56 protein-coding genes and 1 riboswitch (1 of these 57 running past the window's edge) are annotated in these 56161 nt (G+C 72.7%); of the genes, 19 read left to right on the forward strand and 37 right to left on the reverse strand.

The window, feature by feature from the left end; all coding sequences use genetic code 11:
- From ftsW to rsmH, 8 genes are all read right to left on the reverse strand, one after another.
- Positions 1–1215, reverse strand: the 5' portion of a protein-coding gene (ftsW, locus tag CV755_RS14855) for a putative lipid II flippase FtsW (protein ID WP_109280717.1). Its footprint begins 156 nt before the window's first position; 1215 of the gene's 1371 nt are visible here — the first part of the coding sequence; its start codon is at positions 1213–1215; its stop codon lies off the left edge, out of view.
- A 54-nt stretch (positions 1216–1269) separates the two neighbouring features.
- Positions 1270–2724 (reverse strand): UDP-N-acetylmuramoyl-L-alanine--D-glutamate ligase, encoded by a 1455-nt coding sequence (murD, locus tag CV755_RS14860; RefSeq protein WP_109280718.1) that lies wholly within the window; start codon positions 2722–2724, stop codon positions 1270–1272.
- Positions 2706–3770, reverse strand: a complete 1065-nt coding sequence (mraY, locus tag CV755_RS14865; RefSeq protein ID WP_109280719.1) for a phospho-N-acetylmuramoyl-pentapeptide-transferase — start codon at positions 3768–3770, stop codon at positions 2706–2708. The genes murD and mraY overlap by 19 nt, the downstream gene beginning before the upstream one ends.
- Positions 3767–5191: a UDP-N-acetylmuramoyl-tripeptide--D-alanyl-D-alanine ligase gene (locus CV755_RS14870; protein WP_109280720.1), complete on the reverse strand. Its 1425-nt coding sequence runs from the start codon at positions 5189–5191 to the stop codon at positions 3767–3769. The genes mraY and CV755_RS14870 overlap by 4 nt, the downstream gene beginning before the upstream one ends.
- 66 nt (positions 5192–5257) lie before the next feature.
- A complete protein-coding gene (locus CV755_RS14875; RefSeq protein WP_109280721.1) occupies positions 5258–6934 on the reverse strand; it encodes a UDP-N-acetylmuramoyl-L-alanyl-D-glutamate--2,6-diaminopimelate ligase in 1677 nt (558 codons plus the stop codon).
- A gap of 12 nt (positions 6935–6946) precedes the next feature.
- The gene (locus tag CV755_RS14880; RefSeq protein WP_109280722.1) at positions 6947–8884 is read right to left on the reverse strand and encodes a peptidoglycan D,D-transpeptidase FtsI family protein; all 1938 of its coding nucleotides are present in this window, start codon (positions 8882–8884) and stop codon (positions 6947–6949) included.
- A 4-nt stretch (positions 8885–8888) separates the two neighbouring features.
- A complete protein-coding gene (ftsL, locus tag CV755_RS14885; RefSeq protein ID WP_109280723.1) occupies positions 8889–9500 on the reverse strand; it encodes a cell division protein FtsL in 612 nt (203 codons plus the stop codon).
- Positions 9497–10456 (reverse strand): 16S rRNA (cytosine(1402)-N(4))-methyltransferase RsmH, encoded by a 960-nt coding sequence (gene rsmH / locus CV755_RS14890; RefSeq protein ID WP_109280724.1) that lies wholly within the window; start codon positions 10454–10456, stop codon positions 9497–9499. Before rsmH ends, ftsL begins: the two co-directional genes overlap by 4 nt.
- Before the next feature lie 397 nt (positions 10457–10853).
- Between rsmH and CV755_RS14895 the strand changes: the two genes are divergently transcribed.
- From CV755_RS14895 to CV755_RS14910, 4 genes are all read left to right on the forward strand, one after another.
- A complete protein-coding gene (locus tag CV755_RS14895) occupies positions 10854–11390 on the forward strand; it encodes a beta-class carbonic anhydrase (protein WP_109280725.1) in 537 nt (178 codons plus the stop codon).
- 150 nt (positions 11391–11540) lie between these two features.
- The gene (locus CV755_RS14900) at positions 11541–12539 is read left to right on the forward strand and encodes an AAA family ATPase (RefSeq protein ID WP_109280726.1); all 999 of its coding nucleotides are present in this window, start codon (positions 11541–11543) and stop codon (positions 12537–12539) included.
- Positions 12539–13936 carry a DUF58 domain-containing protein gene (locus CV755_RS14905; protein WP_109280727.1) on the forward strand — a complete coding sequence of 466 codons (1398 nt, stop codon included), beginning with the start codon at positions 12539–12541 and terminating at the stop codon, positions 13934–13936. The genes CV755_RS14900 and CV755_RS14905 overlap by 1 nt, the downstream gene beginning before the upstream one ends.
- Positions 13933–16278 (forward strand): transglutaminase TgpA family protein, encoded by a 2346-nt coding sequence (locus CV755_RS14910; protein WP_109280728.1) that lies wholly within the window; start codon positions 13933–13935, stop codon positions 16276–16278. Before CV755_RS14905 ends, CV755_RS14910 begins: the two co-directional genes overlap by 4 nt.
- A 340-nt stretch (positions 16279–16618) precedes the next feature.
- Here the strand turns inward: CV755_RS14910 and CV755_RS14915 are convergent, their stop codons facing one another.
- The 3 genes from CV755_RS14915 to CV755_RS14925 all read right to left on the reverse strand — a co-directional run bounded on the left by CV755_RS14915 (position 16619) and on the right by CV755_RS14925 (position 18559).
- Positions 16619–17011 (reverse strand): DUF3040 domain-containing protein, encoded by a 393-nt coding sequence (locus CV755_RS14915; protein WP_109280729.1) that lies wholly within the window; start codon positions 17009–17011, stop codon positions 16619–16621.
- Between the two features lie 235 nt (positions 17012–17246).
- Complete coding sequence (locus tag CV755_RS14920) at positions 17247–17993, reverse strand: methyltransferase (protein ID WP_109281877.1); 747 nt, start codon at positions 17991–17993, stop codon at positions 17247–17249.
- A gap of 128 nt (positions 17994–18121) precedes the next feature.
- Complete coding sequence (locus CV755_RS14925; protein ID WP_109280730.1) at positions 18122–18559, reverse strand: SAV_6107 family HEPN domain-containing protein; 438 nt, start codon at positions 18557–18559, stop codon at positions 18122–18124.
- Positions 18560–18754: 195 nt separating this feature from the next.
- Here CV755_RS14925 and CV755_RS14930 point away from each other — a divergent pair, with 195 nt between their 5' ends.
- The 5 genes from CV755_RS14930 to CV755_RS14950 are packed head-to-tail and all read left to right on the forward strand — an operon-like array spanning position 18755 to position 24411.
- Positions 18755–19516 (forward strand): ATP-binding cassette domain-containing protein, encoded by a 762-nt coding sequence (locus CV755_RS14930; RefSeq protein WP_109280731.1) that lies wholly within the window; start codon positions 18755–18757, stop codon positions 19514–19516.
- Entirely contained in the window at positions 19503–21629 is a 2127-nt protein-coding gene (locus CV755_RS14935) for a YhgE/Pip domain-containing protein (RefSeq protein WP_109280732.1), read from the forward strand. Before CV755_RS14930 ends, CV755_RS14935 begins: the two co-directional genes overlap by 14 nt.
- 35 nt (positions 21630–21664) lie before the next feature.
- Complete coding sequence (locus CV755_RS14940; RefSeq protein WP_109280733.1) at positions 21665–22279, forward strand: TetR/AcrR family transcriptional regulator; 615 nt, start codon at positions 21665–21667, stop codon at positions 22277–22279.
- Between the two features lie 25 nt (positions 22280–22304).
- Positions 22305–22919 (forward strand): DUF4126 domain-containing protein, encoded by a 615-nt coding sequence (locus tag CV755_RS14945; RefSeq protein ID WP_109280734.1) that lies wholly within the window; start codon positions 22305–22307, stop codon positions 22917–22919.
- Between the two features lie 10 nt (positions 22920–22929).
- The gene (locus tag CV755_RS14950; RefSeq protein WP_109280735.1) at positions 22930–24411 is read left to right on the forward strand and encodes a phytoene desaturase family protein; all 1482 of its coding nucleotides are present in this window, start codon (positions 22930–22932) and stop codon (positions 24409–24411) included.
- A gap of 195 nt (positions 24412–24606) precedes the next feature.
- Here the strand turns inward: CV755_RS14950 and CV755_RS14955 are convergent, their stop codons facing one another.
- The 5 genes from CV755_RS14955 to CV755_RS14975 form a co-directional block, all read right to left on the reverse strand.
- The gene (locus CV755_RS14955) at positions 24607–25461 is read right to left on the reverse strand and encodes a hypothetical protein (RefSeq protein ID WP_109280736.1); all 855 of its coding nucleotides are present in this window, start codon (positions 25459–25461) and stop codon (positions 24607–24609) included.
- 39 nt (positions 25462–25500) lie between these two features.
- Complete coding sequence (metF, locus tag CV755_RS14960) at positions 25501–26418, reverse strand: methylenetetrahydrofolate reductase [NAD(P)H] (RefSeq protein WP_109280737.1); 918 nt, start codon at positions 26416–26418, stop codon at positions 25501–25503.
- 93 nt (positions 26419–26511) lie between these two features.
- The gene (gene thiE, locus CV755_RS14965; protein WP_109280738.1) at positions 26512–27162 is read right to left on the reverse strand and encodes a thiamine phosphate synthase; all 651 of its coding nucleotides are present in this window, start codon (positions 27160–27162) and stop codon (positions 26512–26514) included.
- Positions 27163–27278: 116 nt separating this feature from the next.
- Complete coding sequence (locus tag CV755_RS14970; protein WP_109280739.1) at positions 27279–27644, reverse strand: Rv2175c family DNA-binding protein; 366 nt, start codon at positions 27642–27644, stop codon at positions 27279–27281.
- Positions 27645–27772: 128 nt separating this feature from the next.
- Positions 27773–29002 (reverse strand): NAD(P)/FAD-dependent oxidoreductase, encoded by a 1230-nt coding sequence (locus CV755_RS14975; protein WP_109280740.1) that lies wholly within the window; start codon positions 29000–29002, stop codon positions 27773–27775.
- Between the two features lie 143 nt (positions 29003–29145).
- Positions 29146–29258, forward strand: a riboswitch (TPP riboswitch).
- Between CV755_RS14975 and thiO the strand changes: the two genes are divergently transcribed.
- From thiO to CV755_RS15000, 5 genes are all read left to right on the forward strand, one after another.
- Positions 29256–30446, forward strand: a complete 1191-nt coding sequence (gene thiO / locus CV755_RS14980) for a glycine oxidase ThiO (RefSeq protein WP_109280741.1) — start codon at positions 29256–29258, stop codon at positions 30444–30446. It overlaps the preceding riboswitch by 3 nt.
- Positions 30443–30673 (forward strand): sulfur carrier protein ThiS, encoded by a 231-nt coding sequence (gene thiS, locus CV755_RS14985; protein ID WP_109280742.1) that lies wholly within the window; start codon positions 30443–30445, stop codon positions 30671–30673. The genes thiO and thiS overlap by 4 nt, the downstream gene beginning before the upstream one ends.
- A gap of 9 nt (positions 30674–30682) precedes the next feature.
- On the forward strand, positions 30683–31486 hold the full coding sequence (locus CV755_RS14990) for a thiazole synthase (protein WP_109280743.1): 804 nt from the start codon (positions 30683–30685) through the stop codon (positions 31484–31486).
- A 213-nt stretch (positions 31487–31699) separates the two neighbouring features.
- The gene (pknB, locus tag CV755_RS14995; protein WP_109280744.1) at positions 31700–33679 is read left to right on the forward strand and encodes a Stk1 family PASTA domain-containing Ser/Thr kinase; all 1980 of its coding nucleotides are present in this window, start codon (positions 31700–31702) and stop codon (positions 33677–33679) included.
- Between the two features lie 5 nt (positions 33680–33684).
- Positions 33685–34554, forward strand: coding sequence for a deoxyribonuclease IV (locus tag CV755_RS15000; protein ID WP_109280745.1), 870 nt, complete (start codon positions 33685–33687; stop codon positions 34552–34554).
- Between the two features lie 16 nt (positions 34555–34570).
- Here CV755_RS15000 and CV755_RS15005 read toward each other — a convergent pair whose 3' ends face one another.
- Positions 34571–35203 carry a sulfite oxidase-like oxidoreductase gene (locus tag CV755_RS15005; RefSeq protein ID WP_109280746.1) on the reverse strand — a complete coding sequence of 211 codons (633 nt, stop codon included), beginning with the start codon at positions 35201–35203 and terminating at the stop codon, positions 34571–34573.
- 162 nt (positions 35204–35365) lie between these two features.
- Between CV755_RS15005 and bfr the strand changes: the two genes are divergently transcribed.
- On the forward strand, positions 35366–35854 hold the full coding sequence (gene bfr / locus CV755_RS15010) for a bacterioferritin (protein WP_109280747.1): 489 nt from the start codon (positions 35366–35368) through the stop codon (positions 35852–35854).
- A 162-nt stretch (positions 35855–36016) separates the two neighbouring features.
- Here the strand turns inward: bfr and CV755_RS15015 are convergent, their stop codons facing one another.
- Together CV755_RS15015 and CV755_RS15020 are read right to left on the reverse strand one after the other, a co-directional pair.
- Positions 36017–36283 carry a (2Fe-2S)-binding protein gene (locus CV755_RS15015; protein WP_109280748.1) on the reverse strand — a complete coding sequence of 89 codons (267 nt, stop codon included), beginning with the start codon at positions 36281–36283 and terminating at the stop codon, positions 36017–36019.
- A 127-nt stretch (positions 36284–36410) separates the two neighbouring features.
- The gene (locus tag CV755_RS15020; protein ID WP_109280749.1) at positions 36411–37760 is read right to left on the reverse strand and encodes a class II 3-deoxy-7-phosphoheptulonate synthase; all 1350 of its coding nucleotides are present in this window, start codon (positions 37758–37760) and stop codon (positions 36411–36413) included.
- A 276-nt stretch (positions 37761–38036) separates the two neighbouring features.
- Between CV755_RS15020 and CV755_RS15025 the strand changes: the two genes are divergently transcribed.
- Positions 38037–39971 (forward strand): anthranilate synthase family protein, encoded by a 1935-nt coding sequence (locus tag CV755_RS15025; protein WP_109280750.1) that lies wholly within the window; start codon positions 38037–38039, stop codon positions 39969–39971.
- Between the two features lie 131 nt (positions 39972–40102).
- Here the strand turns inward: CV755_RS15025 and CV755_RS15030 are convergent, their stop codons facing one another.
- Genes CV755_RS15030 through CV755_RS15045 form a run of 4 tightly spaced genes read right to left on the reverse strand, consistent with a single transcriptional unit; the run spans position 40103 to position 43848 of the window.
- A complete protein-coding gene (locus tag CV755_RS15030) occupies positions 40103–41134 on the reverse strand; it encodes a 6-phosphofructokinase (RefSeq protein ID WP_109280751.1) in 1032 nt (343 codons plus the stop codon).
- 42 nt (positions 41135–41176) lie between these two features.
- Positions 41177–41842, reverse strand: a complete 666-nt coding sequence (locus CV755_RS15035; RefSeq protein WP_109280752.1) for a response regulator — start codon at positions 41840–41842, stop codon at positions 41177–41179.
- Positions 41839–43062 carry a MacS family sensor histidine kinase gene (gene macS, locus CV755_RS15040; protein WP_241561218.1) on the reverse strand — a complete coding sequence of 408 codons (1224 nt, stop codon included), beginning with the start codon at positions 43060–43062 and terminating at the stop codon, positions 41839–41841. Before macS ends, CV755_RS15035 begins: the two co-directional genes overlap by 4 nt.
- A gap of 15 nt (positions 43063–43077) precedes the next feature.
- Entirely contained in the window at positions 43078–43848 is a 771-nt protein-coding gene (locus CV755_RS15045) for a lysophospholipid acyltransferase family protein (RefSeq protein ID WP_109280753.1), read from the reverse strand.
- A 125-nt stretch (positions 43849–43973) separates the two neighbouring features.
- On the opposite strand from CV755_RS15045, the gene CV755_RS15050 reads away from it, so the two are divergent.
- On the forward strand, positions 43974–44741 hold the full coding sequence (locus CV755_RS15050) for an alpha/beta hydrolase (protein ID WP_109280754.1): 768 nt from the start codon (positions 43974–43976) through the stop codon (positions 44739–44741).
- Positions 44734–45273: a hypothetical protein gene (locus tag CV755_RS15055; protein WP_109280755.1), complete on the forward strand. Its 540-nt coding sequence runs from the start codon at positions 44734–44736 to the stop codon at positions 45271–45273. Before CV755_RS15050 ends, CV755_RS15055 begins: the two co-directional genes overlap by 8 nt.
- A 424-nt stretch (positions 45274–45697) precedes the next feature.
- On the opposite strand, the gene CV755_RS15060 is transcribed toward CV755_RS15055, so the two are convergent.
- The 6 genes from CV755_RS15060 to CV755_RS15085 all read right to left on the reverse strand — a co-directional run bounded on the left by CV755_RS15060 (position 45698) and on the right by CV755_RS15085 (position 50678).
- Complete coding sequence (locus tag CV755_RS15060; protein WP_109280756.1) at positions 45698–46462, reverse strand: endonuclease/exonuclease/phosphatase family protein; 765 nt, start codon at positions 46460–46462, stop codon at positions 45698–45700.
- A gap of 4 nt (positions 46463–46466) precedes the next feature.
- Positions 46467–47408: an ROK family glucokinase gene (locus CV755_RS15065; RefSeq protein WP_109280757.1), complete on the reverse strand. Its 942-nt coding sequence runs from the start codon at positions 47406–47408 to the stop codon at positions 46467–46469.
- A gap of 56 nt (positions 47409–47464) precedes the next feature.
- The gene (locus CV755_RS15070) at positions 47465–47875 is read right to left on the reverse strand and encodes a DUF5304 family protein (RefSeq protein ID WP_109280758.1); all 411 of its coding nucleotides are present in this window, start codon (positions 47873–47875) and stop codon (positions 47465–47467) included.
- 115 nt (positions 47876–47990) lie between these two features.
- The gene (locus CV755_RS15075) at positions 47991–49229 is read right to left on the reverse strand and encodes an ArsA family ATPase (protein WP_109280759.1); all 1239 of its coding nucleotides are present in this window, start codon (positions 49227–49229) and stop codon (positions 47991–47993) included.
- A gap of 152 nt (positions 49230–49381) precedes the next feature.
- Positions 49382–49828, reverse strand: a complete 447-nt coding sequence (locus CV755_RS15080) for an SRPBCC family protein (RefSeq protein ID WP_109280760.1) — start codon at positions 49826–49828, stop codon at positions 49382–49384.
- Positions 49829–49916: 88 nt separating this feature from the next.
- Positions 49917–50678 (reverse strand): metallophosphoesterase family protein, encoded by a 762-nt coding sequence (locus tag CV755_RS15085; protein WP_109281879.1) that lies wholly within the window; start codon positions 50676–50678, stop codon positions 49917–49919.
- Positions 50679–50945: 267 nt separating this feature from the next.
- On the opposite strand from CV755_RS15085, the gene CV755_RS15090 reads away from it, so the two are divergent.
- Positions 50946–52763, forward strand: coding sequence for an AMP-dependent synthetase/ligase (locus tag CV755_RS15090; protein WP_109280761.1), 1818 nt, complete (start codon positions 50946–50948; stop codon positions 52761–52763).
- Between the two features lie 216 nt (positions 52764–52979).
- Here the strand turns inward: CV755_RS15090 and CV755_RS15095 are convergent, their stop codons facing one another.
- From CV755_RS15095 to gvpO, 8 genes are read right to left on the reverse strand one after another with little or no spacing between them, the layout of a single operon-like run.
- The gene (locus tag CV755_RS15095) at positions 52980–53270 is read right to left on the reverse strand and encodes a gas vesicle protein K (RefSeq protein WP_277751814.1); all 291 of its coding nucleotides are present in this window, start codon (positions 53268–53270) and stop codon (positions 52980–52982) included.
- Entirely contained in the window at positions 53267–53419 is a 153-nt protein-coding gene (gvpJ, locus tag CV755_RS15100) for a gas vesicle protein (protein ID WP_109280762.1), read from the reverse strand. Before gvpJ ends, CV755_RS15095 begins: the two co-directional genes overlap by 4 nt.
- Entirely contained in the window at positions 53412–54212 is an 801-nt protein-coding gene (locus tag CV755_RS15105) for a GvpL/GvpF family gas vesicle protein (protein ID WP_161968699.1), read from the reverse strand. The genes gvpJ and CV755_RS15105 overlap by 8 nt, the downstream gene beginning before the upstream one ends.
- The gene (locus tag CV755_RS15110) at positions 54202–54501 is read right to left on the reverse strand and encodes a gas vesicle protein GvpJ (RefSeq protein WP_109280764.1); all 300 of its coding nucleotides are present in this window, start codon (positions 54499–54501) and stop codon (positions 54202–54204) included. The genes CV755_RS15105 and CV755_RS15110 overlap by 11 nt, the downstream gene beginning before the upstream one ends.
- On the reverse strand, positions 54477–54683 hold the full coding sequence (locus tag CV755_RS15115) for a gas vesicle protein GvpG (protein ID WP_109281881.1): 207 nt from the start codon (positions 54681–54683) through the stop codon (positions 54477–54479). The genes CV755_RS15110 and CV755_RS15115 overlap by 25 nt, the downstream gene beginning before the upstream one ends.
- The gene (locus tag CV755_RS15120; protein WP_109280765.1) at positions 54683–55399 is read right to left on the reverse strand and encodes a GvpL/GvpF family gas vesicle protein; all 717 of its coding nucleotides are present in this window, start codon (positions 55397–55399) and stop codon (positions 54683–54685) included. The genes CV755_RS15115 and CV755_RS15120 overlap by 1 nt, the downstream gene beginning before the upstream one ends.
- Positions 55396–55809 (reverse strand): gas vesicle structural protein GvpA, encoded by a 414-nt coding sequence (locus CV755_RS15125; protein ID WP_109280766.1) that lies wholly within the window; start codon positions 55807–55809, stop codon positions 55396–55398. Before CV755_RS15125 ends, CV755_RS15120 begins: the two co-directional genes overlap by 4 nt.
- 38 nt (positions 55810–55847) lie before the next feature.
- Positions 55848–56150 carry a gas vesicle protein GvpO gene (gene gvpO, locus CV755_RS15130; protein ID WP_109280767.1) on the reverse strand — a complete coding sequence of 101 codons (303 nt, stop codon included), beginning with the start codon at positions 56148–56150 and terminating at the stop codon, positions 55848–55850.
- Positions 56151–56161 lie beyond the last annotated feature (11 nt).

Here is a 56161-nt window from a genome sequence, read left to right on the forward strand (position 1 = left end):
ACCTCCGTAGGAGAACAGCGGGAGCGGCACCCCGGCGATCGGCAGCAGGCCGAGCACCGCACCGATGTTGACCACGGCCTGGGCCGTGATCCAGGTGGTCACCGCACCCGCGGCGTATCTCACGAAGGGTTCCTCCGTGCGTCCGGCCACGCGGATACCCGCATAGCCTAGAGCCGCGAAGAGGGCGAGCACCGACAGCGTCCCCGCCAGCCCCAGTTCCTCGCCGGTGATGGCAAAGATGAAGTCGGTATGGGGCTCGGGCAGTTCGCCCCATTTCTCCACACTGGCACCGAGGCCGGCGCCGAACCAGCCGCCGTTGGCCAGCGCATAGATGCCGTGTACGGCCTGCCAGCACTGGTCGTTGGGGCCGGGGTCGGTGGCGCCGATGCAGGCCAGCCGGGACATCCGGTTGGCGCTGGTCTTGATGAACAGGGCGGCCAGCGCCACGGTGACGCCGAACACCCCGGAGAACAGCCGGGTGGGCGCCCCCGCCACCCACAGCAGCCCCAGCAGCACCGTGGTGAGGACCACCGTGGTGCCCATGTCGCCGCCCAGCATGATCAGGCCGAGCAGCACAAAGGTGACCGGGACCAGCGGCACCAGCAGGTGCTTCCACTGGTTGAGCAGTTTCTTGGACTGTTTGCGGGCCAGCAGGTCCGAACCCCAGAGCACCAGGGCCAGCTTGGCGAACTCGCTGGGCTGGGCCTGGAAGGGGCCGCCGAGCGAGATCCAGTTGGTGTTGCCGTTGATGGTCTCGCCGATGCCCGGCACCTGGACCAGGACCAGCAGGACCGTCGAGCAGGCCAGCAGCGGGTAGGCCAGCGCCCGCAGGATACGGACCGGGGTACGGGCCGCCACCAGCAGCAGTACGGAGCCGATGGCGGCCGCCAGCAGCTGTTTGCGGAAGAAGTAGGTGGGGGCCAGGCCGGACTGCAGGGCCTTGATCTGGGAGGCCGAGTAGACCATCACCAGGCCCAGCGCGGTCAGCAGCAGCGAGCCGCCGAGCAGCAGATAGTAGGCGGTCAGCGGCCGGTCCCAGGCCTTCCTGGCGCGCCGTACCAGGGTCTGCAGCCCGCCCCATACGGTGCCCCGGCCGGGCGGCCGGGAGCCGGCGCCGCCGCCGCGCGGGCGGGGGGCACGGACCGGACGGGCACCGGCCGGGGTGCCGCGCCAGGCGATCCCGGGCTGGATCCCGGCACTGTGGTGGGCCTGCATGGTCCCCTCCGCTGGTGTCCCGCGCCGCAGGCCCGCGGCGCGGGGACCATGCGGCTACTGCTGAGCGCCGCGGCCGGAGGGCAGCTCCCGGACCGCTCGGGCGAAGGACTCGCCGCGCTCCTGGTAGTTGGTGAACATGTCCATCGAGGCACACGCCGGAGCCAGGAGGACGGTGTCCCCCGGACCGGCGAGCCGTGCCGCCTCCCGGACGGCCGCGGCCATCGCCCCAGTGTCGGTCCGGTCGAGGTCCACCACCGGCACATCGGGGGCGTGTCGCGCCAGCGCCTCCCTGATCAGCGCCCGGTCGGCGCCGATCAGCACGACGCCGCGCAGCCGCCCGGCGGCGGCGGTCGCCAGCTCGTCGAAGGTGGCACCCTTGGCCAGGCCGCCGGCGATCCAGACGATGGAGTCATAGGCGGCCAGCGAGGCCTCGGCGGCGTGGGTGTTGGTGGCCTTGGAGTCGTCCACATAGGCCACGCCGGCCACATCCGCGACATGGGCGATGCGGTGGGCGTCGGGCCGGAAGGAGCGCAGTCCGTCGCGTACCGCCCTGGGTTCCACGCCGAAGGCGCGGGCCAGGGCGGCGGCGGCCAGGGCGTTGGCGATGTTGTGCGGTGCCGCCTTTCCCGACTGGGGGGCGATGTCCGAGACCTCGGCCAGCTCCTGGGCGTTGCGCTGCCGGTCGGCGACAAAGGCCCGGTCCACCAGGATGCCGTCCACCACGCCGAGTTCGGAGAGCCGGGGCGGCCCCAGGGTGAAGCCGATGGCCCGGCAGCCCTCCTCCACATCGGCCTGCTCCACCAGGCGCTCGGTGGCCGGGTCGGCCGCGTTGTAGACGCAGGCCACCTTGTTGCCCTGGTAGATCCGGCCCTTGTCGGCGGCGTACGCCTTCATCGAGCCATGCCAGTCCAGGTGGTCCGGGGCCAGGTTGAGCACCGCGGCCGAGTGGGCGCGCAGCGAGGGCGCCCAGTGCAGCTGGTAACTGGAGAGCTCCACGGCCAGCACGTCATAGGGCTCCTGGCAGAGCACCACATCGATGATGGGGGTGCCGATGTTGCCGACGGCGGCGGTGCGCAGTCCGGCGGCCTCCAGGATGGCGGCCAGCATCCGCACGGTGGTGGTCTTGCCGTTGGTGCCGGTGACGGCCAGCCAGGGGGGTGCCCCCTCGCCGCGCAGCCGCCAGGCGATCTCCACATCGCCCACCACGTCCACCCCGGCCTCGGCGGCGGCCGCGAACAGCGGGCTGTCGGGGCGCCAGCCGGGCGAGGTGACGATCAGTTCGGTGTCCTCGGGGAGGGTTTCCGCGTCTCCCAGGCGAACGGTGATGCCCTCGGCCTGGAGCCGCTCGGCGCGCTCGCGCAGGGCCGGGCCGTCGCCGCCGTCCACCACGGTGACGCGGGCGCCCAGGCCGGCCAGGGCGCGGGCGGCGCTGATGCCGCTCACGCCGAGGCCGGCGACGGTGATCCGCTGGTCGGTGAAGTCGCTGAGGGTCACTTGATGGCCAGCCATCCGGCGTAGAAGATGCCCAGGCCGACGGCCACGCACAGGCCCTGGATGATCCAGAACCGGACCACCACAAGGACCTCGCTCCACCCCTTGAGTTCGAAGTGGTGCTGGAGCGGGGCCATCCGGAAGACCCGCTTACGGGTCAGCCGGAAGGAGCCGACCTGGATGACCACGGACATGGTGATCAGCACGAACAGGCCGCCCAGCAGGGCCAGCAGCAGCTCGGTGCGGGAGCAGATGGCCAGGCCGGCCAGGGCGCCGCCCAGGGCCAGCGAGCCGGTGTCGCCCATGAAGATCTTGGCGGGTGAGGTGTTCCACCACAGGAAGCCGAAGCAGGAGCCCATCAGGGCGGAGGCCACCACGGCCAGGTCGAGCGGGTCGCGTACCTCGTAACAGCCGGCGCCGGCGGTCAGCGAGTTGCCGCACCACTGGCCGTGCTGCCAGGTGCCGATGAAGACATAGGCGCCGAAGACCATCACCGAGGCGCCGGTGGCCAGGCCGTCCAGGCCGTCGGTGAGGTTAACGCCGTTGGACATGGCCAGGATCATGAACAGCGCCCAGACCACGAAGATCACCGGGCCGACCGACCAGCCGAAGTCCTGGGTGAAGGAGAGCCTGGTGGAGGCCGGGGTCTGGCCCCGGGTGTCGGCGAACTGCAGGGCCAGCACCGCAAAGGCGATGCCGACGATCAGCTGTCCGGCCATCTTGGCCTTGGCGCGCAGGCCCAGGCTCCGCTGCTTGACGATCTTGATGTAGTCGTCCAGGAAGCCCACCAGGCCCATGCCCGCGGTCAGGAACAGCACCAGCAGGCCTGAGGTGGTGGGCGCCTTGCTGGTGATCACCTTGGTGACGGCATAGGCGATCAGGGTGGCCAGGATGAAGGCGATGCCGCCCATGGTGGGCGTGCCCTTCTTGCTGCCGTGGGTGCGCGGGCCGTCGTCGCGGATGAACTGACCGTAGCCCTTGCGGGCCAGGAACTTGATCAACAGCGGGGTGCCGATCAGGGTCAGGAACAGACCGATGACACCCGCGAAGAGGATCTGGTTCATCGACCGGCGACCTCGCCCTCGCCCGCGAGCAGCTGCTCCGCGACCTTCTCCAGGCCGACCGACCTGGACGCCTTCACCAGTACGACGTCTCCCGGGCGCAGCTCGCTGCGCAACAGGTCGATCGCCGCCTGCACGTCGGACACGTGCACCGACTCCTCACCCCACGAACCCTCGTTATAGGCGCCCATGCGCAGCCAGGCCGCTTCCCTGTCCCCGACTGCCACGAGCTTGCTGACGTTGAGCCGGACGGCGAGCCGTCCGACCGCGTCGTGCTCGGCGAGTGACTCCTCGCCCAGCTCGGCCATCTTGCCGAGCACCGCCCACGTACGTCCCCCCTTCGCCCGTGCGGCATCTCCCATGGCGACCAGCGCACGCAGTGCGGCTCGCATGGACTCTGGGTTGGCGTTGTAGGCGTCGTTGACGATCGTCACGCCGTCCGGACGCTCGGTGACCTCCATCCGCCAGCGCGAGAGCTGCCCCGCACCGCCGAGCGCCGCGGCGATCTCGGTGACGGGCATGCCCAGCTCATGGGCGACGGCGGCCGCGGCGAGCGCGTTCGACACGTGGTGCTCACCGTACAGCCGCATGGTCACTTCCCCGCACCCGGTGGGTGTGTGGAGCGTGAAGGAGGGCTGCCCGGTGGCCGTGAGACGCACGTTTTCGGCCCGGATGTCGGCATCGGCGGCCTCGCCGAACAGCAGCACCCGGGCCTTGGTGCGGCTGCTCATGGCGCGCACCAGCGGGTCGTCGGCGTTGAGTACGGCCACGCCGCCCTCGGCGGCGGCCGGCAGCGACTCCACCAGTTCGCCCTTGGCCACCGCAATCTGCTCCCGGCCGCCGAACTCGCCGAGGTGCGCGGTGCCCACATTGAGCACCAGGCCGATCCGCGGCGGGGTGAGCTCGGTGAGGTAGCGGATATGGCCGATGCCCCGGGCGCCCATCTCCAGCACCAGGTAGCGGGTGTCCTCGGTGGCCCGCAGGGCGGTCAGCGGCAGGCCGATCTCGTTGTTGAGGTTGCCGGCCGGGCAGACAGTGGGGCCCAGGGCGCCCAGCAGCTGGCCGATCAGGTCCTTGGTGCTGGTCTTGCCCACCGAGCCGGTGAGCGCCACCGCGGTGGCGCCGATCCGCTCGGCCACGGCGCGGGCCAGGGCGCCCAGCGCCCGTACCACGTCGTCCACCACGATGGCGGGGACGCCCACCGGGCGGGCGGCCAGCACCGCCACCGCGCCCGCCTCGACGGCGCGGTGCGCATAGTCGTGTCCGTCGACATGCTCGCCGGCGAAGGCGGCGAACAGGCCGCCGGGCTCCACCTGGCGGGAGTCGATCACCACCGGGCCGGTGACGGTGCGGTCCGGGTCCGGTATGTCGTACTGCCGCCCGCCGGTGATCCCGGCGATCTCGGCCAGTGAGAGTGCGATCACCGTCGGTCACCTCCGGCCGGGGGCACGGGCTTGAGGGGGGAGGGTTGTACGCGCATGGCGGTCAGATCATCCCTGGTCGTTCGGGTGCGGGGCGGCCGTGCGGCGGTGCTCGATGGCCTCGCGCAGGACCTGGCGGTCGTCGAAGGGGCGGACCACTCCGGCGATGTCCTGGCCCTGCTCATGGCCCTTGCCCAGGACCACGACGGTGTCCCCGGGCCGGGCGCGGTCCACGGCGGCCGCGATGGCGGCGGCGCGGTCCTCCATCAGCAGGACGGTGCCGCGCTCGTCGGCGGGCACCTCGGCGGCGCCCGCGAGCATGGTGGCGAGGATCGCGAGCGGGTCCTCGGAGCGGGGGTTGTCACTGGTCAGCACGGCGGTGTCGGCCAGCCGGGCCAGGGCGGCGCCCATCGGGGCGCGCTTGGTGCGGTCGCGGTCGCCGCCGCAGCCGAGCACCGCGTGCAGCCGGCCGGTGGTGACCTTGCGCAGGGCGCGGAGAACCGATTCGACGGCGTCCGTCTTATGGGCGTAGTCCACCGCCGCCAGGTACGGCTGGCCGGCGTCCACCCGCTCCAGCCGGCCGGGCACCCCGGTCACCGCGGCCACGCCGTCGGCGGCGGCCTGCGCCTCGATCCCGGCGGCGGTCAGCGCCACCACCGCGGCCAGCGCGTTGGCCACATTGAACGGGCCGGGCAGCGGCGCCTTGGCGCGGACCGTACGGCCCTCCGGGCCCAGGATGGTGAAGCTGGAGTCCACCGGGCCGGTCACCACGTCCACGGCCCGCCAGTCGGCGTCCGCGCGGCCCTCGGCCGAGAAGGTGATCACCGGGACCTCGGACTCGCCGGCCGCCAGCCGGCGCCCGTACTCGTCGTCCAGGTTGACCACGCCCAGCCGGCTGCGCTCCTTGGTGAACAGCTCGGCCTTGGCCTGGAAGTAGTCCTCCATGCCGGAGTGGAACTCCATGTGCTCCGGGCTGAGGTTGTTGAAGACCGCCACGTCGAAGACACAGCCGTCCACCCGGCCCAGCCGCAGGGCGTGGCTGGAGACCTCCATGGCCACCGAACGCACCCCGCGCTCCCGCATCACCGCGAACAGGGCCTGCAGGTCGGTGGCCTCGGGGGTGGTGCGCTCGGACTTCAGCCGCTCCTCCCCTATCCGCGACTCCACGGTGCCGATCAGGCCGGTGGGGCCCAGGGTGCGCAGCCCGCCCTCGACAAGGTAGGCGGTGGTGGTCTTGCCGGAGGTGCCGGTGATGCCGATGCGCAGCAGGTCTCGGCCCGGCTCGCCGTAGATGGCGGCGGCCAGCGAGCCCATCCGGCCGCGCGGGTCGGGCACGGTGAGCACCGGCAGGCCGGTGGCGGCGGCGCGCTCGGCGCCCGCCGGGTCGGTGAGCACCGCCACGGCGCCCTGGGCGGCGGCCTGGGCGGCGAAGTCGGCGCCGTGGAAGCGGGCGCCGGGCAGGGCCGCGTAGAGATCGCCGGGGCGTACTGCGCGGGAGTCATGGGTGATGCCGGTGACGGCGGCGGAGCCCTTGGGAGCGGTGATGCCCAGCTGACCGGCCAGCTCCGTCAGCGGTACGGGGCTCACCCGGGCGGGCCGCGGCGCTCCGGGGCTCGGCGCGGGCGGGTTGGTTTGGGACTGATCAGCGTGGGGCACGGCGGTGAGCGTACCGGGCGCACCCGCCCCGTCGCGAAGCGAGGGGCGTGCCGGGCGGTGGTTCCGCCGAGCGGGAGTGCCGTAGCTCACAGTCGGCCCGGGTCAGTCGTAGCTCACCGGCAGCCGGGGGGCCTCGCCGCCGGTGGGCGGCACCTGGAGGGTCTTCAGCGCGAACTCCATGACCTGCCGGTAGACCGGGCCGCAGATCTGGCCGCCGAAGTAGCTGCCGCTGGTGGGGTTCTGGATGGCGCAGTAGACGGTGAGCCGGGGCTGGTCGGCGGGGGCGAAGCCGGCGAAGGAGGCGGTGTAGCCGTGGTAGCGGCCGGTGCGCGGATCCACCCGGTTGGCCGTGCCGGTCTTGCCCGCGACCCGGTAGCCGGGGATCGCCGCCTTGACGCCGGTGCCCTCCCGGTCGTCCACCACCGACTCCAGCATGGCGGTGAGCTCCTTGGCGGTCTTCTCGCTGATCACCCGGGTGCGGGACGGCGCCGGGGCGGGCTCGAAGCGCCCGTCCGGGCCCTTGCTGCCGCGCACCAGGCTGGGCTGGATCCGCTCCCCGCCGTTGGCGATGGTGCTGTAGACCGAGGCGGCCTGCACCGCGTTGAGCGAGAGGCCCTGGCCGAAGGGCACGGTGTACGGCTGGGTGGCGCTCCACTTGGCGGGCGGCACCAGGATGCCGGGGGTCTCGCCGGGGAAGCCCAGGCCGGTGGGCTTGCCCAGGCCGAACTTGTGCAGATACGAGTAGAGGACCTCGTTGGCCCGTTCCCGGGTCTTGCCCAGCTGCTCGCTGGCCAGGATGGTGCCCAGGTTGCTGGATTTGGCGAGCACCCCGTTGAGGGTGAGGTGCCAGGTGGGGTGGTCGATGTCGTCGGCGAAGGAGTGCTCGGCGCGCACCAGCCGGTTGGGCACCTCCACATGGGTGTCCGGGGTGGCCACGCCCTCCTCCAGGACGGCCGCCATGGTCATCACCTTGCTGGTGCTGCCCGGCTCGTAGGCGTCCATCAGCGCGGGGTTGCCCATGGCGGAACGGTCCGCGTGGGCAAGGTCGTTGGGGTTGTAGCCGGGGGCGTTGGCCATGGCCAGGATCTCCCCGGTGCGGGTGTCCTGGACGACCACATAGCCGCGGTCCGCCTGGGACTTGCGCACCTGCTCGGCGATGGCGTTCTGGGCGGCCCACTGGATGTCCCGGTCGATGGTCAGCTCCACATCGGAGCCGGGCACCGCCGCCTGTTCCTTGACGTCCCCGGTGGGCACCTGGCGGCCGCCGGACTGGGCGTAGACCCGCTTGCCGTTCTTGCCCGCCAGCTCCTTGTTGAGCTGGGCCTCCAGGCCGCCGCCGCCCTGGCCGTCGGCGTTGACGAAGCCCAGCAGGCCGGCCGCCAGGTCGCCGTTGGGGTAGACCCGCTTGCTGTGCGCCTCGCGGCCGATGCCGGACAGCAGGTGCAGGCCCTTTTTGCGCGGCGCCTTGGCGGCGGCCTTCTTCTTGAGCTCCCTGATCTGGTTCCACACCTGAGGGGTCTGCTGGCGGGCCAGCACCACATAACGGGACTTGGGGTTGGCGGTGAGCTTCTGCTCCAGGCTGTCGGCGCTCTCCCGCAGCACCGGGGCGAGCAGTTCGGCCGCCTGGCGGGGCCCGCCCGGGGCCTTGAGCCGCTCGGGGGTGAGCAGTCCGGGGTCGGCGGTGATGTCATAGGCGTCCACGGTGGTGGCCAGGTCCACCCCGCCGCGGTCGGTGATGGTGCCGCGCTCGGCGGCCAGGGTGACGGGGATATAGCGGTTGAGGTTGGCCCGGGCCGCGTAGGAGCCGGCGTCCAGCGCCTGGACCTGGAGCAGCCGCACGGTGAAGGCCAGCATGGCCAGGGTCAGTCCGGCGCCGATCAGCCGCAGCCGGGGCTTGGGGCTGCCCAGCCGCAGCGGCCGGCCCGTGGTGCGCTGGCGGGGCGGGTGCGGGGGGCGGGACGGGCGCGCCGGGCGCGCGGGACGCGCCGTGGGGCGCGCGGGGCCGGGAACTGGGCGGCGGGGCTGCCTGGGCGCCGTCACGACCTCACCTGCCTGTCGGTCCGGGGTGCGCGGGGGACGGCGGCGCGGGGGGCACCACCGGGGGGTGCTGCGGTACGCGGCCGGCCGGGGCCGGTGCGGCGGGGGCCGGGGCCGCGGGTGCGGGGCGCTGTGCGCCGGGCGTGGGCGGGTGCGCGGCGGGCGCGGGTGCCGGGGCGGCGGGCGTGGCGGCCGGCGCCGGGTCCGGGGACGGCGCGGGCGGCGGCGGGGCCGGCACGGTGAGCGCGGTGTTGTCCGCGTCGGTGGTGCCCGGGGGCCCGGCCGGGGCGGGCCGGCCATTGACCGTGCCGTCCGGGTTGAGGAACGCGGGCGGGCCGCCGGGCACCATGCCCATCTCGCGGGCCCGGCGCTCCAGCGCGTCCGGCGCGGCCAGCTGATCGACCTCCTGCTGCAGCGCCTGCTGCTCGTCGGTCAGTTCGGTGGTCTTGCGCTGGAGCCGGCTGAGCTCGAAGGAGCCCTGGTTGAGCGAGGAGTTCAGCAGCAGCAGCGAGATCAGGCCGGAGCCCAGCAGCAGCACCACCAGCAGGACGAAGGGCGTCCGCCGGGTCCCCAGGGGTCCCAGCGGCAGCAGCCGCCCCAGCCGGCCGGCCCCGGTCACGGCACGTCCTCGCGGATCCGTTCGGCGCCGCGCAGCCGGGCCGGGGCGGCGCGCCGGTTCTCGGCGATCTCCTCCTCGGTGGGCAGTTCGGCGCCCCGGGTGAGCAGTCTCAGCCGCGGCTGGTAGCGCTCGGGCACCACCGGCAGTCCGGGCGGGGCGGTGGTGGCGGCCCCGGCCGCGAAGACCTGCTTGACGATGCGGTCCTCCAGCGACTGGTAGGACAGCACCGCGATCCGCCCGCCCACCGCCAGCGCGGCGACCGCGGCCGGGATGGCCTGCTCCACGCTGGCCAGTTCGGCGTTGACCTCGATGCGCAGGGCCTGGAAGGTGCGCTTGGCCGGGTTGCCGCCGGTGCGCTTGGCGGCCTGCGGCAGCGCCTCGCGGATCAGCTCCACCAGCCGGGCGCTATTGCTGAACGGCTCCTTCTCGCGCTCCCGGACGATGGCCGAGACAATCCGCTTGGCCTGCTTCTCCTCGCCATAGGCGCGCAGGATGCGCACCAGCTCACCGGGCGGATAGGTGTTGAGCACCTCGGCGGCGCTGATTCCGGTGCTCTGGTCCATGCGCATGTCCAGCGGAGCGTCCTGGGCGTAGGCGAAGCCGCGGTCCGCCTCGTCCAGCTGCATGGAGGAGACACCCAGGTCGAACAGGACGCCCTGGACCTTGGGGATGCCCAGCCGCTGAAGCACCTCGGGCAGTTCGTGATAGACGGCGCGCACCAGGGTGGCGCGCTCCCCGTAGGGGGCCAGCCGTTCCCCGGCCAGGGCGAGCGCGGTGGGGTCCCGGTCCAGGGCGATCAGCCGGGCGTCGGGGAAGGTCTTGAGCAGGGCCTCGCTGTGCCCTCCGGCGCCCAGCGTGCAGTCAACGACCACCGCTCCGGGCTCGGTGAGCGCGGGAGCGAGCATGTCCAGACAGCGCTGGAGCATGACGGGGACGTGTCGCGCGTTGCTGGTCATGCGCCCTTCTGACATCACGGGGCGCGGCGGTACGGACCACCGGGTCCCCGCCCGCTCGAAGGGGAGACGGCCGTCCGGCGCCGGGATGCGGGCCGTACAAGCCGGGAGCGGGAGGAGGCCGAGGGGTGCGTACGCGTCGCGCGCAGTGCGGTTCACTGACGGTTCCGAGGGGAGCGTCGGGCCTCCCACTTCGCGCCACTTTAGTGCACTCGTCCCTTCGGTCAATCAACCGGCCAGCGCGTCCCGCGAGCGGACCGGATACCGCGCGGCGACCCCTCCGTTCACCCGGATGGCGGGAGAGCCCCGGAGTGTGGGTTACCTCACAAGGGGCGACATCGGCGGATTTTTGCCTCCCCCGGTAAGGACGGGCACGGCCTGGCCGATTACCTTCGGTGGCATGCCCATACCCGCACCTCAGCCCTCAGCGCAGCCGGCCCTCTCGGTCACCGATCGCCTGGTCAAGGCCAACGCGGAGTACGCCGCCGCGTTCACCGACCCGGGCATGGACGCCCGTCCCGTCCTGAAGGTGGCGGTCGTCGCCTGTATGGACGCCCGGCTGGACCTGCACGCCGCCCTGGGCCTCGAGCTCGGCGACTGCCACACCATCCGCAACGCGGGCGGTGTGGTCACCGACGACATCATCCGCTCGCTGACCATCAGCCAGCGGGCGCTGGGCACCCGCTCGGTGGTGCTGATCCACCACACCGGCTGCGGGCTGCTCAACCTCACCGAGGACTTCCGGCATGAGCTGGAGGCCGAGGTGGGCCAGCGCCCCTCCTGGGCGGTGGAGGCGTTCAAGGACCTCGACCAGGACGTCCGCCAGTCCATGGAGCGGGTGCGCACCTCGCCGTTCCTGCCGCACCGCGATGACGTCCGCGGCTTTGTCTTCGATGTGCACACCGGTCTGCTGCGGGAGATCGATCCGCGGCACTGATTGTCCTCAGGCGGTGTCATGACACCGCCGGTGCGGCCAGAATGCGTAGGCGACGGCCCCGCTCCTCGAAGGGGCGGGGCCGTTCACGCTTCGGGGTGGGCCGGTCCGTACCCAGGACCAGGGCCCGCATGACGGGCCGAGGAGGGCCGGGTGACGACCTATGACGAGCGAGCGGGCCTGAGCGATCTCAGTGCCACCGCCGGGCGGGTGCGGGCGGCGGTGGAGAGCGTGATCGAGGGCAAGCCGGAGGTCGTGCGGCTCGCCCTGACCGTGCTGCTGGCCGAGGGGCACCTGCTGATCGAGGACGTGCCCGGGGTGGGCAAGACCATGCTCGCCAAGGCGCTGGCCCGCTCGCTGGACTGCTCGGTGCGGCGCATCCAGTTCACCCCCGACCTGCTGCCCTCGGACATCACCGGGGTGAGCGTCTTCGACCAGCAGCGGCGGGACTTCGAGTTCAAGCCGGGCGCCGTCTTCGCCCAGATCGTCATCGGCGACGAGATCAACCGGGCCTCCCCCAAGACCCAGTCGGCGCTGCTGGAGTCGATGGAGGAGCGCCAGGTCACGGTGGACGGGCAGACCTATGAGCTGCCCAGCCCCTTCATGGTGGTGGCCACCCAGAACCCGGTGGAGATGGAGGGCACCTATCCGCTCCCCGAGGCGCAGCGCGACCGCTTTATGGCCCGGGTCTCCATCGGCTACCCCGGGCCGGAGGCCGAGCTGCGGATGCTGGATGCGCACGGGGCCCGCTCCCCGCTGGACGACCTGAGGCCGGTGGCGCACGCCCATGAGATCGTCAAGCTGGTGGAGGCGGTGCGCACGGTGCATGCCGCCGAGCCGGTACGGCGCTACGCGGTGGACCTGGTGGCCGCCACCCGGCAGCACCCGGAGCTGCGGCTGGGCGCCTCGCCGCGGGCCACCCTGCATCTGCTGCGGGCGGCCAAGGCCGCGGCGGCGCTGGCCGGGCGGGACTTCGCGCTGCCGGACGACGTCCAGGCGCTGGCGGTGGCGGTGCTGGCGCACCGGCTGCTGCCCACCGCCCAGGCGCAGTTGAACCGGCGTGGCCCGGAGCAGGTGGTGCTGGACATCCTGCGGCACACCCCGGTGCCCGATCCCTATGGCCGGCCCGCGCCGGGGTCGCGGAGGCCGTGATGCCGGAGGGGGACGGCATGCCGGAGGGGGACGGCACCTGGCGGACGGCGCTGGCCGGGCTGACCACCCGGGGCCGGTCCTTTCTGGCGGCCGGGCTGGCCGCCACCGTCTGCTCCTATGTGCTGGGCCAGTCCGATCTGCTGCGGGTGGGGCTGCTGCTGGCGGTGCTGCCGCTGGTGTGCGTGGTGGTGCTGCACCGCACCCGGCACCGGGTGGCCGGGGACCGGACGCTCTCCCCGTCCCGGGTGCCGGCCTCGGCCGAGGCGCTGGTCACACTGCGGGTGGAGAATGTCTCCCGGGTGCCCACCGGTCTGCTGCTGCTCCAGGACCGGGTGCCCTATGTGCTGGGGCCGCGCCCGCGCTTTGTCCTGGACCGGGTGGAGCCGGGCGGGCGGCGCGAGGTCCGCTACCGCATCCTCTCCGATCTGCGCGGCCGCTATCCGCTGGGGCCACTGCAGTTGCGGCTCACCGACCCCTTTGGGATGTGCGAGCTGACCCGGGGCTTCAGCGGCCGGGATGTGCTGACCGTGGTGCCCCGGGTGGAGCCGCTGCCCGCTCTGCCGCTGGGCGGCGAGGCGGCGGGCTACGGTGACGGCCGGCACCGTTCACTGGCCCTGGCGGGCGCGGACGATGTCATTCCGCGCGGCTACCGGCATGGTGACGATCTGCGCCGGGTGCACTGGCGGTCCACCGCCAGATACGGGGAGTTGATGGTGCGCCGCGAGGAGCGGCCCCGGCGGGCCCAGGGCACGGTGCTGCTGGACACCCGGGGCGGCGCCTTCCAAGGGGCGGGCCCCGACTCGGCGTTCGAGTGGGCGGTCTCGGGTGCCGCCTCCGCCGCGCTGCACCTGCTGGACCGGGGCTTCGCGGTACGGCTGCTGACCGACACCGGCAGCTCGGTGCCGGCCACCGCCGGCGGGGGCGAACTCTCCGAATCCGCCGGGCTGTTGCTGGACGTACTGGCCGAGATCGACCACTCCTCCGGCACCGGGCTGGCGGCCGCCCAGGAGGTGCTGCGCGGCGGCAACGGGGGGCTGTTGGTGGCCTTCTTCGGTGAACTCGACGAGCAGCAGGCGCAGTTGGCCGCCCGGATGCGTCGGCCGGGCGGCACCGCGCTGGCCTTCGTCCTGGACCCCTTCCTCTGGAACGGGCTGCGTTCCCCGCATGGGGAACGGCCGGTTCGGCTGCTGCGCGAGGCGGGCTGGACCGCGCTGCCGGTGGCCCCGGGCGACTCGCTGGCCGCCCTGTGGCAGCGGGCGGGGGCGGTGGGGCCCACGGGGGCAGTGGGGCCGATGGGGCCCGTGCGACCGACGGACGGGCCTTTGGGACCCCTGGGGCCGACGGGGCCCGTGGGGCCCACGGCGGGGCCCATCGGACCGATGGGGAGCGCGCCATGAGCGGCAGCGCGCGGCTGGCACTGTGCGCCACCCTGGCCACCCTGGCCGCCTCCTGTGCGCTGCTGCCGCTGGTCAATGAGAGCCTCTGGCTGGCCCAGGCCGCCTTTCTGCTGGCCGTCCAGGCGGTGGTGGGCGCGCTGGCCCGCCGGGTGCCGCTGCCCCGGGTGCTGACGGTGGCGGTGCAGGCGCTGGTCACCCTGCTGATGCTCACCGTGGCCTTTGCCCGGGAGCAGGCCCTGGCCGGGGTGCTGCCGGGCCCCGAGGCGCTGCGTACCTTCGCCGATCTGCTGCGGCAGGGCGCGGACGATGTGGGCCGCTACGCCATCCCGGCCCCGGCCACCGCCGGGATAAGGCTGCTGCTGATCGCCGGGGTGCTGGTGGTGGGGCTGGTGGTGGACGCGCTGTCGGTCACCTTCCGCAGCGCGGCGCCCGCCGGACTGCCGCTGCTGGCGCTGTACTCGATCAGCGCCGGGCTGGCCCGGGGCGGCGCCGACTGGCTGTGGTTCCTGGTGGCGGCGGCCGGTTATCTGCTGTTGCTGCTGGCCGAGGGGCGGGACCGGCTGGCCCGCTGGGGCCGGGTCTTCCCCGGCGGCGCCCGGGCCGGCTCCCCGGGCTTCGACCCGGCCGCCGGGGGCGGTACGGCCCTGGCGCCGGTGCGCACCGGCCGCCGGATCGGGGCGCTGGCCCTGGGCATCGCGCTGGCCATACCGGCCGTACTGCCCGCCATCGACGGCGGCCTGCTGCGGCCGCACGGCCGGGGCGAGGGGCCCGGCGGGGACGCGGGCGGCACCATCTCGGCGGTCAATCCCCTGGTCTCGCTGCAGAACAGCCTCAACCAGCCGGAGAACCGGGAGGTCCTGCGCTACCGCACCACCACCGCCGCCACTCAGGATCTCTATCTGCGCATCGTGGCGCTGGACCACTTCGACGGCTCCTCCTGGCGGGCCTCGGAACGGCAGGTCACCGAGGTCCCCGAGCGGCTGCCGCTGCCGGAGGGGCTGGCCGCCGGGGTGCGGACCGACCCGGTGAACACCTCGGTGGTGGCCGCGCCCACCTATGGGCAGAACTACCTGCCCATGCCCTATCCGGCCGACCGGGTCCAGACGGGTGGCAAGTGGCGCTACGAGCCGGAGGGCCGGGTGCTGGTCGGTGACCACGGCCAGACCACCCGGGGCCTGCGCTACCAGGTCACCAGCCTGTTCGTACAGCCCACCGCGGCCCAGCTGGCGGCCGCCCCGGCGCCGGAGGAGCGGATCCTGCGCGAGTACACCCGGGTGCCGGCCGGCCTGCCCAAGGTGGTGGAGCGGACGGCCCGCCAGGTGACGGCGGGGGCCGCCAACCCCTATCAGCAGGCGGTGAAGCTACAGGACTGGTTCGCGCTGGGCGGCGGCTTCCGCTACGACACCGAGGTGGAGTCGGGCAGCGGGGAGAACGCCATCGTCCGGTTTCTCACGGACAAGCGGGGGTTCTGCGTCCATTTCTCCTTCACCATGGCCGCCATGGCCCGCACTCTGGGGATTCCGGCCCGGGTGGCGGTGGGCTTCACCTCGGGCACGCCGCAGCCCGATGGGTCGGTGTCGGTGGGGTCCAAGGACGCGCACGCCTGGCCGGAGCTGTACTTCGAGGGCGTGGGGTGGACCCGGTTCGAGCCCACGCCGAGCCGGGGCTCGCAGCCGGACTACACCATCGCGCGGGGTTCCTCCGGCACGCCGGCCGATGTGCCGTCGCCGTCGCGGGGCCGGGACGCCCGGCCCTCGGCGGCGCCCGAGAGCGGGCAGCCCTGCCCGCCCCGGCTGCGGCGGGCCGATGGCTGCCCGCAGCCGCTGTCCCAGCCGGGCGGGGGCGCCTCGGCGGGCGGGCCGCCCGGCTGGGCCCTGGCGGGGCTGGGCGCGGCCGGGCTGGCCGCGGTGCTGCTGACCCTGCCGCCGCTGCTGCGCGGGCGGGTACGGGCCCGGCGGCTGGGCCCCGGCCGGGGCACGCTGGCCGCCTGGCGGGAGCTGACCGACTCCGCCTGGGACTACGGCATCCCGCCCGACGGTTCGCATACGCCGCGGCAGGCGGTGACCCGGATCGTCCGCCTCGGCGGGCTGTCCGGACCGGCGGCGGGGGCGGCGGGCCGGGTGGCCACGGCGGTGGAGCAGGCCCTCTACGCGCCGCACCCGATGGCGGCCCTCGCCCTGGCGGAAGAGGTTCGCCGGGTACGGGCTGGCTTGCGGGCTGCGGCGCCCCGCTGGACGCGGGTACGGGCGGTTCTGGCCCCGCGGTCGTTGGCGCGATTGCTTGCGGTCGCGCTGCCAGTGCGGATGGTCTTTGGCCGTTCACGCAGTTGCCCGCGCCCCTGAGGGTTCCGGTTGTGGGCAGTCGTTCCGCAGGGCGATGGGGGCACCTCCCAGCGGTAGCTGGGGGAGGGTGGGCACAACCGGGCCGCACCCGGAAACGAAACCGCATCTGCCGACGACCGTCGCCGTTCGGCCGCAGGCCGTGCGTGGCTGGTCGCGCAGTTCCCCGCGCCCCCGGAAGGGCGCACCCGGCGACGAAACGGCATCTGCCGACGGCCCCTGCCGTTCGGCCACAGGCCGTGCGTGGCTGGGCGCGCAGTTCCCCGCGCCCCTGGTGGGGCCACCCAGCGGGATGGGTGAGGGCCAGGGCGTGGAGTGCCCTGGCCCTCGGAGAATGTGAGGGTCAGTGACCCTGTTCGTCGCGGCGTCGCTGCCAGCGCTGCTCGATGCGGTCCATCATCGACCGGCGGGGCCGCCCCTGCCGCCTGGGGCCGCCGCCCAGGGGACTCGCGGCACCTCGCGCCGCGCCTCCCTTGCGCCACCCCGTTACCACCAGCACCGCGCACCCCAGCATGACCAGGAAACCGACCACGCTGATCCAGATCCACTGGGCGACCATTCCGGCCATCAGCAGCGCGATACCCACCAGAAAGCCCGCGATCGCCTGGTAGACCCGTCGCCGGGTGTACGTGCGCAGGCCGCTGCCCTCAAGCGCTGTCGCGAACTTGGGATCTTCGGCGTACAGCGCTCGCTCCATCTGCTCGAGCATGCGCTGCTCGTGCTCCGAGAGCGGCACGGAGTCCTCCTACTCGTCGGTCGCGGGGGTGCGACCGGGTGCGACCCTTTCAGGATAGGCAGGGATTCGCCCCCGTGAAACCCGCCCCTCTGCGCCAATTCGCCCACCGGCCCCGACTGGCGGCCGATGATGTCGGGACGTACATTCCCTCCCCGCCGACCCGTCATGCCGGACGGTGTTCTCCCGATCATACGGGGCGAACGGCCTGATCGGTGGGGTGTGGCCGGGCCCGCTCTCAGCCCCGCCGGGCCAGCACATGGAGCTGGCCGGCCACCGAGTGGAAGGCGGGCAGCGCGGCCGCCGCCTCCTCCAGGCGGAACAGCGCCTCCAGGGCGCCCGGTTCGGCGTCCACCAGCACTCCCGGCACCAGGTCGGCGAAGATCCGCACTCCGTGCACCGCCTGGACCTCCAGCCCGGCGCCGGTGACCAGTTCCGACAGCTGGTCGGGGGTGAAGCGGCTGGGCACCGGGTCGCTGGCGCCCCAGTGGCCGGCCGGGTCGGTCAGCGCCTGGCGGGCCTCGGTGAAGTGCCCGGCCAGCGCCCGGGCCAGCACCGCGCCGCCCAGCCCGGCCACGAGCAGGCTGAGGACGCCGCCGGGCCGCAGCGCGTCCACCGCGTTGCGCACCCCGGCGGCCGGGTCCTCCAGGTACTCCAGCACGCCATGGCAGAGCACCGCGTCATAGGCGCCGTGCTCCGCCACCTCGAACAGGCCCTGGGTGTCGCCCTGCACCCCGCGCACCAGGTCGGCCACGCCCGCCTCGGCGGCCCGGCGTTCCAGGGCGAACAGCGCGTTGGGGCTGGGGTCCACCACGGTGACGTGGTGGCCGAGCCGGGCCACCTCCACCGCGAACTTGCCGCTGCCGCCGCCCGCGTCCAGTACCTGGAGCACGCCGCCTGCCGCCCGGCGGTCCAGGGCGTCCTTGAGGACTTCCCAGACCACGGCGGTACGCAGGGACGCCCGGGGGCGCGATGGGGTCTCCACGCCCTGGGCGGGGGAAGGCTCGGTCACGGCGGGTGGCTCCTCGGCGCGGCGGTGATCGGAAGGACGTCGAGGGACGTCGGGGCCCACCCTAATGGGCCAGGCCCGGACGCCCGCACCGCCAGGCCAGGTCAGCCCGCCTCGGCCGGCTCGCGCGGCAGCATCGGCTGCCGGACCAGCATCCGCTCCACCAGCCGCAGGAACATCCCGGCCTGGCGCAGCAGATCGTCCGCCTCGCGCTGCCCGGCCGCGGTGGGTATGCCCGCCTCGGCACGGGCCCGGCGCTGGGCACCGGAGGCGAACAGGGCGCTCCACTCGGCGAGTTCGGGTGCGACCTCGGGGAGCAGCTCCCAGGCGCTGCGGATCCGGCGCCGCCGTCCCGGAGGCTCCGGCCGGGCCCGTACCGCCAGCACCGCGGCGGCGGCGCGCAGCGCGGCGAGGTGGGCGGTGGCGTACCTCTCATGCGGGGCGGTGAGCGAGGCGGCTTCCTCCAGGCCGAGCCGGGCCTGGAGCAGCAGGTCGAGGGCCGCGGGCGGGGCCGGGGCGGTGGTGCTTGCCGGGCTGGCCATGACGAACCTCCTTCGTCGGGGCTGACGGCCATGGGATGACCGCCGACTGTGCCCATCCTGGGGCACCCCACTGACAATCGCCGCTGACCTGGGCAGACGCCCTTGGGCCGACCCCGGCCGAGGGCGGCCGGGGGGCCTGCGCCATACTTTTTTAGACTGACCAGTCAGTGCAAGATCGTCACCAGGGAGGTCACCGTGGACCGCACCCCGCCCGGAGCCGCCGTCAGGGCGCAGGGATTCGGCGTCAAGGGACCGCGCGGATGGGTCTTCGACGGCGTGGACATCGACGCCCCGTCCGGCTCGCTGATCGCCGTCGAGGGACCGTCCGGCTCCGGCCGCACCTGTCTGCTGCTCGCGCTCACCGGACGTATGCGCCCCGGTGCCGGATCCGCCGAGATCGGCGGGCTGGCGCTGCCCAGGCGGATGGCGGCGGTGCGGCAGTTCGCCGCCCTGGCCCATGTCCCGGGCGTGGCCGAACTGGAGCCGGCCCTGACCGTGGCCGAGCATCTACGGGAACGGGCCCTGCTGCAGCGGCGGTTCAGCGGTTCGCCGCGTGAGCTGCTGCGGCCGCGTACCGAGCGGAAGGCGGCCGCCCGCGCCCGGATCGACGCGGCGCTGGCCGCCGCCGGGCTGGAGCTGTCCGCCCTGCCCAAGGGCGAGCGCACCGCCGCCCGGGACCTGGAACGGCTCCAGGCGCTGCGCCTGTCGCTGGCCCTGGCCCTGATCGGCGCCCCGCGGCTGATCGCCGTGGACGACCTGGACCTCAAGCTCTCCGACGCCGAACGCGCCGAAGCCTGGGGGCTGTTGAGGTCGCTGGCCGGCGCCGGAACGACCGTACTGGCGGTATGCAGCCAGGCACCCACGGACGCGGTGGTGGTCCGCACCGGCGAGCGGGACGGCCGGGAGGACCGGGTGGAGCAGGAGACCGAGGAGGTGGCGGCCGATGCGCTCGCCTAGGCTGGCCGTTCTGGAGCTGCGGAAGTTCGGCCGGGGCCGGCTGCCCCGGGCCGCGCTGATCGCTCTGCTGCTGCTTCCGCTGCTCTACGGCGGGCTGTATCTCTGGTCGTTCTGGGACCCGTACGGCCGTCTGGACAAGGTGCCGGTGGCCCTGGTCAACGACGACCGCGGGGCCACCGTGGACGGCAAGAAGCTCACCGCGGGCGACTCCATCGCCGAGGGGCTGCATGACAGCAGGACCTTCCAGTGGCACGAGACCAGCGCGGCGGAGGCCAAGAAGGGCCTGGAGAAGGGCCGTTACTACCTCTCGCTGACCATCCCCGCGGACTTCAGCAAGCGGGTGGCGTCCAGCTCCGGTGACTCACCGGTCACCGGTGCACTCCAGGTACGCACCAATGACGCCAACAACTACATCGTGGGCTCCATCTCGCGCACCGTCTTCGCCGAGGTGCGGGCGAGCGCCTCCCGCAAGGCGTCCCGCGGCTTCTACGACAAGATCTTCGTCTCCTTCTCCGACCTGCACGACAAGACCAAGCAGGCCGCGGACGGCGCGGACCGGCTGGGCGATGGCATCGACCAGGCCAAGAAGGGCACCGGGGACCTCAAGAACGGGCTGGACACGGCCAAGGACGGCACCGGCAAGCTCTCGGACGGCGTGGACAAGCTGCATGAGGGCGCGGGCACCCTGGACGACAAGACCCGCGAACTGGCCGACGGTGCGCGCCAGGTGGCGGACGGCACCCAGCAACTGGCCGACAAGGTGAACGCCGCCGCGGACTCCAAGGGCGGCGTCTATGTCAAGGAGCACGCGGCGCAGATAGCCACCGCTGCGGGCGAAATCGCCGACAAGACCAGGGAGTTGCGCCAGCACCTCAAGGATCTCCCGTCGGCCGACACCACCGCGGCGCTCCAAGCGGGCAGCGCGGCGGCCTGGAGCAGCCTCTCCGGCTGGTACGACACGCTCTGCAAGACCCAGCAGCCCTTCTGCCCCGACCTGGAGAAGGCCGTGTTCGCCGCGAAGCAGTCGGCGGACGGCGCCAAGGCGCTCAACACCCTGATGCAGAACAAGAACGGGGAGCTCGACCAGCTCCCGGAGCAGCTGGACCTGCTGAACGGCTACGCCCGGAAGCTGGCCGACGCCGGTCCCGGACTCGCCGACGACATCGACAACGCCGTACGCGAGGCCAACGCCCTCAATGACGGCGCCCATAAGGTCGCCGATGGCGCGGGGAAGATCCATGACGGCGCCGGGCAGCTCAACTCCGGCCTGGGCACCGCCTCGGACAAGATGTCCGCCCTGGACACCGGCATCGGCAAGCTGCAGAACGGCGCGGACACCCTGCAAGGCGGGATGTTCAAGCTCTCGGACGGGTCCGCCAAGCTCTCCGGCGGGCTGCATGACGGGGTCGGCAAGATCCCGGACTATGACAAAAAGGACCGGGACGCCCATACCGAGGTGATGGCCGACCCGGTGAAGCTGGCCTCCCAGGCGATGCACAAGGCGCCCAACTACGGCACCGGGTTCGCCCCTTACTTCCTGCCGCTCTCCCTCTGGGTGGGCGCCATGGTGGCGTACATGCTGATCCAGCCGCTCAACCGGCGGGCACTGGCGGCCGGTGCCTCGGCCTGGCGGACCGCGCTGGCGGGCTGGCTGCCGGTGGTCGCGGTGGGGCTGGGGCAGGTACTGGCGCTGCTGGCGGTGCTGCACTGGGCGGTCGGCCTGCAGATGGAGCATGCCCTGGGCACCGTGGGCTTCCTGGTCCTGGCCTCGCTCTGCTTCGCCGCCATGGTGCAGTGGCTCAACGCCCGCTTCGGGCCCGCCGGACGCATCCTGGTGCTGGCGCTGCTGATGCTCCAGCTGACCTCGGCGGGCGGCACCTATCCGGTGCAGACCAGCCCCGGCTTCTTCAACGCCCTGCATCCCTTCCTGCCGATGAGCTATGTGGTCCAGGGGCTGCGCCATCTGATCTCCGGCGGTGACCTGGGCAGCGTCTGGCAGGCATGCGCGGTGCTGGCCGCCTTCACCGCCGGTTCGCTGGCGCTCACCGCCTGGGCGGCGCGCGGCAAACAGGTCTGGCGGGTGGACAAGCTGCACCCCGAGATCAGCCTGTGAAAAAGCACCCTCCGGCTACGGGGAGAATCACCCTCATGGACAGCAGCGGTACACGCCGTCAGAACACACGGCGCAAGCTCTTCGAGGCGGCGGTCACCCTGATCGCGGAGCAGGGATTCTCCTCCACCACGGTGGACGAGATCGCCGAGCGGGCGGGGGTGGCCAAGGGCACGGTCTACTACAACTTCGCCAGTAAGACCGTGCTCTTCGAGGAGCTGCTCAGGGACGGCATCGAGCTGCTGACCGTCTCCCTGCGGCAGTCGGCCGAGGACACCGCCGCCCGCGGCGGCAGCCGGGTGGACGCGCTGGACGCGATGATCCGGGCCGGACTGGACTTCATCGCCCGCTACCCCTCGCTGACCCAGCTCTATGTGGCCGAGCTCTGGCGCACCAACCGGGCCTGGCAGTCCACCCTGATGCAGGTGCGGCAGAAGGCCATCGCGGTGATCGAGTCGGTGCTGCGGGAGGCGGTGGAGGGCGGCGAGCTCAGCCAGGAGATCGACATTCCGCTGACCGCCTCCGCCCTGTTCGGCATGGTGCTGGTGGCCGCGCTGGACTGGCAGTCCTTCCAGCCGGAGCGGTCCATCGACGAGGTGCACTCGGCGCTGTCCCGGCTGCTTCAGGGCAGGGTCAGCGGCGACCGCCACTGACCCCGGGCCCCGTTACGATCACCCGGTGTCCGTTCTTCCTCTCGTCTTCACCAGCGGCTGGGCCAGCGGCATCAACGCCTATGCGGTGGTGCTGCTGCTCGGCCTGCTGGGCCGGGCCGGCGTCACCGACCAGGTGCCGGACGCCCTCCAGCGCCCGGATGTGCTGATCGCCGCCGGGATCCTCTTTGTCTGCGAGGCCATCGCGGACAAGATCCCCTATGTGGACTCCGTCTGGGACGCGGTCCACACGGTGATCCGTCCGGTCGCCGGAGCGGTGGTCGCCGCGCTGCTGGCCGGAGCGCACGGCTCGCTGTCCCAGCTGGCGGCCGGGGCGGTCGGCGGGATCACCGCCCTGCTGAGCCATCTGGTGAAGGCGGGCACCAGGATGGCGGTGAACACCTCACCGGAACCGGCCAGCAATATCCTGCTCAGCCTGCTGGAGGATCTGGCGGTGGCGGCCCTGGTGGTCTTCGCCCTGTTCCACCCGGTGGCGGCGGCGGTGATCGCGGGCACCCTGCTCGGCCTGGGCATCGCCCTGGTGGTCTTCCTGTGGAAGCGGGTACGCGCCTTCCTCGCCCGGCGGCGGCAGCGGCGCCGGGTCCCGCCGCCTGGCGAGGGCGCTGTCGGCACGCCCCGTTAAAGTCGGCGGCATGACACGGATCGTGGTGATCGGCGCCGGTATGGGCGCCATGGCGGCGGCCGCGCGACTGGCCGTCGCGGGCCACCGGGTGGCGGTGTACGAACGCTCGGCGGCGCCCGGTGGCGGGGCCGGCCGGCTGGCCAGGGACGGCTTCACCTTTGACACCGGCCCCGGGCTGCTCCATCTGCCCGCCGTCTACCGCGACTTGTTCATCAAGACCGGCAAGGAGCCGCTGGAGCAGAGCGTGCGGCTGCGCCAGGTCGATCCGGCGAGCAGCCATCGCTTCCCGGACGGCACGGTGGTCGAGCTGCCCAACGCCTCACGGGCCGGGGTGGTCCAGGCGCTGGACGCGGCGCTGGCGCCGGGCGCGGGTGAGCGCTGGAGCGAGCTGATCAACCGGGCCCGGGACGCCTGGGACGCCACTCGGCGGCCCTTGCTGGAGGAGCCGCTGCCCGCCGAGCCGGAGCGGCTTGCGGCGCTCGGCCGCGATCCCTATCCGGCGGCGCGCCGGCGGGGGCTGTTCCGCCGCTCCGGGGCGTGCACTCTGGAGGCCGTCGCCCGGCGGGAGCTGGCCGATCCCCGGCTGATCGCCCTGCTGGAGAGCCATGCCCTGGCCCATGGCCTGGACCCGCGCCGGGCACCGGGATCGGCGGCCGTGCTGGCGTATATGGAGCAGACCTTTGGCAGTTGGTATGCCGAGGGCGGCATCCGGGCCCTGGCAGAGGCCCTTTATGCCCGTTGCCTCGCCCGGAAGGTGGAGTTCCACTTCGGGGCCGAGGTGACCGGCCTGGTGGAGAAGGACGGCCGGGCGGCGGGGGTACGGCTGGCCGACGGGTCGGTGGTGGAGGGCGATGCGGTGGTTTCCGGGGTGGATCCGGCATTGCTGGGCGCTCCCGTACCTGGGCCGCCGCGGAGCCGGTTCAGTGTCTTCCTGGCCCTGCGGGGGGCGCGGCCGGAGGGTACGCCGCACCGTACGGTGGTCCACGCCCCCGACAGGGAGGCGGAGTTGGCGGCGGTCTTCGGCCCCCGGCCGCATGCGGGTCACCGTCCGAGCGTGGTGGTTCTGCGGCCGGATGATGCTGCCACCCGGCCGGATGCGGGGCATGAGGCGGTGACGGTCACGGCGACGGTGGCTCCGCAGGGGGAAGTTGACTGGGCGGATCAGCACACCCGCGAGGGCTTTGCCCAGCGGATGGTCCATGCGGCCGGGGCTGCCGTTCCTGGTCTGGCCGAGCGAGTGCTGTGGCGCGAGGTGCGTACGCCGTTGGATGTCGCGGCGGCGACGGGGGCGGTGGGCGGTGGGGTTCCGGCCCCCGCCCTGGCGGGTGCGGACGGTGCGTTTCTGCACCCTGGCAACTTGGCGTCGCTGCCCGGCCTTTACCTGGCCGGTGGGTTCGCTCACCCGGGGGGTGGGCTTGCGCATGCGGGGATGTCGGGGGCGTTGGTGGCCGGGCTGATCGTGGAGGGTGCGGCTTTCCGCGGCTCGCGGTGACATCCCCACCCACGCACCGCCCTCCCCCAGCTACCGCTGGGGGTGCCCCCATCCCGGCGAGTGACGGTCGAGCTCGCCAGCGGGTGGCCAAGCACCGTCGGCGGCTGCCCGCGCCCCTCAGGGGCGCGGGGAACTGCGCGACCAGCCCAAGGCGGCCCGCAGTTGGGCACGACCCCGCGCCCCTGTCGGGGCGCCCTAGTAGCGGTAGTGCTGCTGGTCGTCGTAGCCGGGGCCCTGGTCGTGGGGATAGGGGGGTGCGTCCGTGTCGCGTTGCTGGGGGACCCAGACACCACCGGGCGGGGTGTCCATGTCGTACTGCTGCGGGGCGTAGCCGTCCGCGGGGTAACCGCCCATCCCGTACTGCTGCTGGGGCTGCTGCGCATAGCCGTCGTAAGTCTCGTACCCCTGCTGGCGGTTGCCGATATAGGGGTCGGAGTAGGCGGCGTACTGGCCCTGCGCATAGTCGAACTGGCCGCCCTGCGCCGGGTATTCGGCACCCTGCGGGGCGCCCTGGAAGGCGTCGTACGCGCCGAAGACGCTGGTCTCCTCCACCGCCGCGTACTCGGCGGTGGGCTGCTCCGGCACACCGGTGAGGCCGGTGGGGACCGGCACCTCGGCCGGCTCGGCGGGCTGGTCAAGCGGCGCCGTGGCGGCGGTCGTTGCGGCCGTCGTTGCGGCGGCCGTGGCGGCCGTCTTCGCCGCGGCCCTGGCGGCGGAGGAGCCGCGGCCGCCCCGGCGGCGTCCGGCGCGTCCCGCGGCCCGGCCCTCGGCCGGAGCCCCCTCGCTCGCCGCCGGCGGCCGCCGAAGCGCCCAGCCCTCGGCGAAGCCGCGCCGGAAGGAGAGCGTCACAAAGATCTGCCCGACCGCGAAGCCCACGGCACCGACGACAATCACCGGCACCGAGGTGAACATCACTCCGGCCACCACGCCGAGGAACCCGGCGAAGGCCAGCAGCCGCCAGCGCAGCCGGGCCTTGTACTGCAGCAGCACCTCGCTGAGCAGCCAGAGCGCGACGATGCCGAACGCGATATAGAGGACCGTCCAGCCCATTAGCGCCCCTCTCGTTCGGCCGCCGTTCCCGGCCGGCCGTCAGGACCGCTGGTGCAGTCCCAGGTTCTCGTAGATTTCCAAGGTTGCCGTGGAGTGGTTCAGGGTAATGAAATGCAGCCCGGGAATCTCCTCGGCCATCAACCGTGCACACAGTTCGGTCGCGTACTCGATCCCGACCGAGCGTACAGCCGCCGGATCGTCCTGTACCGCCCGGATCCGTTCTGCCAGTGCCGAGGGGAAGGCGGCATTGCTCAGCTGTGCGAATCGCTCGATCTGCCGGACATTGGTGACCGGCATGATCTCCGGGATGATCGGGGTGTCGCAGCCCGCCGCCGCGACCCGGTCGCGCAGCCGCAGATAGTCCTCGGCGTGGAAGAACATCTGGGTGATGGCGAAGTCCGCGCCCGCCCGGCATTTGGCCACAAAGTGCCGGACATCGGTCTCCCAGTCCGTGGAGCGCGGATGCATCTCCGGGAAGGCGGCCACGCCCACGCAGAAGTCACCCGACTCCTTGATCAGACGCACCAGTTCGGCGGCGTAGTACAGGCCCCTCGGATGCCGCACCCACTCGCCCAGCGGGTCGCCGGGCGGATCCCCGCGCAGCGCGAGCATATTGCGGATGCCCACATCGGCGTACTGGCCGATGATGTTGCGCAGTTCGGCCACCGAGTGGTTGACCGCGGTCAGATGGGCCACCGGAGTCAGGGTGGTGTCGGTGGCGATGCGCTCGGTCGCCCGTACCGTGCCCTCCCGGGAGGAGCCGCCGGCGCCATAGGTCACGGAGACAAAGGTGGGGGCGACCGCCTCGATCCGCCGGATGGCGTTCCACAGGGTGCGTTCACCCCGTTCGGTCTTGGGGGCGGCGAACTCGAAGGAGTAGGAACGCTCGCCGGAAGCCAGCAGCTCACGCACTGTGCGGGCGTGGTCAGTCCGGGTGGACGCGGTACCAAGGGCCATACCCGCCAAGTTAACCAGCGGTCCGGCGGCACCCCAACCCGTATTGGCGAAATGCCCTTTATCTCCGGGCGGTTCCTCAGCGGTTCTCGATGGTCAGTCGAGTTCCCGGATCCGCCGGGACAGCCGGGCGGCCGCCGCGCCGGGGTCATCGGCCTCGGTGATGGCGCGGACCACCACGATCCGCCGGGCGCCCGCCTCGAGCACCTGGTCCAGATTGCCCTCGTCGATGCCGCCGATGGCGAACCAGGGACGGTCCGGGTTGCGGGAGGCGGCATGGCGCACCAGGGACAGGCCGGGGGCGGGCCGGCCGGGCTTGGTGGGGGTGGGCCAGCAGGGGCCGGTGCAGAAGTAGTCCACCCCGGGCTCGGCCAGGGCGGCGTCCACCTCCGCCTCGGCGTGGGTGGAGCGGCCTATCAGCACCTCCTCGCCCAGGATGGCGCGGGCCGCGGGCACCGGGAGGTCGCCCTGGCCCAGGTGCAGCACCTGGGAACGGGCGGCATGGGCCACATCGGCCCGGTCGTTGACGGCCAGCAGCCGGCCGTGCCGGCGGGCCGCCGCGGCGAACACCGCCAGATGCTCCAGCTCCTCCGCGGCCTCCATGCCCTTGTCCCGGAGCTGGATGATGTCCACCCCGGCGGCCAGCACCGCGTCCAGGAACTCGGGCAGATCGCCCTGCCGCCGGCGGGCGTCGGTGCACAGATAGAGCCGGGCGTCGGCGAGCTGCTTGCGGGCGGTGGCGGACATACGGGTGGGACTCCCCCGGGGTCGGCGGTGTACGGGCCCGGACCTTCCGGCCCGTACACCGCGCTGTTTCTCAATTGCGGATGCGGTTGCGTTTGCGGTTGCGCTTGCGGACGGCTTTAGACGGCGAGCGCCTGGGCGCGGCGCTTCACCTCCGTGCCGCGATTCTCGCGCAGCGCCCGCACGGGGGTGCCGGGGAGGGTCGGGTCCTCGGTGAAGAGCCACTCCAGCATCTCTTCGTCGCTGAAGCCGTCGTCCTTCAGCAGCGTCAAGGTGCCGGACAGGCCCTTGATCACCCTGCCCCCGCCGATGAACTCGGCGGGCACCTGGAGCACGCGGTTCTCGCCCCGCCGCACGGCGATCAGCTGGCCCTCCTTGACCAGCTGCCGGACGCGCGTCACCTCCACGCCGAGCTCTTCGGCGACATCGGGGAGGGTGAGCCAGGCGGGGACGAGAGCATCGATCTTTGCGTCAATCTCGGTCACGGGACAAGCCTGCCATCCGCCACTGACAGCCGGTAGCCGGGTTGACCCGGGAGAGGCGTGAGACACTCCCGCGGACCCCCGCCCGGGCCCCCGGAGGTGCCCTCGGGCGCGGCCGGGCGCCCGTACGCTCACCGCCGTACCGCCGCCTTCAGCGGCACCGAGGCGTCCGCCGCCCGGGCCCGGTCCAGTACCGCGCCCTGCTCGATCAGCTTGCGGCCCTGGGCCAGATCGCGGGGCCGTCCCACCGCGAGCAGGGCCACCAGCACCCCGGACCTCAGCCAGCACACCGTCCAGGCGGCGCTGTCCGGGTCGCCGCGCCAGAGGAGTTCGTCGGCCGCGGCATGGTGGCCCGCGTACTGGACAAAGCGGCCGAACTGCTCGGACCAGAAGTAGGGCACCGGGTCGTAGACCGGGCCCTCCTCCGGCCCCAGCACAATGTTGGCGGCCACCGTGCGCGGGCCCTGGAGGGCGTTGTCCCAGTGGTGCACCAGCAGCCGCTCGCCATAGCGGGCGGAGGGGAAGGAGGCGCAGTCGCCGACCGCGTAGACGTCCGGCAGCGAGGTGCGCAGCCGCTCGTCGGTGACCACCGAGCGGTCCTCGGCCAGCTCGATCCCGGAGCCGGCCAGCCAGTCGGTGGCCGGACGGGCGCCGATGCCCACCACCACCGCGTCCGCCTCGATCCGGCGGCCGTCGGCCAGCACCACCGCCCCCTCCGTCACAGACGCCACCTTGGCCCCGGTGATCAGGCGGGCCCCGCTGTGCTCGTACCAGTCGGTCATATGGGCCGCCACCTCGGCGGGCACCGCTCCGGCCAGCACCCGGTCGGCGGCCTCCACCACGGTCACCGCGCAGCCCGCCTCCCGGGCCGCGGTGGCGAACTCGGCGCCGATCCAGCCCGCGCCCACCGCCACCACACTGCGCCGGGCGGCCAGCAGCGGCCGCAGCCGCTCGGCGTCGTCCATGGTGCGCAGCAGATGCACCCCGGGCACGCCCTCACTGCCGGGCAGCCGGACGGGCACCGCGCCGGTGGCGATGACCAGCACGTCGTACGAGACGCTGCCGCGCACCGTGTCCACCCGGTGCTCCGCGGCGCGCAGGGCGGTGACCTCCCGGCCCAGCTGCACCTCGATGCCCAGCCCCGCGAAGTCCACCTCGAAGGCGGAGCCCTCCGCCTTGCCCAGCAGGATGGTCTTGGACAGCGGCGGCCGGTCGTACGGCGGGTGCGACTCCGCTCCCAGCAGGGTGATCTCGCCGGTCCAGCCCTGTTCCCGCAGGGCGACCGCGGTCTGCACGCCGGCCATGCCGGCGCCCACGATCACAACTCGCCCGCCACCGGTGGTGTTCGTCTGCTCACTCACCCGGTCACCATATGGCGACCGCGGAGGGCTTACCGAGCACCCGGCCAGGAGACCTCCGACACAAACCCCCACCCGTGTGCGCCCGTCCGCCGGGCCCCGCCGCCTTCCGGTGCTCTCCCGGCCCGTACTAGGGTGGCCGCTGTACACGCACTCGCGGGAGCCCGGCGCACCGGGCTGAGAGGGAGGCTTCGGCGGCCTCCGACCGTACGAACCTGATCCGGGTCATGCCGGCGAAGGGAGGGGCTGGACGCCCATGCACGCGTCTCAATGTCCGGACGGCGGTGGCCCACCGGGGGCCTGGGATGTCCTGGTGATCGGCGGTGGCCCGATCGGGCTGGTGACCGCCTGGCGGGCGGCCCAGCGGGGGCTGCGTACCGCGCTCGCCGACCCCTCGCCCGGCGGCGGTGCCGCGCGGGTGGCGGCCGGCATGCTGGCCCCGGTCACCGAACTGCACTACGGGGAAGAAGCGCTGCTCGCCCTCAATCTGGCCTCGGCGCGCCGCTTTCCGGCGTTCACCGCCGAGCTGGAGGAGGCCAGCGGCCGGGACACCGGCTACCGGGCCTGCGGCACCCTGGCCGTGGCCCTGGACTCCGACGACCGGGCGCATCTCAGCGAACTCCACCAACTCCAGCTGCGCTGCGGCCTGGAGGCCACCTGGCTGTCCGGGCGGGAGTGCCGCCGGCTGGAGCCGATGCTGGCCCCCGGGGTGCGGGGCGGGCTGCGGGTGGACGGTGACCACCAGACCGATCCCCGGCGGCTGACCCAGGCCCTGCTGACGGCCGGTGAGCGGGCCGGGGTGGAGCTACTGCGGCAGCGGGCGGTCCGTCTGCTGACCGCCGGAGGCCGGGCCACCGGCGCCCAACTCGCCGATGGGACAAGGGTGTCGGCCGGCCAGACGGTGCTGGCGGCGGGCAGTCACAGCGGGACGCTGGCCGGGGTGCCCGAGGAGGTGCTGCCGCCGGTACGGCCGGTCAAGGGGCAGCTGCTGCGGCTGCGGGTGCCCGGCCCGTACCGTCCGTTCCTCTCCCGTACGGTCCGGGCGGTGGTGCGCGGCACGCCGGTCTATCTGGTGCCCCGGGAGAACGGCGAGCTGGTGGTGGGCGCCACCACCGAGGAGCTGGGCTTCGACACCACGGTCACCGCGGGCGGGGTCTACCAGCTGCTGCGCGACGCCCATGAACTGGTGCCCGGGGTAACGGAGTTGCCGCTGGTGGAGACCTGCGCCGGGCTGCGTCCGGGCTCCCCCGACAACGCCCCGCTGCTGGGTCCCACCGCGCTGCCCGGCCTGCATCTGGCCACCGGCCACCACCGCAACGGCGTGCTGCTCACCCCGCTGACCGGGGAGGTGCTCGCCGAGCTGCTGACCGGCGGCCGGGTGCCGGACGAGGCCATTCCGTTCTCCCCCGCCCGCTTCACCCCGGCACTTCAGGAGCAGTCCCTATGACCGGCACGACCGGCACGACCGGCACCGTTCGGGTCTCCGTCAATGGCGAGCAGCGTCTGGTCCCCGGCGGGACCACTCTTGACGGCCTGGTGGCCGCGCTCACCGACGCCCGGAACGGCATCGCCGCCGCCGTCAACGAGACCGTCGTCCCACGCGGCCGCTGGGCGGCCACCACGCTGGGCGACGGCGACCGGATCGAAGTTCTCACCGCGGTGCAGGGAGGCTGATCAGTACCCATGGCAGACGATCTGCTCACCATCGCCGACACCGTCTTCACCTCCCGCCTGATCATGGGCACCGGCGGCGCGCCCAGCCTGGATGTGCTGGAACGGGCCCTGCTGGCCTCCGGCACCGAGCTGACCACGGTCGCCATGCGGCGGCTGGACCCCTCGGTACGCGGCTCGGTGCTCTCGGTGCTGGAGCGGCACGGGGTACGGGTGCTGCCCAACACGGCGGGCTGCTTCACCGCGGGCGAGGCGGTGCTCACCGCCCGGCTGGCGCGGGAGGCGCTGGGTACGGACTGGGTGAAGCTGGAGGTGATCGCCGATGAGCGCACCCTGCTGCCGGATCCTGTCGAACTGCTCGACGCGGCCGAGATCCTGGTGGACGACGGCTTTACGGTGCTGCCGTACACCAATGACGACCCGGTGCTGGCCCGCCGGCTGGAGGACCTCGGCTGCGCCGCGATCATGCCGCTGGGCTCGCCGATCGGCTCCGGCCTGGGCATCCGCAATCCGCACAACTTCCAGCTGATCACCGAGCGGGCGAGTGTGCCGGTGATCCTGGACGCGGGCGCGGGCACCGCCTCGGACGCGGCGCTGGCGATGGAGCTGGGCTGCTCGGCGGTGATGCTGGCCTCGGCGGTGACACGGGCGCAGGAGCCGGTGCTGATGGCGGAGGCGATGCGGCACGCGGTGGAGGCGGGGCGGCTGGCGTACCGCGCGGGGCGCATTCCGCGCCGCCACTTCGCGGAGGCGTCCTCGCCTGTTGCGGGCCGGGCCGCCTTGGATCCGGAGCGTCCGGCTTTCACGGTGGCGTGACCGTCCGGGGCCGCACCCGGCGGCGGGATCTGCGGTGCCACGGTAAGTGCGTACCCGGGTGCGGCCCGTCCGTGGCTGGTCGCGCCCACGCGGCGGAGCCGCATTTCGATACCGTCCCGCGCCCCTTCCGGGGCGCCCGGCACCCGCACCGGTGCCCCGTCCGGACGCACGCACCCGCAGCGCGCCCCGCACGGGCTCGTAGACTCGTGGACCGTGGACACCACCCTCCCGGACCCCCTGGTAGACCAGCTCCTCGACGACCGCTACCGCATCGAGGCCCGCATCGCCACCGGCGGCATGGCCACGGTCTACCGGGCCCTGGACACCCGCCTCGACCGTGTGCTCGCCCTCAAGGTGATGCACCCCGACCTGGCGCGGGACGCCGCCTTCACGGAGCGCTTCATCCGGGAGGCCAAGTCGGCGGCCCGCCTGGACCACCCCAATGTGGTGAGCGTCTTCGACCAGGGCACCGACGCGGGCTATGTCTACCTGGCCATGGAGTATGTGGCCGGCTGCACCCTGCGCGACGTACTGCGCGAGCGCGGCGCCCTCCAGCCGCGAGCCGCGCTGGATGTCATGGAGCCGGTGCTGGCCGCCCTGGGCGCCGCCCACCGCGCCGAGCTGGTGCACCGGGACATAAAACCGGAGAACGTGCTGATCGGCGACGACGGCCGGGTGAAGGTCGCGGACTTCGGGCTGGTGCGCGCGGTGGGCACCAACACCACCACCGACTCCGGCTCCGTCCTGGGCACCCTCTCCTACCTCGCGCCGGAGCAGATCGAGCACGGTGTGGTGGACACCCGCACCGATGTCTACGCCTGCGGCGTGGTGCTCTACGAGATGCTCACCGGCCTCAAGCCGCACTCCGGGGCCAATCCCGCCCAGGTCCTCTACCAGCACCTCAACCAGGATGTGCCGCCGCCGTCCGGGGAGACCCCGGGCCTGGCCCCGGAGCTGGACGAGGTGGTGGCCGTCTGCACCTCCCGCGACCCCGGGCTGCGCCCGGACGACGCGGTGGGGATGCTGGCGCTGGTCCGCGAGGCCCGTGCGGCGCTGACCGACGAGCAGCTGGACCTCCGCCCGCCGCGCGCCCTGGCCTCGCACGCGGGCCCGGAGGAGCGCACCACCGTGCTCCCCCGGCCCTCCGTCTCCCCCTCCCTGCTGACCCCGCTGCCGGGCCGGGCGCAAAGGGACGGCACGGACCGGGACGGCACCGACCGCACCGCCCGCTTCGAGCAGCCGCCGGTCCCCCCGCAGTCCGCCCCGCCCGCCCCGGGTCGCCGGCTGCCCGGACCGCTGGGCCGGGTACGGCGGCGTACCGCGCTGCTGATGGCGGCGGCCGTGCTGGCGATGCTGGCCGGCACCGGCGTCTGGTACATCAGCTCCGGCCAATTCACCTCGGTCCCGGCCGTGCTGGACCTGACCGAGCAGCAGGCGGAGCAGAAGCTGGACCGGGCCGGGCTGCGGGTGAGCACCCGGCAGGAGTTCAGCGACACCATCGAGCGCGGCCATGTGATGGCCACCGACCCCAGGCCCGGGGAGCGGATCCGCAACACCGGCCGGGTGACGCTCATCATCTCCCGGGGCCCGCAGCGGGCAGAAGTGCCCAATGTCAAGGGCATGCCCCTGGACCAGGCCAAGAAGAAGATCACTGGCGCCGGGCTGACGGTCGGCGAGCTCCAGCAGCAGTTCAGCGGAGAGACCCCACAGGGTTCGGTGCTCTCCACCGACCCCGGGCCGGGCACCGAGCGCCGCCCCGACTCCCCGGTCAACCTGGTGGTCAGCAAGGGCGAGGCGCTGGACGTACCGGATGTCACCGGCCTGCCGGTGGACGACGCCACCTCCGCCCTGCACGACGCCGGATTCCAGGCCAAGGTGGCCGACACCCAGGTCTACTCGGATCGCGGCAAGGGCGATGTGGCCGACCAGTCCCCGGCCAAGGGCGCCAAGGCGGCCAAGGGCGACACCATCACCCTGACCGTCTCCAAGGGCAAGGAGATGCTCCCGGTGCCCGATGTCACCGGCAGGAGCGAGGCGGACGCCCGGCGCATCCTCACCGAGGCCGGGTTCCAGGTGAAGGTGGACCGGCCGTTCCTCTTCCCCAAGGACTCGGTGGACAGCCAGTCGGTGCGGGCCGGGGACAAGGCGGCCCGGGGCGACACCATCACCATCCGGATGAAGAGCGGGTTCTGAGGTTCGTGAGCGCGATACGCAATCCCATCGGCGGCCATGTCCCGGTGGCCGGCGGCCTGGCCCGGACCGGGCTGCCGTACGCCCGGCGGATGGGCGCCGAGGCGGTGCAGGTGTTTGTGGCCAACCCCAGGGGCTGGGCCACTCCGGCGGGGAACCCGGCCCAGGACGAGGAGTTCCGGGCCGGCTGTGCGGAGGCCGGGCTGCCGGTGTACGTGCACGCCCCCTACCTGATCAACTTCGGCTCGCACACCGAGGAGACCGCCGAACGCTCGGTGCTCTCGCTGCGGCACTCGCTGCGCCGGGGGCGGGAGATCGGGGCGCGCGGGGTGGTGGTGCACACCGGCTCGGCCACCGGCGGGCGGGCGCGTCCCACGGCGCTGGCACAGGTACGCGAGCGGCTGCTGCCGCTGCTAGAGGAGCTGACGCACCCGGAGGACCCCCGGCTGCTGCTGGAGCCCACGGCCGGCCAGGGCGCCTCGCTGTGCTCCTGGATCGCCGACCTGGGCCCGTACTTCGAGGCCCTGGACCACCATCCGCGGCTGGGCGTCTGCCTGGACACCTGCCATCTCTTCGCGGCCGGGCACGACCTGGCCGGGCCCGGCGGGATGAAGCAGGCGCTGGACGAGCTGACGGAGGTGGTGGGGACGGGCCGGCTGGGCCTGATCCACGCCAATGACTCCAAGGACGTGGTGGGCGCCCACAAGGACCGGCACGCCAATATCGGCGCCGGATTCATCGGCGCCGAGCCCTTCGCCGAGCTCTTCTCCCACCCGGAGACGGCTGGGGTGCCGCTGACCATCGAGACACCGGGCGGCCCGGAGGGGCACGCGGCGGATGTGGCCCGGCTGAAGGAACTGCGGGACGCCACCGTCTAGCGGCGGGCGCTCCGCGCTAGAGCTCGGGGCCCTCGCCCGGCAGCTCCTGGTAGGAGTAGCGCTGCTCCCGCCAGGGGTCGCCGAGGTTGTGGTAGCCCCGCTCCTCCCAGAAGCCGCGCCGGTCGGTGGTCATGTACTCCACGCCGCGCACCCACTTGGGGCCCTTCCAGGCGTACAGGTGCGGCACCGCCAGCCGTACCGGGAAGCCGTGCTCGGCGGTGAGCAGTTCGCCGTCCTTGTGGGTGGCGAAGATGCTCCGCTCATCGGTGAAGTCGGCCAGCCGCAGATTGGCGCTGTAGCCGTACTCGGCCCAGACCATCACATGGGTGACCGCGGGCGCGGGCGGTGCCAGCTCCACGATGGTCCGGGCCAGCACCCCGCCCCACTCCACGCCCAGCACGCTGTACTTGGTGACACAGTGGAGGTCGGCCGTCACCGTGGCGTAGGGCAGCGCAGTGAACTCCTCATGGGTCCAGCACCGCTTGTCACCGTCCGCGGTGGCGCCGAAGACCCGGAACTCCCAGCGCTCCGGCCGGAACTTCGGCACCGGGCCATAGTGCGTCACCGGCCAGCCGCGCTGGAGCCGCTGCCCCGGAGGCAGCTGGAGAGTCTCCCCTTTGCGGCTTTCCGCGCTTTTCGGCTGGCCCATGCCTCAATGGTGTCAGACCGTCAGGGGTGCTGATGACCAGGGACCATCCAGCCCCCTCTATCCGGACAAGTTCGACTAAGTGTGCACTTACTGGAAGGTTTCCTGACCCGGTGCGAGGATGCGCGCAATCCGTACGCCCTCCTCCCGGAAGGAGCCGCTGCGATGCAGGGCGACCCCGAGATCCTTGAGTTCCTCAATGAACAGCTGACCGGCGAGCTCACCGCCATCAACCAGTACTTCCTGCACGCCAAGCTGCAGGAGCACCAGGGCTGGACCAAGATCGCGGAGCACACCCGCGCGGAGTCCTTCGACGAGATGAAGCACGCCGAGGTGCTCACCGACCGGATCATCTTCCTCGAGGGCCTGCCCAACTACCAGCGGCTCTTCCATGTCCGTATCGGCCAGTCCATCACCGAGATGTTCCAGGCCGACCGCCAGGTGGAGGTGGAGGCCATCGACCGGCTGCGGCGGGGGGTGGAGGTGATGCGGGCCAAGGGCGACATCACCTCGGCCAATATCTTCGAGTCGATCCTGGCCGACGAGGAGGACCACATCGACTACCTCGACACCCAGCTGGGCCTGATCGAAAAACTCGGCGAGCCGCTGTATCTGGCCCAGTTCATCGACCAGTCCAGCGGCGATTCCCACTAGGCACCCGCCCCTGGGGGGCGCCCCGTCAGGGGCGCGGGGAACTGCGCGCTCGGCCCAAGACGGCCCGCACAGAGACACCGGACCGGCAGCGGCACCCCCCAAGGGGCGCGGGGAACTGCACGACCGGCCACCCACAACCCGCACCCGAAAGGCGAACCCCGCTCAAGCAGCCAGTTCCCCGCCCAGCGCGGGCGGCGTCGGCGCCAGCACCCTCACCTCGGGCGCCAGAACGTCCCGCTCGCCGCGCTCGACCAGTTCCCGACGCGGGCACGCCCCCCGCCCCAGCAGCGCCTGGATACGCCGCACACAGCCACCGCAGTCCGTACCGGCCTTGCAGGCCGAAGCGATCTTGCGCGGCGTACACGCCCCCCGTTCCGCATGCTCACGCACCTGCTGCTCCGTGATGCCGAAGCATGAGCAGACGTACACGCGGCCACCGCCTCGCCGGGGAGAGATCAACTAGGAAGGTAACCCTTACCTTACCCGGTCCGTCCGGACCGCGACAACGCACTGGGGCGCGGATCACACGATCCGCGCCCCAGCACTCGGCACACCCCTACTGGTCCCGGTACATCTCCGCGACCAGGAACGCCAGGTCCAACGACTGGCTGCGGTTGAGCCGGGGGTCGCAGGCGGTCTCATAGCGCTGGTGCAGATCGTCCACGAAGATCTCGTCGCCGCCGCCCACGCACTCGGTGACATCGTCACCGGTCAGCTCCACATGGATGCCGCCCGGATGCGTGCCCACGCCCTTGTGCACCTCGAAGAAGCCCTTGACCTCGTCCAGCACATCGTCGAAGCGCCGGGTCTTGTGCCCGGAGGCCGCCTCGAAGGTGTTGCCGTGCATCGGGTCGCAGACCCAGGCCACCTGCGCACCGGAGGCGGTGACCTTCTCCACCAGCTCCGGCAGCCGGTCGCGGATCTTGTCCGCGCCCATCCGGGTGATAAAGGTCAGCCGGCCCGGCTCACGGTCCGGGTCCAGGCGCTCAATCAGGGTGAGCGCCTCCTCCGGGGTGGTGGTCGGCCCCAGCTTCACCCCGATGGGGTTGCGGATCCGGGCGGCGAACTCGATGTGCGCGCCGTCCAGCTGCCGGGTGCGCTCACCGATCCACACCATATGGCCCGAGACGTCGTAGAGGTCACCGGTGCGCGAGTCCACCCGGGTCAGCGCCGACTCGTAGTCCAGGATCAGCGCCTCATGGGAGGCATAGAACTCCACCGTCTTGAACTCCTCCGGGTCCACCCCGCAGGCGTTCATAAAGTTCATCGCCCGGTCGATCTCCCGGGCCAGCTGCTCATAGCGCTGCCCGGAGGGCGAGGAGCGTACAAAGTCCTGGTTCCAGGCGTGCACCTGGCGCAGGTCGGCATAGCCACCGGTGGTGAAGGCACGCACCAGGTTCAGCGTGGAGGCGGAGGCGTGGTACATCCGCTTCAGCCGCTGGGGGTCGGGCGTACGGGCCTCGGGGGTGAAGGCGAAGCCATTGACCGAGTCGCCCCGGTAGGTCGGCAGGGTCACCCCGTCCCGGGTCTCGGTCGGCTTGGAACGCGGCTTGCTGTACTGGCCCGCGATCCGGCCCACCTTGACCACCGGCACCGAACCGGCGTAGGTCAGCACCGCACCCATCTGGAGCAGGGTCTTGAGCTTGTTGCGGATCTGGTCGGCGCCCACGGCGTCGAAGGCCTCGGCGCAGTCACCGCCCTGGAGCAGGAACGCCTCGCCACGGGCCACCGCTGCCAGACGCTCGCGCAGCTGGTCGCACTCACCGGCGAAGACGAGGGGCGGATAGGACTCGAGCTCGGCGATCACATCGCGCAGAGCCTCTTGGTCCGGCCACTCAGGCTGCTGCGCCGCGGGCAGAGAGCGCCAGGTGTTGCCACCGGCGTGGAGTTCAGCGTTCACGGTCACGACCTCAACATTACGGGGTGCGGAGGGGCCTTCCCCGGGCCGCCCGCACTCTGAGACAACCCTTCCGGAATACGGAGACGCGGCGCCGGGCCGTCGGGTATGGTGCGCCCATGCACGCGTCGCTCAAGTCGCTCAACCAGAACTGGTGGTGGACCGCTCTCCCGGCGGCCCACTGATCGCGCGCATCCCAGGATCCACGCACCGGCCGCCCGAGGGGCGGCCTTCGGCGTTCAGTGGCCCGGCCGTTCCTCCGAACCCCCTACGGAAGGAACCCCGATGCCCACCGACCTCCCCGCCGACATCCCCGCCCTGCTCGCCCGGCTGACCGCCGGGGACCGTCCCTTCGCCCTGCTGCGCCGCCGCACCCCGGGCCACCCCCATGACCTGGTCGAGCTGCTGACCGGCCCGGTGACCGAGGTGCCGCGACTCGCCGACATTCCGCTGCCCGAGGGCGCGCCCGCCGCCGGCGCCCCGGTGCTGGACGCGCTGGCGCTGGTGCCGTTCCGCCAGATCCGCGAGCGCGGCTTCGAGGTCCATGACGACGGGACCCCGCTGCTGGTGCTGCGGGCCGAGGAATGCCACGCCCTGCCGCTGGACGCGGCACTGGCCGCCCTGCCCCGGCACCGGGTCCGGGTGGCCGACGGCGCGGGCTTCACCATGGACGACGACGCCTATGCAGCCATGGTGGAGCGGGTGGTGCGCCAGGAGATCGGCACCGGCGAGGGCGCCAACTTCGTCATCCGCCGGGATTTCGAGGGCGAGCTCCCCGGCTTCACGGCGGCCGACGCGCTGGCGCTGTTCCGGCGGCTGCTGGCCGGGGAGCGGGGCGCCTACTGGACCCACCTGGTGCACACCGGCGACCGGACGCTGCTGGGCGCCAGCCCGGAAGTACATGTCCGGATGTCCGGCGGGACGGTGGTGATGAACCCGATCAGCGGCACCTACCGCTATCCCGCCTCGGGCCCGAGCGCCGAGGGGCTGCTGGACTTCCTGGGCGACCGCAAGGAGACCGAGGAGCTGTCCATGGTGGTGGACGAGGAGCTCAAGATGATGTGCACCGTAGGGGACCGGGGCGGGGTGGTGGTCGGCCCCCGGCTGCGGGAGATGGCGCACCTGGCGCACACCGAGTACGAGCTGCGCGGGCGCTCCTCGCTGGATGTGCGGGAGGTGCTGCGGGAGACCATGTTCGCGGCCACGGTCACCGGCTCGCCGGTGCAGAACGCCTGCCGGGTCATCGCCCGTCATGAACCAGCCGGGCGCGGCTACTACGCGGGAGCGCTGGCCCTCTTCGGCCGGGACGCGGGCGGGGCGCGCACCCTGGACTCGCCGATTCTGATCCGCACCGCGGACATCTCGGCCGAGGGGCGGCTGCGGGTGTCGGTCGGGGCGACGCTGGTACGGGGCTCCGACCCGCGCGGCGAGGCGGCGGAGACCCGCGCCAAGGCGGCGGGCGTGCTGGCCGCCATCGGGGGACGCCCGGCCCCGGCGCCGCCCGCGGTACGGCTGGCGGACGATCCCCGGGTACGGGCCGCGCTGGACGCCCGGCGCGAGGACCTCTCGCCGTTCTGGGTACGGATGCAGACCCCCGCCGAGGCGGCCTCGCTGAGCGGGCACGCGCTGGTCATCGACGCCGAGGACACCTTCACCGCGATGCTGGCCCATCTGCTGCGGGTTGCCGGGCTCTCGGTGAGTGTGCTGCGCCATGACGCGCCGGGGGTCCGGGAGACGGCCCTGGCGCACCGGGGCCCGGTGGTGCTGGGCCCCGGCCCCGGGAACCCCTCGGACGCCGCCGATCCCCGGATGCGGATGCTGCGCGGGCTGGCGGGGGAGCTGCTGCGGGGGCACCGGTACGGGCTGCTGGGCGTCTGCCTGGGCCATGAACTCCTCGCCGCGGAGCTGGGTTTGGACATCGTGCGGAAGGATGTCCCCTTGCAGGGGGCGCAGGAGCGGATCGACTTCTTCGGGCGTCCGGAGACGGTGGGGTTCTACAACACCTTTACGGCTCGGTGCGGTGCGGAATTCACTGTGCCGGGTGTGGAGTTGAGCCGTGACCCGGTCACGGGCGAGGTGCATGCGCTGCGCGGGCCGGGGTTCGCGGGCTTCCAGTTCCACCCGGAGTCGGTGCTGACCTTGAACGGGGTTCAGGTGGTGTGCGAGGCGCTGAGCACCATCGGCGTCCAGCCGCCAACGGCGCTCAGCCCCCGGTGGTAACCCCCACCAACCCAGCTGAGGGCAACGGGTGGTGCGCGGGTGGGTGGACGACGCCCCGAAGGGGCGTGCCCACCCACTCGCGGTCAGGTGTCAGGGCGAGCTCAACCCCCGCGTGCCCACCCACCCATCGGTCACCCGAAGAACACCTTGACCTCCTCGTACCGCTCAACCGGCACCGTCTTCAACCGCTCCGTAGCCGAAGCAATCGGCACCCGCACCACATCCGTCCCCCGCAACGCCACCATCATCCCGAACTCCCCCTCCCGCACCGCGGAAACCGCGTGCAGCCCAAACCGTGTGGCCAGCCACCGGTCGAACGCGCTGGGCGTACCGCCCCGTTGGATGTGCCCCAGCACGGTGGTACGGGCCTCCTTGCCCGTGCGCCGCTCGATCTCCCCGGCCAGCCACTCCCCCACCCCGGACAACCGCACATGCCCGAAGGAGTCCCGCGCGGCGGCGTTCTTGAGCACCAGGTCGCCGTCGCGCGGCATCGCCCCCTCCGCCACCACCACGATCGGCGCGTAGCTGGCCCGGAACCGGGACTCCACCCATCCGCAGACCTGGTCCACATCGAAGCGCTGTTCCGGGATGAGGATGACATTGGCCCCGCCGGCCAGCCCCGAGTGCAGGGCGATCCATCCGGCGTGGCGGCCCATGACCTCCACCACCAGTACCCGCATATGCGACTCGGCGGTGGTGTGCAGCCGGTCGATCGCCTCCGTGGCGATGCCGACCGCGGTGTCGAAGCCAAAGGTGTAGTCCGTGGCCGACAGGTCATTGTCGATGGTCTTGGGGACCCCCACGCACCGCACCCCATGCTCCCGCGACAGCCGGGCGGCCACCCCCAGGGTGTCCTCCCCGCCGATCACAATCAGCGCGTCCACCCCCTCCCCGGACAGGTTGTCCAGGATCCGGCGCACCCCATCCGGTTCCTTGAACGGATTGGTCCGCGAGGACCCCAGCATGGTCCCGCCGCGCGGCAGGATGCCCCGTACCGCGGGGATGTCCAGCCGTACCGTCCGGCCCTGCAACGGCCCGCGCCAGCCGTCGCGAAAGCCGGTGAACTCATAGCCGTACTCCTGGACGCCCTTGCGGACGACGGCGCGGATGACCGCGTTGAGACCGGGGCAGTCACCGCCGCCGGTCAGCACTCCGACCCGCATGACACCTTCCCTCCCGCCGGGACGACACCCGGGCGGCCGGCCTCAGGCGTCGTCGAGCCCTTGCTCCATCGCGTAGCGCACCAGCTCCACGCGGTTGTGCAACTGAAGCTTTCCCAAGGTGTTCTGGACATGGTTCTGCACCGTGCGGTGGGAGATGACAAGCCGCTCGGCGATCTGCTTGTAGGTGAGCCCCTTGGCCACCAGGCGCAGCACCTCGGTCTCCCGGGCGGTGAGGCGGGGGGTGTCGTCCTTGCCGGCGGCGGGCGGCGCGGGCCGGGCGGCCAGCCTGCGGTACTCGCCCAGCACCAGCCCGGCCAGACCGGGGGTGAACACCGGGTCCCCGGCGGCGGTGGCGCGCACCGCCGCCAACAGCTCCTCGGTGCTTGCCGATTTGACCAGATAGCCGGTCGCCCCGGACTTCACCGCCTCCAGGACGTCGGCGTGCTCTCCGCTCGCGGACAGCACCAGGACGCGCAACTCGGGCCGTTCGGCGACCAGTTGCCCGCAGACCGCAACCCCGGGCAGACCGGGCAGATTGAGGTCCAGGACCAGGACGTCCGGCCGGGCGGCGCGGGCGCGGCGTACCGCCTGGGGTCCGTCGCCCGCGGTGGCCACCACCGTCATCCCGGCCGCGGCCAGATCGCGGGCCACGGCATCGCGCCACATGGGGTGGTCATCGACCACCATCACCTTCAGCGGTTCACTCATCCAACGCTCCCCCATGACGGGCCCCTTCGCGGGACTCTCAACTCGACCTCGGTGCCCTGCCCCGGCACCGACAGCAGCTCCGCGCTGCCGCCCAGCTCCGCCAGCCGGCCCCGGATGGACAGGGCCACCCCCATCCGCCCCTCCCGCTCGGCGGCCGCCAGCCGGCCCTCGGGGATGCCCGGCCCGTCGTCCCGGACGGTGACGATCACCTCGTCCGGCTCGTCCTCCACCAGGATCCACGCCTGGGCGCCGTCGCCCGCATGGCGTTCCACATTGTCCAGGGCAGCGCCCACGGCGGCCGCCAGCTCGGCCGCCGCGGTCGCGTCCAGCAGTACGGGCGTGCCGGGCGTGGCCAGTGAGACTCCGGGCCGGGCCCGCGGGCCGAGCAACGTCCGCAGATCACAGGGACCTTGGCCGGGAGCGTCAGGAGCGTCGGAGGCGCCGGAAGCGCCAGGGGCGGGGTCCGGGGAGGACGGGGCCTCGGCGGGACGCCCGGGGCCCCCGGCGACCAGGGTGCGCAGCGCGATCTCCTGCTCGCCCGCCATCCGGCCCAGCTCGGCGGCCTCGCCGCCCAGCGCGGTGCCCCGGCGCTGCACCATGGCCAGCACCTGGAGGACATTGTCGTGGATGTCCCGGGCCAGCCGCTCCCGTTCCCGGGTGGCCGCCTCGATCCGCAGGGCCTGGGCGAGGGTGCGTTCGCTGATACGGGTCACCTCGACGACATAGCCGATGGCGATGGCGGCCACCCACACCAGCATCAGGTCGCGTACCGGAAGTTCCTCGCGCTCCGCCACATTGGCGGCGACCACCAGGGTGGCCGCGGCGGCCGCCCAGCGCCAGCCGCCCTTGAGCGCACAGCCCAGGGCCGCGCCCGAGGTCCAGACCGCGGGCAGGGTATGGCAGCCGTCGGCGATCCGGGCCTGGGTGTCCAGCACGCCGGTGAGCAGGATCCCGGCGAGTGCCAGGGCCAGGTCGGTCAGCGGGAAGTACCAGGCGCAGCGCTCGGCGGAGCCGAAGCGGCGCCAGGTGGCCAGCGTCCAGGCGGTGAGTACGCCCAGGTAGAGGGCGGCGCCCAGCGGGTGGGCGTAGCGGTGGTAGTCGGGGACGAACAGCAGCAGCGCATAGCCCAGGGCCACCAGCCGGTAGCCGGTCAGCGCCCGCCACAGCGGGAGTTCCACCGACATCCGGGCGCGGCCGGGCCGCGTCTGCCGCTCGGCCATTCCCCCCGGTCCCGGTTACTTGCGGAGCCGGCGGCGCTTGGCCGCCGTGCCCTCGCCCTCTTCCCCGGCCGCCTCCTTCTCCTCCTGCGCCTTCCGCTTGGCCTCCTCGGCGATCTGGCGCTTGGCGGCGGTGGCGTAGATGTCCACATACTCCTGGCCGGAGAGCTTCATGATCTCGTACATGACCTCATCGGTCACCGAGCGCAGGATGAAGCGGTCGCCGTCCATGCCGTGGTAGCGGCTGAAGTCCAGCGGCTTGCCGATGCGGATGCCGGGGCGCATCAGCTTGGGGATCACCTTGCCCGGCGGCTGGATCTTCTCGGTGTCGATCATCGCGACCGGGATCACCGGCGCCCCGGTGGCCAGCGCCACCCGCGCCAGGCCGCCCGGCTTGCCGCGGTAGAGGCGGCCGTCCGGGGAGCGGGTGCCCTCCGGGTAGATACCGAAGAGCTCACCGCGCTCCAGCACCTCGATGCCGCTCTTGATGGCTGCCTCGCCGGCGCCGCGGGCGCCGGAGCGGTCCACCGGGAGCTGGCCGACGCCCTTGAAGAAGGCGGCCGTCAGCTTGCCCTTGACACCCGGGGAGGTGAAGTACTCCTGCTTGGCGATAAAGGTCACCTTGCGGTCCAGGACCGCCGGGAGGAAGAAGGAGTCCGAGAAGGACAGATGGTTGCTCGCCAGGATCGCGGGACCCTCGGCCGGGATGTTCTCCAAGCCCTCCACCCACGGCCTGAAGGCAAGCTTCAGTGACCCGCCGATGGACAGCTTCATAGCGCCGTAGAACAACCGAGAACCTCCTGTGTGTGACGAGGAGACCTTAACCTGCCTACCCGCCTCGCGGCGCTCCGCGTAGGCTGAGGGGCAGACCCTCGGGTTATCCCGTTGTCCCGTTTTCCTGATCGGAGATCCCGGTGCCGCTCCTCCCCGGAGCCGAGCCGTTCCGCCATGACGGCGGAGAGGTCGGCGTCCTTGTGTGTCACGGCTTCACCGGTTCCCCGCAGTCCGTCCGTCCCTGGGCGGAGTACCTCGCGGAACGCGGTCTGACCGTCTCCCTCCCGCTGCTGCCCGGTCATGGCACCCGCTGGCAGGACATGCAGGTCACCGGCTGGCAGGACTGGTACGCCGAGGTGGACCGGGCGCTGTGGTCGCTGCGTGAGCGGTGTTCCCAGATCTTCCTGTGCGGCCTGTCGATGGGCGGCGCGCTGGCCCTGCGGCTGGCGGCCAAGCACCAGGAGGCCGTCTCCGGCGTGGTGGTGGTCAACCCGGCGAACCGGGTGCACGGGCTGGGCGCCCGGGCGCTGCCGGTGCTGCGCCATCTGGTGCCCTCCACCAAGGGCATCGCCAGCGATATCGCCAAGGAGGGTGTCGAGGAGGTGGGTTACCACCGGGTCCCGCTGCACGCGGCGTACTCCTTCCGGCGCTTTCTCCAGCTGGTGGACCGTGAACTGCCCCAGGTGACCCAGCCGTTGCTGCTGCTGCACAGCACCCAGGACCATGTGGTGCCGCCCGCCGACTCGGCGCGCATCCTGGCCCGGGTGTCCTCCCGTGACCTCACCGAGCGTCTGCTGGAGCGCAGTTATCACGTGGCGACGCTGGACCATGACGCCGCCACCATCTTCGAGGAGTCCTACGCCTTTATCGGCCGCCTCACCCGGCAGGAATCGGCCCCCCGTGGCTGAGCGTGACGCAGGCCGCGACCGGGACGGCGACCGGGAGCACGACCGCGACCGGGAGCCGCTGGACGAGGACGCGGCCTGGGCCCAACTGGTCGCCTCCTACGGGGAACAGCCCGACCCGGAGAAGGGGCACTGGCCCGCGACCGGGTCGGAGGAGCCGTCCCCGCCGGCTCCGGCGGCCCGTCCCGGCAGCTTTATCGTCTACGCGCCCGGGGTGGGGCCCCGCGACTGGCAGGCCGCGGAGCCGGCGGATTCGGCGGACTCCGCCGATTCGGCGGAGGACGACGAGGGCCACTTCATCCCGCCCGAGCCCCCGCCCCTGCCGACCGGCGACGTCACCTCGCGCTTCGCCTGGCTGGCGGTCCTGGGCGGCCCGCTGCTACTGCTCCTGATGGTGCTCCTGCAACAGGAGTTGACCTGGTGGATGGTGACGGTGGGCGTGGGCGGCTTCCTCGGCGGGTTCGCGACGCTGATCGTGCGCATGAAGGACGGCGAGGACGACGAGGAGGACCCGGGGCGCGGAGCGGTCGTCTGACCCCGCCCACGCGGCGGCCCCGCATATGCGGCCGGCCACCGGGCCGCACCCGGCGACGAAACGGCGCCTGCCGACGGCCGTTGCCGGTCGGCCGCAGGCCGTGCGTGATTGCTCGCGCAGTTCCCCGCGCCCCTGACAGGGCACCGTTGTGGGCAGTCGTTCCGCAGGGCGATGGGGGCACCCCCGGCCGGAGGCTGGGGGAGGGTGGGCACAACCGGCCACCGGGCCGCACCCGGCGACGAAACGGCGTCTGCCGACGGCCGCCGCCGCTCGGCCGCACGCCGTGGGTGGCTGGTCGCGCAGTTCCCCGCGCCCCTGAAGGAACCCGGCAACGAAACGGCGACTGTCGATGGCCGTTGTCGGTTGGGCGCGGGCCGGGCGTGGCTGAGCGCGCAGTTCCCCGCGCCCCTGGGGGGGCGACCGGTCAGGGAGCCGGTACGCGGAGTGCTGCCAGGACGGGCAAGTGGTCCGTCGCGGAGCGCAGGTCGCTTTCGGGGATGCCCGGCAACCCCATGGGGACCCCGCAGCCGAGCACCCCGACCCCCGCCGTGGCGAAGACCGCGTCGATGCGCTGGAGCGGGTCGCCGAGGCGGGTGGTGTGTTCGCGGCCCCAGGGGCGGGTCGCCCAGCCGTCCTGGAGGGCGTCGGCCAGCAGGCCGAAAGTGCGGCCGTCAGGGCGGTCGTTGAGGTCACCGGCCAGCACCCCATGGCGTACCCCGAGCGAGGCCAGCCGTTCCAGGGCCAGCCGGCCCTGTTCATAGCGCTCGGCGGCGTTGATGCTCAAGTGGCAGCTGATGACGCCCACTTCGGCGCGGCCGAAGCGCAACACGGCGGTGGCCAGGCCGCGTTGGTGCAGACCGGGGGTCCTGGGCAGCAGGACGTCCTCCGTGCGCAGCACCTGGGCGCGCAGCGAGGAGAGGATCAGCGGGCCCGACGCCGGGGCGCCGCCGGTGACGTACACCAGCTCGGAGAGCCGGGCCAGCCGGGCCGCCGCCTTGCGCCAGCGGAAGAAGCGGGGAGCCTCCTGGACGCAGACGACGTCGGGGGCGCAGGCCCGGATGACCCGGGCCAGCGCTCCGACGTCGTCCCGCATGGAGCGGATGTTGTAGCTGAGCACGCGGATGACGGCGGAGCCGTCCGGTTCGGTACGCGAGGCCGGAAGGTCCGTCAGGACATCCACGGTGCTCATGGCCTCAGCCCTGCCGGGCCAGGTCCGCCGCGCCCACCAGCCCGGCCTTGCCGCCGAGTTGGGCGGCGAGCACCTGGGCGTGCGGCCGCCACTGGCTGCCCACCAGCCAGCGCCGGAAGGACTTGCGGATGGGGTCCAGCACCAGGTCGCCCTCGTCGGAGACGCCGCCTCCGATGATGAAGGCGGAGGGGTCGAACAGCGAGGCCAGGTCGGCGAGTCCGGCACCGGCCCAGCGGGCCAGTTCGCGGAAGGAGTCGATGGCCACCGGGTCGCCCTGGCGGGCGGCGTCGCTGACATGCTTGCCCTGGATGCCCTCGGGCGTGCCGTCGCCCAGACCCAGCAGGACGGTGGCGTTCTCCGGGGTCGCCTGGGCGCGCTGCTTGGCGTAGCGGACCAGGGCGCGGCCGGAGGCGTACTGCTCCCAGCAGCCCTGGCTGCCACAGCCGCACAGCAGGCCGTCCGGGACCACCCGGATATGGCCGAACTCGGCGGCCACACCGAAGCGGCCGCGGCGCAGCTTGTTGCCGATGATGATGCCGCCGCCCAGGCCGGTGCCCAGGGTGATGCAGATGACGTCGTCATGGCCCTGGCCGGCGCCGAAGCGGTACTCGCCCCAGGCGGCGGCGTTGGCGTCGTTCTCCACCACGACCGGCAGGCCGACGCGCTGTTCGACCTTGTCCTTGAGCGCCTCGTGCCGCCAGTTGATGTTGGGCGCGAAGAGCACGGTGGCCCGCTTGTCATCGACATAGCCCGCGGCGCCGATGCCGACGGCCTCGACCTCGAAGCCCTCGCTCACGGTGCGTACCGCGTCCGCGATGGCGTCGATGACCCCTTCCGGGGTGTCCGGGGTCGGAACCTTGCACGTCGCGAGGATCGAACCCTCTTCGTCGACCACGCCGGCCGCGATCTTCGTGCCGCCGATGTCGACGCCGATGGTGAGTCCCATGTGTCCCTCAGTTGTTTCGCTCGAACCCCGCCAAGGCCAACCGTACCGGAGGCTTCTCAGTCGAGGTCGATGTGTTCGGTTCCACCGCCCTCGCCGCCCGGGCCGTCCCCGGCGGCGGGCTTCTCCCCGGTGGCGCCGCGGGTCCAGCGCCGCTCCTGGCCCTGCACGGCGGCCCGGTAGGCGGCCAGCAGTTCGCCGCCGGCGGCGGCCAGGTGGTCGAAGACCTCCGGGTTGCGTTCGATGACCGGTTCCACCACGGCCTTGGCCCGGGCGGCCAGCTGCTGTACGGCCTCCGCGCCGGCCAGCGGCAGCCGCAGCTCGGAGACCTTGCCGGCGACCGCGTCCACCAGCTTGCGCAGCTCCTCGGCGGCGCTGCCCGGTTCCTCCTGGCGGGCGCGTTCGGCCGCGAGGTCCTCGGCGCAGGCCTGCTCCCAGGCGTCGGGGTCGGGCGAGGGAACGTCACTCATGGCGAACTCCTGGACGGGGACTTGTCCTCGACGTTACCCGAAGGGGGTAGCGCCGTTCACCGGGTCCGTCACCGGTCCGTCACCGGGGCCACCGCCGGGCCGGGTACCGGCTCCGTCACCGGGTACGGGGCCACAGCGCGGGGTCGGGTACGAAGCGTACGCACAGCGCCCCGTCCCGCAGCCCCGCCCCGGCGACGGAGCAGCGGCGCAGCGCGGAGGGCAGCGGCAGTATCCGGCGGAACTCGCCCACCGCGAGGATGAGTTCGTCGCCGCGCCGGACCAGGCCCAGCCCGTCCCGGTCGGCGCCGGGCAGTGGCAGCTTCCAGATGAGCAGGCCGTCCGCGTCCAGCCGGTCCTCCACGGTCCACGGCTGCACGGCCGACTCGGCGGGATCGGCAGACCCGGCGGGCCCGGCAGGCAGCGGACCGGGCAGCAGCGCGGCCAGGTCGGCCGGCCCGCGCGGGGTACGGCCCAAGTGGGGCACGGTGGTGACGGGCACCGGGTGGCACTCCTCGCGCAGCGCCTTGGCGGCGGTGGCCTGCTCGGCCGCCAGGCCGGCCAGCCAGGGCGACTCCCCGGCGGCCTCCGGCGGCAGCAGCCGGTTGAGGACCAGGGCGTCCACCCGGCAGCCGTGCAGGGCCAGTCCGGCGCGGGTGGCCCGCAGCGCCGCCACGGCCGGCGGGCCGGGCTCGGCGACCAGGCGCACGGTGGTGGTCTCCGCCTCGATCACCTGCTGGACGGCGGCCAGTTCGGCGTCCCAGCGCTCGGCGGTCTCATAGAGCCGCTGGGCGGGCGCGGGCAGTCCGGCCAGCTGGGCCAGCATCGGGCGCAGCGCACGGGCGGCCTGCCGCTCGGGCGGCAGCAGCCGGCGCAGATAGCGGCGCAGCTGCTCGGGCAGGGCGAGCAAACGTATCGCCTCACGGTCCGGCGGCAGATCCACCACCAGCAGGTCCCGGTCCGGCCGGGCGTGGGCGGTGCGCAGCGCGGTGAGCAGGGCCAGCGGTTCGGCGCCGGGGAGTTCGGTGAGTTCCTCGGGGTCCAGCGGGGCGGCGCCCAGCAGGTCGAACAGGGAGGTGCCGCGCTCCTGGAGCTCGCGGGCGCGGGCGGTGAAGTGCTCGGCCACCGCGATGCGGGCCGCCCACAGTCCGGGCGCGGCCTGCACCGGCGGGCTCCAGGGCTCCGCCTGGGCGGGGCCGGCGGGCAGTGCGGTGCCCAGGACCGCTTCCGGGGTGGGGCCCCGGTCGCTGGTGAGCAGCAGCACCCGCTGCCCCTGCCGGGCGGCGGCCAGGGCGGTGGCGGCCGCGACGGTGGTGCGGCCCGCGCCGCCGGGACCGGTGACGAGGACCGTACGCACAAGGAACCTTCCTTCGCCGTCGCGACGGCGATCAGCCACCGCGCCCCCAGGGGCGCGGGGAACTGCGCGACCGGCCACGGACGGCCCGCAGCCGCATGACTTCACATTTTCGGCAAAGCGCTCCGCTTACCCGGCAGGGAGAAGCGCTCCGCCTACCCGGCCAGGGACTCGACCCGGGCCTTGAGCCCGGACAGCGCCCGGTCGATGATGACCTTCTCCGCCTTGCGCTTGATCATGCCCAGCATGGGGATCTTGACGTCCACGGTGAGCTGGTAGGTCACCTCGGTCCGGGCGCCGCCGTCCAGCGGCTTGAGGCTGTAGGAGCCGTCCAGCTGGCGCAGCATCTGGGACTTGACCAGCGACCAGGACACCTCGTGGTCCGAGGGCCAGGAGTAGGCGAGGGTGTGGTCGTCCTTGATGGCGCCGGCGTCCAGCACCAGGCGCACCTTGGCGGCCCGGCCCTGCTCGTCCCGCTCCAGCACCTCGGCCTGCTTGACCTCCCCGGTCCATTCCGCGTAGTGGTCGAAGTCGGCGATCACCGCCATGACCTCGGCGGGGGTCGCCTCGATCGTGATGCTCGAGCTGGTGTGTTCCGCCATCTCCGTGGCTCCTCCGTACCGGTCCGGCCGCCTGTGTTCCGCTGTGTCTGGCTGTGTTCTGCCGGTGAAGGCTACCTCGCGCCGGGCGTCACCACTCCAGGGCCCAGGGGGTACCGGTCGAGGCGAAGTGGCCGACATTGACGCACTCGGTGGCGCCGATGCGCATCCGCTGGGCCAGCGGCTGGTGGACATGGCCGAACAGGGCGTACCGGGGGCGTATGTCGTGGATGGCCGCCAGCAGGGCCTCGCTGCCCCGCTCGAAGCGGCGGGCGACGGTGTCGTAGCAGAGCTCGGGGACATCGGGCGGGATGTGTGAGCAGAGCACATCGACCTCGCCCAGGGCGGCCAGTTTGGCGGCGTAGGTCTCGGCATCGATCTCATAGGGGCCGCGCATCGGCGACTTCAGGCCACCGCCGACAAAGCCGAAGACCAGTCCGCCGATCTCCGCCCGCTCGCCGTCCAGCACGGTGGTGCCGGGCCGGGCGAACTCCGGCCACAGGCGGGGGATGTCCACATTGCCGTAGGTGGCGTAGGTGGGGGTGGGGAAGGCCGCGAACAGCTCCGCGTACTGCTTGCGCACCGCCTGTTCCACGGCGGTCTCCCGGTCTATGCCCGCCCACAGGGAGCGGGTCAGCTCCCGGGCCTCGGTGAAGCGGCGGGCGGCGCGCAGTTCGATGAGGCGGTCGGCGTTGGCGGTGCCGAAGAGCTCGGGGAAGATGCCGCGGGAGTGGTCGGCGTAGTCCAGGAAGAGGATCAGATCGCCCAGGCACACCAGGGCGTCCGCCCCCTCGCCGGCCCGGGCGAGGTCCTCGGCGTTGCCGTGTACATCGCTGACCACATGAACTCGCATGACCGGCACCCTAGGCGCTGCATCCGGCCTTCGGAAGTGCTGCGACCTGCGGTTACTTCCGGGTTACCAAGCGGAGGGGCTAGGGTTCGGGCAGTGGTCCCGGCGCATGTGACGCGCAGAACATCTGGGCGTGACCCCTATTCGAAATCCATACTGGTGGGTAACGTCCGGGCCGTCCAATTCACCCCCTGCCTGATCATGGACCGCAGCCGACGCAGCGCCCCTCGACGACGCGGCGGCGCCGGCGCCCGACGAGGAGCAGCAGTCTTGCGCGAGTTCAGCCTTCCGGCTCTCTATGAGGTCCCGGCCGACGGCAATCTGACGGATCTCATCCGCCGGAACGCCTCGCTCCACCCGGATGTCGCGGTCATAGGGCGCAAGGTGGACGGCCGCTGGCAGGACGTCACCGCCGCGCAGTTCCTGGCCGAGGTCCGGGCGGCGGCCAAGGGCCTGATGGCCTCGGGCGTCCAGCCGGGCGACCGGGTGGGCCTGCTGTCGCGCACCCGCTATGAGTGGGCACTGCTGGACTTCGCCATCTGGAGCGCCGGCGGGGTGACTGTGCCGGTGTACGAGACCAGCTCCCCGGAGCAGATCCAGTGGATCCTGGGCGACTCCGGCGCGGTGGCCTGCCTGGTGGAGACCGAGGCGCACCAGGAGGCGGTGGAGTCGGTACGCGACCGCCTCCCCGAGCTCAAGCACCTCTGGCGGATCGAGGGCGCCCCCCAAGGGGAGAGCGCGGTGGAGCGGCTGCGCGAGGCCGGCGAGGGCGCGGGGATCAGCGATGAGGCGGTGGACGAGCGCAGCGCGCTGGCCGACGCCGACTCCCCGGCCACCATCGTCTACACCTCCGGCACCACCGGCCGCCCCAAGGGCTGTCTGCTCACCCACCGCAACTTCTTCGCCGAGTGCGGCAACGCGGTGGAGCGGCTGAAGCCGCTGTTTGTCACCGGCGAGTCCTCGGTGCTGCTGTTCCTGCCCGCCGCCCATGTCTTCGGCCGGCTGGTGGAGGTGGGCGCGCTGCTGGCCCCCATCAAGCTGGGCATGGTCAGCGACATCAAGAACCTCACCGAGGACCTGGCCGGTTTCCGCCCCACGCTGATGCTGGGCGTGCCCCGGGTCTTCGAGAAGGTCTACAACGGGGCGCGGGCCAAGGCCCAGGCGGACGGCAAGGGCAAGATCTTCGACAAGGCGGCGGAGACCGCCATCGCCTACAGCCGGGCGCTGGACACCCCCGAGGGCCCGTCCTTCGGGCTCAAACTCAAGCACCTGGTCTTCGACCGGCTGGTCTACAGCAAGCTGCGGGACGTTCTAGGCGGCCGGGCCACCCACGCCATCTCCGGCGGCGCGCCGCTGGGCGAGCGGCTGGGCCACTTCTACCGGGGCGTGGGCTTCACGGTGCTGGAGGGGTACGGGCTGACCGAGTCCTGCGCGGCCACCACCTTCAACCCCGCCGACCGCCCCAAGATCGGCACGGTGGGCCAGCCGCTGCCGGGTTCGGTGGTCCGTATCGCGGACGACGGGGAGGTGCTACTGCATGGCGAGCACCTGTTCACCCGCTACTGGAACAATGAGGCGGCCACCGCCGAGGCGCTCTCCGAGGGCTGGTTCCACACCGGTGACCTGGGCACCCTCGATGAGGACGGCTTCCTCACCATCACCGGCCGCAAGAAGGAGATCCTGGTCACGGCGGGCGGCAAGAACGTCGCCCCGGCGGTGATCGAGGACCGCATCCGGGCGCATGCGCTGATCGCCGAGTGCATGGTGGTGGGGGACGGGCGTCCCTTTGTGGGCGCGCTGGTCACCATCGACGAGGACTTCCTGCCGCGGTGGCTCAAGTCGCACGGCAAGCCGGAGGGGTTGACGGCGGCGGATCTGGTGGACGACGCGGAGTTGCTGGCGGACGTCCAGAAGGCGGTGGACGACGGCAACGCGGCGGTCTCCCAGGCGGAGTCGGTACGCAAGTTCCGTATCCTGCCGACGCAGTTCACGGAGGCTTCCGGGCATGTCACGCCCTCTTTGAAGCTCAAGCGCAACGTTGTCGCGAAGGACTTCGCCGACGAGATCGAAGCGCTCTACCAACGCTGACGGTGTGCCCCGCAGGGGCGCGGGACGCCTGCGCCCCGCAAGGGGCGCGGGGAACTGCGCGACCAGCCACGCGCGGCCCGCACCCTGACACGAAACACCAGCCCCACCAGGGGCGCGGGGAACTGCGCGAACAACCACAGGCGGCCCGCACCCGGGAATGAAGCGCCGTGACCAAGTGCGGGCCGTCTTGGGCTGGTCGCGCAGTTCCCCGCGCCCCTATGGGGCTCGGCCCAGCAGGGAGCCCAAAGGGCCCAGGTCGAGGTCGAGTTCCTCACGGTGGAGGCCAAAGCGAGCGCACAGCTCGGCCATTCGCTCGTCCAGGAGCATCAGGGCAACCCCGACCCGTTCCTCCTGCTCCTCCGTGAGCTGACCGCCCTCCACCCTCCGCAGAGCCTGACGCTCCATCAGTTCGCGGAGCAGATCGACCAGCGTCAGCACCAGCCGCATCAAGTCCCGTTCGACCGCCTCCCGGTCGCGGTCCGGATCGATGTCCACGTGGCGGGTCACAGCGCCTCCACCGAGGCCACCAGCGCCCGGAGGTCGATCCGTACCAGTTCGACCTCCGCGACGCCCAGCGTCACCTCGCCCACGATCACCACGCCCCCGGCCAGCAGCCGGTCCAGCAAGTCCACCAGGGAGAGCCGGCGTTCATCCATCGCCGTCCTCCCGGACGAAGGAGTACGGCGCCCAGGGCCCGGTCAGCTCCACCCGCAGTCCGCTCCGGGGCCCCGCCTCGGCGAGTTCACCGACCACCGAGGTGAAGTCGCCGCCGCGCTCCCGCCGTACCAGATAGGCCGCGTTGAGGACATTGCGCCCGGAGGCCCCGGACAGCCGGGAGTTCTGCGGCGGATAGACCCGGGCCCGCTCGGCCAGCCCGGCCAGGGCGCCATGGATGTCCCGTACGCCCTCGCCGCGCGCCCGGCGCGCCGCCCCCCGGCGCCGCAGATACTCGCGGCCGGAGGGCTTGGCGCCGGCATCCGACCCGCACGCCCCGGATGGCCCGTCCACCCCGGACGCCCCGGACGGTTCGGACGGCTCCATGAGGGCGTAGACCTTGACGCCCCACTCCACCCGCCCGTCCAGCCGGTCCAGCGCCGCGCCGAAGTCCATCCGCCCGGCGGCCAGCATCCGCCGCACCCCGGTCTCGTCCCGGTAGACGGTGGCCAGCCGCATAGGCAGTACACAGCGCAGGGCGGCCGAGAGTTCCTCGACCACCCGCTGGTGGCCGCGGGCGACCCGCTCCAGGCGGGAGAGGTCCTCCATCCCCTCGGCCAGCGCCCCCTCGTCGAACTCCGCCGCCGGCACCCGCCCCACCAGCGCGGCCAGCCCCAAGTGGGGCACCGCCCGCACCGGTTCGCCGGCCACTCCGGTCAGGTTCTCCAGGGTCTCCGGGCGGAGCGCGCCCTCCCGGGCGATGGCATAGGCATACAGCAGTTCCTCAGGTGTCACCAGGGCTTCCCTCCCCTGCCTCCAGCCGGTTTCCGCGTGCCCGGGAGGACAGCGCGGGGTCGTGCTCCCACCAGTCGATGCCCATCTCCTTGGCCCGCTCCACCGAGGCCACCACCAACCGCAGCCGGATGGTGAGCAGTTCGATGTCCAGCAGCTCGATCCGGATGTCCCCGGCGATCACCACGCCCTTGTCCAGCACCCGTTCCAGGATGTCGGCGAGGTTGGCGGGCTCCCCGGAGCCGGGCCGCCGCTCCGGCAGGCCGCCTACGCTTGACGGTCGTCGATCCATCGCCGTGCCTCCTCCAGCCGGTCCAGCAGCGCGTCCTCCCGCCGGTCGAACTCCGCCTCGTCGATCCGTCCCTCCTCCAACTCGGCCGCCAGCTGCCGCAGTTCCTCCTGGACCACGGAGGGGTCGTAGTAGAGGCGCTCCGCCTCTGCCAGCAGCCGGCGGAGCACCCAGCCGATCAGGATCACGAGTCCACAAAGCTGTACGGCGGCAGCGGTCCGTTCACCCTGAGCTCCAGATGGGTGTAGGCCTTGCCCAGCCGGCCCACCGCGTTCAGCAGCCGGTCGGCCTCCGCCTCCCGCACCAGGAAGGAGAGGCTGACAAACCAGCCGGAGCTCTCCGGGCCCGGGCGGCACTCCTCGGCCAGCGGCTCCAGGACCTGGGTCAGCAGCTCGGCGTCCCACTGCTCGCGTTCCTTGACCCGGGCGGCCACCAGCTCGCCCACCCGCAGCCGGTCGTCATAACTTCCGCCGCCCGCACGGCGGTTGGCCTCGGTCAGGGCGCGCAGCTCCGGGTCGTCGGCGAGCACCAGGTGCAGCACCGCGTCCTGCTGGTGCACCGCCTTGACGTTGTACTCCACCCGCCCGTCCAGCCGGTCCAGTTGCCCGGCATAGCGCTCGGCGCGTTCGGTGAGCACCTCGCCCACCCGCCGGTCGTCGTCCGAGACGCTGCCGAAGCGCAGCGGGAGCACCGGCGCCTCGCGGGCCAGCTCGGTCACCACCTTCTGGTGGGCCAGCAGGTCACGGCGCTTGGGCCGCAGCTGCTCCGGGCAGTCGCTGACCACCGCGGCCAGCCCGCCGCCGGTCACCAGCCGCAGCCCGGCCGGTGGTTCGCCGACGCCGGCCAGGCCCTTGGGCAGGGCGGTCGTCTCCCGGGTGATGCCATAGACATAGGTGCTCACTCGCTCTCCTCCTTCTTGGCCCGGGAGGCGGTGCGGCGGCGGCCGGAGTCCTCGCCGCCCTCGCGCACCGAGTGGAAGGCGTCCGAGACGGTCTGCGCGGCACCGGAGAGCGCCCCCTTGACCTTGCCGCGCGCTCCGTCCTCGGTGACCTCGCCGACCAGGTCGGGCAGTCCGGCGCTACGGTGCGGGCCGGCCTCCAGGTCCAGCCGGTTGCACGCCTCGGCGAAGCGCAGATAGGTATCGACGCTGGCCACCACGACCCGTACGTCGATCTTGAGGATTTCGATGCCGACCAGGGAGACGCGGACGAAGGCGTCGATCACCAGGCCGCGATCGAGGACCAGTTCCAGGACGTCATACAGACCACTGGTGCCGCCACCGGAGGTCTGCTGCGCCGGGACAACGCTCATACTGGGACACTTCCTCTCGTGTCCACGGCGGCGCTGGGCTAGCGGGAGTCGGTCCTCCCGCGCTCATAGCGCCGCACGCGGCGATAGCCGGTGAGCAGGCCGTCGGCGTCGAGGGTCACCTCATAGAGCGCCATCACGCTCATGGTCTCGGGCACCCGGGCGATCTCCAGCACCTCGGCCTCCACCAGCCAGCCGTCCTCGGTCCGTTCGAACCGGGGAACGCCCTCGGCCCGCAGACCGGAGACCTCGGCGAGCTGGGCCCGGGCCGTGCGCAGGATGTCCGCCACCGAGGGACCGTCTCCCGCCGCCCGCCGCCTGCCCTTGTCGGGTGTGTCTGTCATCAGGGCCTCTG

It is taken from the genome of Streptomyces orinoci (assembly GCF_003121295.1).
GTDB classification, from domain to species: domain Bacteria; phylum Actinomycetota; class Actinomycetes; order Streptomycetales; family Streptomycetaceae; genus Streptomyces; species Streptomyces orinoci.

Bases quoted from the DNA above. Each gene is read 5' to 3' on its own strand.
- murD (WP_109280718.1), bottom strand. From the start codon at position 2,724: ATGGCTGGCCATCAAGTGACCCTCAGCGACTTCACCGACCAGCGGATC.
- mraY (WP_109280719.1), bottom strand. From the start codon at position 3,770: ATGAACCAGATCCTCTTCGCGGGTGTCATCGGTCTGTTCCTGACCCTG.
- rsmH (WP_109280724.1), bottom strand. From the start codon at position 10,456: ATGACCAGCAACGCGCGACACGTCCCCGTCATGCTCCAGCGCTGTCTG.
- CV755_RS14895 (WP_109280725.1), top strand. From the start codon at position 10,854: ATGCCCATACCCGCACCTCAGCCCTCAGCGCAGCCGGCCCTCTCGGTC.
- CV755_RS14905 (WP_109280727.1), top strand. From the start codon at position 12,539: ATGCCGGAGGGGGACGGCATGCCGGAGGGGGACGGCACCTGGCGGACG.
- CV755_RS14910 (WP_109280728.1), top strand. From the start codon at position 13,933: ATGAGCGGCAGCGCGCGGCTGGCACTGTGCGCCACCCTGGCCACCCTG.
- CV755_RS14925 (WP_109280730.1), bottom strand. From the start codon at position 18,559: ATGGCCAGCCCGGCAAGCACCACCGCCCCGGCCCCGCCCGCGGCCCTC.
- CV755_RS14935 (WP_109280732.1), top strand. From the start codon at position 19,503: ATGCGCTCGCCTAGGCTGGCCGTTCTGGAGCTGCGGAAGTTCGGCCGG.
- CV755_RS14940 (WP_109280733.1), top strand. From the start codon at position 21,665: ATGGACAGCAGCGGTACACGCCGTCAGAACACACGGCGCAAGCTCTTC.
- CV755_RS14950 (WP_109280735.1), top strand. From the start codon at position 22,930: ATGACACGGATCGTGGTGATCGGCGCCGGTATGGGCGCCATGGCGGCG.
- CV755_RS14955 (WP_109280736.1), bottom strand. From the start codon at position 25,461: ATGGGCTGGACGGTCCTCTATATCGCGTTCGGCATCGTCGCGCTCTGG.
- metF (WP_109280737.1), bottom strand. From the start codon at position 26,418: ATGGCCCTTGGTACCGCGTCCACCCGGACTGACCACGCCCGCACAGTG.
- thiE (WP_109280738.1), bottom strand. From the start codon at position 27,162: ATGTCCGCCACCGCCCGCAAGCAGCTCGCCGACGCCCGGCTCTATCTG.
- thiO (WP_109280741.1), top strand. From the start codon at position 29,256: ATGCACGCGTCTCAATGTCCGGACGGCGGTGGCCCACCGGGGGCCTGG.
- thiS (WP_109280742.1), top strand. From the start codon at position 30,443: ATGACCGGCACGACCGGCACGACCGGCACCGTTCGGGTCTCCGTCAAT.
- CV755_RS14990 (WP_109280743.1), top strand. From the start codon at position 30,683: ATGGCAGACGATCTGCTCACCATCGCCGACACCGTCTTCACCTCCCGC.
- CV755_RS15005 (WP_109280746.1), bottom strand. From the start codon at position 35,203: ATGGGCCAGCCGAAAAGCGCGGAAAGCCGCAAAGGGGAGACTCTCCAG.
- bfr (WP_109280747.1), top strand. From the start codon at position 35,366: ATGCAGGGCGACCCCGAGATCCTTGAGTTCCTCAATGAACAGCTGACC.
- CV755_RS15025 (WP_109280750.1), top strand. From the start codon at position 38,037: ATGCCCACCGACCTCCCCGCCGACATCCCCGCCCTGCTCGCCCGGCTG.
- CV755_RS15030 (WP_109280751.1), bottom strand. From the start codon at position 41,134: ATGCGGGTCGGAGTGCTGACCGGCGGCGGTGACTGCCCCGGTCTCAAC.
- CV755_RS15035 (WP_109280752.1), bottom strand. From the start codon at position 41,842: ATGAGTGAACCGCTGAAGGTGATGGTGGTCGATGACCACCCCATGTGG.
- macS (WP_241561218.1), bottom strand. From the start codon at position 43,062: ATGGCCGAGCGGCAGACGCGGCCCGGCCGCGCCCGGATGTCGGTGGAA.
- CV755_RS15060 (WP_109280756.1), bottom strand. From the start codon at position 46,462: ATGAGCACCGTGGATGTCCTGACGGACCTTCCGGCCTCGCGTACCGAA.
- CV755_RS15065 (WP_109280757.1), bottom strand. From the start codon at position 47,408: ATGGGACTCACCATCGGCGTCGACATCGGCGGCACGAAGATCGCGGCC.
- CV755_RS15070 (WP_109280758.1), bottom strand. From the start codon at position 47,875: ATGAGTGACGTTCCCTCGCCCGACCCCGACGCCTGGGAGCAGGCCTGC.
- CV755_RS15080 (WP_109280760.1), bottom strand. From the start codon at position 49,828: ATGGCGGAACACACCAGCTCGAGCATCACGATCGAGGCGACCCCCGCC.
- CV755_RS15085 (WP_109281879.1), bottom strand. From the start codon at position 50,678: ATGCGAGTTCATGTGGTCAGCGATGTACACGGCAACGCCGAGGACCTC.
- gvpJ (WP_109280762.1), bottom strand. From the start codon at position 53,419: ATGGATGAACGCCGGCTCTCCCTGGTGGACTTGCTGGACCGGCTGCTG.
- CV755_RS15110 (WP_109280764.1), bottom strand. From the start codon at position 54,501: ATGGATCGACGACCGTCAAGCGTAGGCGGCCTGCCGGAGCGGCGGCCC.
- CV755_RS15125 (WP_109280766.1), bottom strand. From the start codon at position 55,809: ATGAGCGTTGTCCCGGCGCAGCAGACCTCCGGTGGCGGCACCAGTGGT.
- gvpO (WP_109280767.1), bottom strand. From the start codon at position 56,150: ATGACAGACACACCCGACAAGGGCAGGCGGCGGGCGGCGGGAGACGGT.